Source organism: Novosphingobium profundi, assembly GCF_018491765.1.
GTDB classification, from domain to species: domain Bacteria; phylum Pseudomonadota; class Alphaproteobacteria; order Sphingomonadales; family Sphingomonadaceae; genus Novosphingobium; species Novosphingobium profundi.
Genome location: NZ_JABWCU010000027.1, coordinates 1 through 41,887, shown reverse-complemented (window position 1 = coordinate 41,887; position 41,887 = coordinate 1). Strand labels below are relative to the sequence as shown.

Annotated in this window: 32 protein-coding genes and 1 pseudogene; 13 read left to right on the top strand and 20 right to left on the bottom strand. The window is 60.8% G+C overall.

Annotated features, from left to right (window positions below):
• From HT136_RS23485 to HT136_RS23470, 4 genes are all read left to right on the top strand, one after another.
• On the top strand, positions 1-931 hold a 931-nt coding region (locus tag HT136_RS23485; protein ID WP_214202272.1), incomplete at its 5' end, for a TrbG/VirB9 family P-type conjugative transfer protein.
• 1 nt (position 932) lies between these two features.
• The gene (virB10, locus tag HT136_RS23480) at positions 933-2,204 is read left to right on the top strand and encodes a type IV secretion system protein VirB10 (RefSeq protein ID WP_214202271.1); all 1,272 of its coding nucleotides are present in this window, start codon (positions 933-935) and stop codon (positions 2,202-2,204) included.
• A gap of 3 nt (positions 2,205-2,207) precedes the next feature.
• Entirely contained in the window at positions 2,208-3,224 is a 1,017-nt protein-coding gene (gene virB11, locus HT136_RS23475) for a P-type DNA transfer ATPase VirB11 (RefSeq protein ID WP_214202270.1), read from the top strand.
• Between the two features lie 18 nt (positions 3,225-3,242).
• Positions 3,243-5,123: a type IV secretory system conjugative DNA transfer family protein gene (locus tag HT136_RS23470; protein WP_214202269.1), complete on the top strand. Its 1,881-nt coding sequence runs from the start codon at positions 3,243-3,245 to the stop codon at positions 5,121-5,123.
• A gap of 85 nt (positions 5,124-5,208) precedes the next feature.
• On the opposite strand, the gene HT136_RS23465 is transcribed toward HT136_RS23470, so the two are convergent.
• The 8 genes from HT136_RS23465 to HT136_RS23430 form a co-directional block, all read right to left on the bottom strand.
• Entirely contained in the window at positions 5,209-5,493 is a 285-nt protein-coding gene (locus tag HT136_RS23465; protein ID WP_214202268.1) for a hypothetical protein, read from the bottom strand.
• The gene (locus HT136_RS23460) at positions 5,493-6,545 is read right to left on the bottom strand and encodes a hypothetical protein (protein WP_214202267.1); all 1,053 of its coding nucleotides are present in this window, start codon (positions 6,543-6,545) and stop codon (positions 5,493-5,495) included. Before HT136_RS23460 ends, HT136_RS23465 begins: the two co-directional genes overlap by 1 nt.
• A 1,358-nt stretch (positions 6,546-7,903) precedes the next feature.
• Positions 7,904-9,097, bottom strand: coding sequence for an IS91 family transposase (locus HT136_RS23455; RefSeq protein WP_214202266.1), 1,194 nt, complete (start codon positions 9,095-9,097; stop codon positions 7,904-7,906).
• 4 nt (positions 9,098-9,101) lie between these two features.
• Positions 9,102-10,022 carry a tyrosine-type recombinase/integrase gene (locus HT136_RS23450; RefSeq protein WP_214202265.1) on the bottom strand — a complete coding sequence of 307 codons (921 nt, stop codon included), beginning with the start codon at positions 10,020-10,022 and terminating at the stop codon, positions 9,102-9,104.
• Between the two features lie 393 nt (positions 10,023-10,415).
• Entirely contained in the window at positions 10,416-11,441 is a 1,026-nt protein-coding gene (locus tag HT136_RS23445; protein WP_214202264.1) for an IS110 family RNA-guided transposase, read from the bottom strand.
• Between the two features lie 179 nt (positions 11,442-11,620).
• Positions 11,621-12,511, bottom strand: a complete 891-nt coding sequence (locus tag HT136_RS23440) for a hypothetical protein (protein WP_214202263.1) — start codon at positions 12,509-12,511, stop codon at positions 11,621-11,623.
• Complete coding sequence (locus HT136_RS23435; protein ID WP_246544276.1) at positions 12,508-13,917, bottom strand: relaxase/mobilization nuclease domain-containing protein; 1,410 nt, start codon at positions 13,915-13,917, stop codon at positions 12,508-12,510. The genes HT136_RS23440 and HT136_RS23435 overlap by 4 nt, the downstream gene beginning before the upstream one ends.
• Positions 13,914-14,507: a ribbon-helix-helix protein, CopG family gene (locus tag HT136_RS23430; RefSeq protein WP_214202262.1), complete on the bottom strand. Its 594-nt coding sequence runs from the start codon at positions 14,505-14,507 to the stop codon at positions 13,914-13,916. Before HT136_RS23430 ends, HT136_RS23435 begins: the two co-directional genes overlap by 4 nt.
• A 321-nt stretch (positions 14,508-14,828) precedes the next feature.
• Between HT136_RS23430 and HT136_RS23425 the strand changes: the two genes are divergently transcribed.
• Positions 14,829-15,107, top strand: a complete 279-nt coding sequence (locus tag HT136_RS23425; protein ID WP_214202261.1) for a hypothetical protein — start codon at positions 14,829-14,831, stop codon at positions 15,105-15,107.
• A 109-nt stretch (positions 15,108-15,216) separates the two neighbouring features.
• Here the strand turns inward: HT136_RS23425 and HT136_RS23420 are convergent, their stop codons facing one another.
• The 4 genes from HT136_RS23420 to HT136_RS23405 all read right to left on the bottom strand — a co-directional run bounded on the left by HT136_RS23420 (position 15,217) and on the right by HT136_RS23405 (position 19,423).
• Entirely contained in the window at positions 15,217-15,546 is a 330-nt protein-coding gene (locus HT136_RS23420; protein WP_214202260.1) for a single-stranded DNA-binding protein, read from the bottom strand.
• Positions 15,547-16,111: 565 nt separating this feature from the next.
• Complete coding sequence (locus HT136_RS23415) at positions 16,112-17,881, bottom strand: ParB/RepB/Spo0J family partition protein (protein WP_214202259.1); 1,770 nt, start codon at positions 17,879-17,881, stop codon at positions 16,112-16,114.
• Positions 17,882-17,947: 66 nt separating this feature from the next.
• A complete protein-coding gene (locus HT136_RS23410) occupies positions 17,948-18,391 on the bottom strand; it encodes a DUF3768 domain-containing protein (RefSeq protein WP_214202258.1) in 444 nt (147 codons plus the stop codon).
• A gap of 363 nt (positions 18,392-18,754) precedes the next feature.
• Positions 18,755-19,423: a hypothetical protein gene (locus HT136_RS23405; RefSeq protein ID WP_343222298.1), complete on the bottom strand. Its 669-nt coding sequence runs from the start codon at positions 19,421-19,423 to the stop codon at positions 18,755-18,757.
• A gap of 203 nt (positions 19,424-19,626) precedes the next feature.
• On the opposite strand from HT136_RS23405, the gene HT136_RS23400 reads away from it, so the two are divergent.
• Positions 19,627-19,968, top strand: coding sequence for a hypothetical protein (locus HT136_RS23400; RefSeq protein ID WP_214202256.1), 342 nt, complete (start codon positions 19,627-19,629; stop codon positions 19,966-19,968).
• Positions 19,969-20,118: 150 nt separating this feature from the next.
• Here the strand turns inward: HT136_RS23400 and HT136_RS23395 are convergent, their stop codons facing one another.
• From HT136_RS23395 to HT136_RS26745, 3 genes are all read right to left on the bottom strand, one after another.
• Positions 20,119-21,063: an ArdC family protein gene (locus HT136_RS23395; RefSeq protein WP_214202255.1), complete on the bottom strand. Its 945-nt coding sequence runs from the start codon at positions 21,061-21,063 to the stop codon at positions 20,119-20,121.
• Positions 21,064-21,459: 396 nt separating this feature from the next.
• A complete protein-coding gene (locus HT136_RS23390; RefSeq protein WP_214202254.1) occupies positions 21,460-21,786 on the bottom strand; it encodes a single-stranded DNA-binding protein in 327 nt (108 codons plus the stop codon).
• 351 nt (positions 21,787-22,137) lie between these two features.
• Positions 22,138-22,743: a DUF7146 domain-containing protein gene (locus tag HT136_RS26745; RefSeq protein WP_425516914.1), complete on the bottom strand. Its 606-nt coding sequence runs from the start codon at positions 22,741-22,743 to the stop codon at positions 22,138-22,140.
• Positions 22,744-23,670: 927 nt separating this feature from the next.
• Between HT136_RS26745 and HT136_RS23380 the strand changes: the two genes are divergently transcribed.
• The 3 genes from HT136_RS23380 (at position 23,671) to HT136_RS23370 (ending at position 27,217) form a co-directional block, all read left to right on the top strand.
• A complete protein-coding gene (locus tag HT136_RS23380; RefSeq protein ID WP_214202274.1) occupies positions 23,671-24,759 on the top strand; it encodes a replication initiation protein in 1,089 nt (362 codons plus the stop codon).
• A 195-nt stretch (positions 24,760-24,954) separates the two neighbouring features.
• The gene (locus HT136_RS23375) at positions 24,955-26,157 is read left to right on the top strand and encodes an AAA family ATPase (protein ID WP_039396537.1); all 1,203 of its coding nucleotides are present in this window, start codon (positions 24,955-24,957) and stop codon (positions 26,155-26,157) included.
• Between the two features lie 46 nt (positions 26,158-26,203).
• Positions 26,204-27,217 (top strand): ParB/RepB/Spo0J family partition protein, encoded by a 1,014-nt coding sequence (locus HT136_RS23370; RefSeq protein WP_214202252.1) that lies wholly within the window; start codon positions 26,204-26,206, stop codon positions 27,215-27,217.
• 5 nt (positions 27,218-27,222) lie between these two features.
• Here HT136_RS23370 and HT136_RS23365 read toward each other — a convergent pair whose 3' ends face one another.
• On the bottom strand, positions 27,223-27,573 hold the full coding sequence (locus tag HT136_RS23365; RefSeq protein ID WP_343222297.1) for a thermonuclease family protein: 351 nt from the start codon (positions 27,571-27,573) through the stop codon (positions 27,223-27,225).
• A gap of 514 nt (positions 27,574-28,087) precedes the next feature.
• Here HT136_RS23365 and HT136_RS23360 point away from each other — a divergent pair.
• The 3 genes from HT136_RS23360 to HT136_RS23350 all read left to right on the top strand — a co-directional run bounded on the left by HT136_RS23360 (position 28,088) and on the right by HT136_RS23350 (position 35,654).
• Positions 28,088-28,894 carry a hypothetical protein gene (locus HT136_RS23360; RefSeq protein WP_214202251.1) on the top strand — a complete coding sequence of 269 codons (807 nt, stop codon included), beginning with the start codon at positions 28,088-28,090 and terminating at the stop codon, positions 28,892-28,894.
• 205 nt (positions 28,895-29,099) lie between these two features.
• Positions 29,100-30,149, top strand: coding sequence for a hypothetical protein (locus tag HT136_RS23355; RefSeq protein WP_214202250.1), 1,050 nt, complete (start codon positions 29,100-29,102; stop codon positions 30,147-30,149).
• Between the two features lie 342 nt (positions 30,150-30,491).
• Positions 30,492-35,654: an NACHT domain-containing protein gene (locus HT136_RS23350; RefSeq protein ID WP_214202249.1), complete on the top strand. Its 5,163-nt coding sequence runs from the start codon at positions 30,492-30,494 to the stop codon at positions 35,652-35,654.
• A gap of 345 nt (positions 35,655-35,999) precedes the next feature.
• Here the strand turns inward: HT136_RS23350 and HT136_RS23345 are convergent, their stop codons facing one another.
• Positions 36,000-37,616: a DNA-directed RNA polymerase subunit alpha C-terminal domain-containing protein gene (locus tag HT136_RS23345; protein ID WP_214202248.1), complete on the bottom strand. Its 1,617-nt coding sequence runs from the start codon at positions 37,614-37,616 to the stop codon at positions 36,000-36,002.
• Between the two features lie 537 nt (positions 37,617-38,153).
• Between HT136_RS23345 and HT136_RS23340 the strand changes: the two genes are divergently transcribed.
• A complete protein-coding gene (locus HT136_RS23340; protein ID WP_214202247.1) occupies positions 38,154-39,365 on the top strand; it encodes an IS256 family transposase in 1,212 nt (403 codons plus the stop codon).
• A 331-nt stretch (positions 39,366-39,696) separates the two neighbouring features.
• On the opposite strand, the gene HT136_RS23335 is transcribed toward HT136_RS23340, so the two are convergent.
• From HT136_RS23335 to HT136_RS26410, 3 genes and pseudogenes are all read right to left on the bottom strand, one after another.
• Complete coding sequence (locus HT136_RS23335) at positions 39,697-40,668, bottom strand: cation diffusion facilitator family transporter (RefSeq protein WP_214202246.1); 972 nt, start codon at positions 40,666-40,668, stop codon at positions 39,697-39,699.
• Between the two features lie 66 nt (positions 40,669-40,734).
• A complete protein-coding gene (locus HT136_RS23330; protein ID WP_214202245.1) occupies positions 40,735-40,953 on the bottom strand; it encodes a hypothetical protein in 219 nt (72 codons plus the stop codon).
• Between the two features lie 213 nt (positions 40,954-41,166).
• Positions 41,167-41,760: pseudogene (locus tag HT136_RS26410) on the bottom strand (outer membrane protein assembly factor BamB family protein); the annotation flags it as partial.
• Positions 41,761-41,887: the final 127 nt, after the last annotated feature.

Sequence of the window (41,887 nt, the reverse complement as noted above, 5' to 3'; positions counted from 1 at the left end):
CGCCCGGCGCCTGTCGCCTGTAGACACCAAGGTCGCGCTCACCTCGTCGGGCGCCAGAAGCCCGTTCTGGCGCGGTATCGACGCGATCTGGCGCAAGCTGGTGACCTTCAGCCTCGCCGGCACCGTCGCCGTTACACTCGCGCCTCATGCCAGCTTTGCGGCCGAAACGCCCGTCGCGGGCGAAAAGGACGCGAGGGTGCGCACGGTCGATTACGATCCCGACCAGGTGGTGAGCGTCGTCGGCCAGTTCCGCCACGCGATCGAGATCCAGTTCGGCGCTGGCGAGACCGTCACGCAGGCCGCCCTTGGCGACACTATCTCCTGGCAGATTGCGCCGGTCGGCAATGTCGTCTTCCTGAAACCCCGCGAAAAGGCGGCCGGAACGAACCTCATCGTCCTCACGCAAGAGGGCGGGATGACGCGCACCTACCACTTCAACCTGGCGCTCGGCACCTCGGCCACGATGTACGGCATTCGCTTCCACTACCCACAAGCGGAGCAGGCGATGAGCGCCGAGCAGGCCCAGATGGCACAGGCTCAAGCCGCTCAGGCCATGCAGAGCCGGATCGTCAAGACCGCGCTCGATCACGCCGTGATCGAGGGCAAGCGCAATTTCAACTACACCGAGCAGGGCGATGCCTCCCTGCAACCCAGCGAAATCTCCGACAACGGCGAGTTCACGGCGATGCGTTTCCCTGGCCACGCCGACATTCCCTCGATCTTCGCCGTCGACGTGGACGGAAGCGAGACGATCGTGCCCTACGACGTGCGCGACGACTTCGTGGTGATCCACGCCGTCTACCGAGAACTCCGCCTGCGCCGGGGCAAGGCGGTCCTCGCGATCTACAACGAGGCCCCGCCCCGCAACGATCGCGCTGAGCGCACGGGCACCGTCTCCAACATCGTCGAACGCAAAGTGAAGGGGCAGTAACATGGCCGAGAACGTCATTGATCGCGGCGGTGAACTCGCACCCGCCGATTCCATTCCCGAAGAGAGCGGATCGCCTGCGGGTCGCAGTAGCACCAACTGGGGCAATGTCGCCTTCGTCGGGGCCGGTGTGGGCCTGGTCGCGACCATTCTTGGCATCTTCATCGGCTACGGAGTCTTTCACAACGCCGTGTCGGCGAAAGCAGCCGAGGAGCCCGCGCAAGCCAGCCAGAAGAGCGTCGATGACGTGGTGGCCTCACCCGCCGCGCAGCGTGCGGCCCTCGCAGGCCAGCTTGAACAAGCCGGCAGCGCTCAGACCGACGTCTTCGGCCGTCCAGTCCTGGGGCAACAGACTACCGATGCCAACGGCAACCCGGTCCCTGCAACGGGCGAGGCCGCCAGTGGCGAGGAAAACCTTGCCCAGAAGCGCTATGAGGAACGCCTGAAGATGGCCGATGCCGCGCGGCGGGCCCCGGTCATGGCCTATCAGGCCAATGGCCTCACGGCGTCCGCCGCCCCGGTGTCGCCAACGGGGAACGCAGCCGCTGCGGGTCCGCACGCCCCGGAGAGCGGTCCCCACAACTTCGGGGCCAGCGGCTTTGGCCCGCCCTCCGATGGCGATACGGGCACGGGTTCGGCCAGCAAGGGCTCGACCGATTTCACCGACCAGCTCGGGCACGCGAAGATCGAGACGGTGCGCGCCTCGCTCATCAAGAACCGCGACTTTCTGCTCAGCGCCGGCACGGTCATTCCCTGCACTTTGCAGACCGCGATCAACTCGACACAGGCTGGGTTCGTCTCGTGTGTCATCAACCACGACGTCTATTCCGAGGACGGCCACGTTGTCCTGCTCGACAAGGGCACCAAGGTCCTGGGGCAGTATTCGGGCGGCATCACGCAAGGCCAGGCGCGCATGTTCGTGCTGTGGACCCGCGCGCTCACCCCGCGCGGGGTCGCGATCGACCTTGGTTCGCCTGCGGCCGACGCGCTCGGCCGCTCGGGAATGTCGGGCGGGGTCGATACGCAGTTCTGGGCGCGTTTCGGCGCAGCGCTCATGATGAGCGTGCTTGAAGATGCCTCCAACATCGCCGGTCGCGCCGTCGCGAACCAAGGCACCTACACGACGCAGGTGCCCAGCGAGATGGGCAACACGATCCTGCGGGATAGCAAGAATATCAAACCGATCCTGAAAAAGAACCAGGGCGACAGCGCCGCGATCTTCGTCGCCAAGGACTTCGATTTTAGCCCGGTTTATGACCTCAAGCTGAGCCGCTGAACGATGGCAAACGTCTCTGCGATCTACCAGCACAATGCAGCCCCGCTGCAACCGCTCCTCGATCGCGAGGACGTGACCGAACTGGTCATCAACGAACCCGGCGTGATCGGCGTCGAAACCCGCAAGGGCTGGGAGTGGCATGAAGCCCCCTCGCTCGATCACGCCAGCCTCATGACACTGGCCCGGCTTATCGCGGGCCTGACCAAGCAGGACATCAGCGAGGACTACCCCATCTGCTCCTCGGTCCTGCCGGGCGGCGAGCGCGCCCAGGTCGTGATCCCGCCTGCCATCGAGCGCGGCTTCGTCTCGATCACCATCCGCAAAGCCTCGAACACGGCGATGGACCTTGCCGACCTCGACCGCTCGGGCCTCTTCAGCGAAGTGAAAGCGCACGGCGCGGCCAACGAGGTCGATGATGCCCTGCTGGCCTACCGCGCTGCGAGCGACTGGAATGGCTTCTTCAAGCTCGCCGTCGAGGCGCGCAAGAACATCCTGATTTCCGGGGCAACCGGCTCGGGAAAGACCACCTTCTCCAAGGCGCTCATCAAGTTGATCCCCAACTTCGAGCGGGTGCTGACGATCGAGGATACCCGCGAACTGGTGGTGCCCCAGCGCAACCGGGTCCACATGATGTATTCCAAGGATGGGCACGGTCTGCAGAAGGCGGGCGCGAAGGAACTGCTGGAATCGGCGCTACGCATGCGGCCCGACCGCATTCTCCTCCAGGAGCTGCGCGACGGCACGGCGTTCTTCTATCTGCGCAACGTCAACAGCGGGCACCCCGGCTCGATCACGACCGTCCACGCCAACACCGCCGAAGGCGCGCTCGAGCAGCTTACCTTGCTCGTCAAGGAATCCGAAGGCGGGAACGACCTCGACCGCCACGACATTCGCGCCCTGCTGCGCTCACTCGTCGACATTGTGGTGCAGATGCACCGCCTTCCTCCCAGTGACGGGCGACCCGCCCGCTACCGGATGACCGAAGTGTGGTTCGATCCGGCCGGCAAACCTCACGACTGACAACCAAAGGAGTGGCCCATGAGTGGCAAGATGGTTCGCAATCCGGGGGCGTCCCAACCGGGCGCCATTGCGTTTCTCATGATCGTGGGCCTCGTGGTCAGCGCCGCGATCGGCGCGATCACGGTGCTGTGGCGCGCGCATCTGCTCTCGATGCAAACACCCTGGGCGAAGGTGCCTGGCGCGCTCTGGTCGATGAAATCCATGCCGATCGTCTGGCAGCCGTTCCTTCTCGGCTTCGCGATCAGTTTCGCCCTCTGTCTGGCCGGCGTCTTTGGCTCCATGTTCACCGCGCAAAAGCTGCACGGCGAGGCCCGCTGGGCACGCTTTGGCGAGGTGAAAGGTGCTGGCCTTCTCGAACGCGCCGGCATCATCCTGGGGCGCTTCAATACCAGTTTCCTGCGCTTCGGCGGAACCGAGCATGTCATGCTTGAAGCCCCAACCCGGGCCGGTAAGGGCGTGGGCGTCGTGATCCCGAACCTGCTGTCGTGGCCAGATTCCGTCGTGGTCCTCGATGTGAAGCAGGAGAACTGGGACCTGACCTCCGGCTATCGGGCCAGGCAGCTTCGCCAGAAGACGCTCCTGTTCAACCCGCTCGACGGGGAAGGACGAACCTGCCGCTACAATCCGCTAGGGCACATCAACCGGCGCGATCCCGTCGAGATCATCAATGAGTTGCAGAAGATCGGGGCCATGCTGTTCCCGCTCCCCCTGACCGGCGACAACTTCTGGGCCGAAAGCGCGCGCACCGCCTTCCTTGGGGTCTCGGCCTATGTCGCGGCCACCGTCGACGATGGCGAGGACGCCCTGCCCTTCACGATCGGCGAGGTTTACCGCCAGTTCGCCGCCGGCGATGCCAGGCGCCGCTTCCCCAAGATAATCAAGCAGCGCGAACAGGTCGGAAAGCCTCTCTCTGGCGCCTGCATTTCTGCCCTACGCGACTGGATTTCCTCGTCGGACAACACCTTCACGTCCATTCGCCAGTCCGTGACGGCCAAGATCAACCTTTGGCTCAACCCCTATGTCGATGCGGCAACGGCCGAGAGCGACTTTGATCTGCGCCAGTTCCGCGACAAGCGGATCTCGCTCTACCTCGGCGTCTCGCCCGATGACCTCGAGCGGGTCGCGCCGATCTACAACCTGCTTTTCCAGCAGCTCATCGACCTCAACGTGCGCGAGTTGCCCTCGGCCGACCGGCACAACGTGCGCCTGCTCCTCCTGCTCGACGAGTTCACCCGCCTCGGCCGCGCCTCGGTCATCGCCAGCGGCTTCAGCTATGTGGCGGGTTATGGCATCCGCCTCCTACCCGTGATTCAGAACTTCTCCCAGCTCGATCACATCTACGGCGACAAGGTGGCCAAGGAGATCTCCGCGAACTGCGGCGTGCAGATCGTCATGCGACCCAAGGAGATCAACGACGCCAAGAACGTCTCGGATCGCCTGGGCACCTACACCTTCCGCGCCAAGTCCCGCTCGTTCAGCGCCTGGGGCCGTGGTGGCGGTTCGGTATCGGAATCCGATCAGCGCCGCGCGCTCCTGCTCCCGCAAGAGCTGCTCTTGCTGCCCGAGAAGGATTTGATCGTACTGCGCTCGGGCATCCCGCCCGTCTACGGCAAGAAGATCCGCTACTATCAGGAGAAGGACATGCTCGCACAGACGAAGGTACGGGCGCCAGCGATGCCGACGATCCGCCCCGATCCTTCCGTTCCGGCGCGAAGCCTTCGCGTCATCACCGCTGCTGAGGCGAGTGGAGAAAGCGAAGCGGGAATACCCGGAAGCAGCGGCAGGCCTCTGAACATGCCAGTGGTCAAAGCGCTTCAGACGACAGCCAATCACGCCCCCCGGCAAACAGCGCACATGTTGTTCAAGGACCTAATTTCCGTGATGATCCCAACAGCCTGATTGGGCCGAGAGATGACTGTCCGGTTCGGTAGCAAGATGTAGGTATAGCTGCCGCTCGCGCGAATTGCACCTCGCAACTTTGGATTTAATCCCCTTTCGGCGGGAAGGCCAGAGCTTCGTACCCAGCCTGATCAAGCGTGCAGTCCACTAGCTCTAGGAAGCTGGGCTTGGTCACACCGATCTGTCGCGCCATCTGCCCAAGCAGCGGATCACCGATTGTCTTGTGCGACGTCCCCATGCTCATCTTGGTTTTCTTGATCGTCTTTCGACCAGCAAGATTGTAATAGATATAATAGTGATGATCACCGTCATCACGCTTGAAGCCTTTGCGCTGCAAAGAGGCATCAATGTCCTTGCGGTCTCTCGCCATCAGTCGAGTGGCCCAAAGCGCGAGAGTAGATGCCGCTTAACCTCAAGCGCTTCCTCATCCAGTTCGTCGTCTTGGGCCTGCGCGTACTGCCGCCACACCAAATCGAGTTCCGACAATACACCATCACGAAGCGTAGATACGTCATCCACGACGACATCGACACCTAGCCGATGGTCGACGAAACAAAACAATCGATCTGCCCAATATACGGTTATAGGCAAGGTGATGGGACGATTTGTTCCAAAGCGCTTGCCGCCTGACGTGAAGCGATCAATAGGTTGAAGGTGCGGCTCCAGTTCCACGACGTTATAGATTTCGTCGAATGAGCTTATGTCGCCGCGAGCATTGACCTTTGGTCGGCCGCTGATTTTAAGCCGCTTACGGACATTGGTTTGGAGCCAGTTCTCCAGCTGGAGCGGATAGTCCATGCGAAGCGCCGGGTCTGACCCCGGCTTGATCGTCATGATTGTCTGTTGATAGTCGATGGCCCTGAGCTTCCCCGCGACAGTCTCTTCATCGATAGCCGGTGGCCGAGGGGTGTCATACGCACTTAGGAGATTGCGCGCGCGATCAGCCTTGAATGCGAAGGGCCCGCGCGAACCAGCGCGGATCATCACTTCCAGGCCGCTACCCTCCGGCGGAAGCAAGCCGGTCGCAGCCTTGGCTAAAAACCAACGCTCCCTCGCGTTTGGAACCACAGCCTCAAGCCGCGCTTCCTCGCCGCTATCGAAGGCGCGAAGAGTCGCTAGCAGCTTCTCACGAGCCGCAAAGGAGGCACCGCTCATCTCACCTGTCTGTGAGGCGACAGAAAAAGGCTGAATATGGCTGCCCTTGCGAGGCGCGCGGCACACAACTGCATACTCGCGTTTTACCTTAATGGTGGGCTTCAACCGCTCACTCAGGGCGCGACCCTCGGCACGCATGCCAATGATATAGATCATGCGCTGGAGTGCGTTGAGCGACGCGATCACTGCCTCTGCCGGAGCGCCATGCAATCTCTGCACAGGTGCTCCGTCGAATTTGAGTTCAAGATCAGTGTTTTTCTCTGCCACCTTAGCTGCTCGTCCAATACGTTCGGTGGCTTCCCACAATCAAATTGTGATCGTGTTAACAAGCAATCTCTGTAAATGAAAGAGGTGGCGGCGGATCAAACTTGCCCGCCGCCCGACGTTCCTTCCAGTCGATCATGGCGGTGGCAGTGTCCGCTTCTGGCCACCACGATAGAGCTGTCCAGCGGCCGCAAAGGGCGCGTGGCAGAATTTCAGCACGCGCCCCATTAGCGCCGTCCGCAGGCGCTAATGGCGATCCCGGAAGCTGCCGCTGCGGGTGTTGCGAAAGGGGGCTCTTTCGCAAGACGAACGATTACCTTGTGCCCGGCCGTCTCCAGTCGCATTCTACGCAGATGATAAATCTTCTTCTGCTTGCCATGGCAACTGTCACAGGAGCCAATTCCGCTGCCGCGCCTTGTGTGCCCGTCGCCTCGGACTATCTTGCTTCAACATCATCCACGATCGACGAGCACAAAGCCCTCCGAAAGGCGCTTGGTGAGCCAATGCCCCAAGCCCCGACGATGGTCATGATGTATGGGCGAGGAGGACATCACGCGACGACCGAGTATAGCGTTGTCCTTGTACGGGAAGCCGACAATGTGTGGCATGGGACGGCAGTCGGGCGTAGCCAGATTTGGGTAAAGGATGCGCCTTACACTCCGTTGAAACGCAAAGAATGGGCGCTCGACGAAGAGCGGTCTCGACAACTTGATAATGCGATTTCGCGCCGCTGCCCATTCGATCAGTCGGCAGCCTCAGCTAATGACTCTGGGCCTCCTCCCCTCGGCTTTATATCGCGGCGCATCGATGTGGTTCAGCCGGGGCAGGCTCCCATCACCTTTTCCGCCTCTGAAGGGGATGGCAAATTCGCTTCGCTTATCCGCCCCCCGGAATAGTGCGCCCTTGGCGCCGCGCTTGTTGCTATATGGCGGCTCTTCGAGGGCGCGATCCCGAAAGCGGTCGGGACGAAATCCACCCATCCCGGCTGATGGCCGCTCTGATCGACTAGCCTAACCGGACAGACGGCTTCTTGGCGCGCCAGATCCGCCCTAGAACGACCGACAAGGTGAAGGTTTTCGGGCGCTTGCGTACGAAAGCCTCCCATGCAGGAACCCGCGAGTCCGATAAGCTGGGCTATGGGGATTTGGGCTTTGGTGTGGTCTGGCGGGATGAAGTGCGCGCTTTGATGGAGGCACGACAGCAGCGCAGGTGCAGGTGTCTGGATGCGCAGAGGGTGTGTCTGGTGCACTGTCGAGGTTGATGCCAGGAGCGGACGCGCGCGCGGCGCGTGCCGGGGGCAAGTCGGCCCTTTGACCACCGCGCGCTCTGCGGGGCCATGGTGAGAGGCGGATCATGCCGGGTCATGCGATGCGCTCCCGGATCGGCGGGCTGGGCCTGGGCGGCGCGCGGGGCTGGCTCCAGCGTGGGAAGGTTTCGATGACGATCATGCGCCCGCCGCAGCACGGGCATGGCGCACAGGTGTCGGGCTCGGCTTCGGGCTCTGGCGCCTCCGTCTCTGGGATGACGGCAAGCAGGCGGCGGGCGAGCGCGAGATTGTCGTGGCGCGCGGCGCTGGCGAGCAGGCCGTAATGGCGGATGCGGTGGAAGCCGCGTGGCAGGACGTGGAGCAGGAAGCGGCGGATGAACTCGTGCGCGGTCAGCGTCATGACCCGCTGGCGTTCGGGTCCATCGCGGCGATAGTCCTTGTAGCGCAAGGTCACGCCGTTTGCGTCGAAGGCGACGAGACGCCGGTTAGAGATGGCGACGCGGTGGGTATAGCGCGACAGGTAAGCGAGCACCGCCTGTGGCCCGGCAAAGGGCGGCTTGGCATAAACCACCCAGCGCTTCTTGCGCGCCGGGGCAAGGTGACGCTGGAAGGCCCGCCGCTCTGTCAGATCGGCCAGGGAGCCGAAGAAGACGAGCTTGCCGGCATCGTGCAGCGCGTTCAGCCGGGTGAGGAACAGCCGCCGGAACAGCGCCCCCAGCACGCGCACGGGTAGAAGGAAGGCCGGACGCGAAGATATCCAGCGACTTGCATCGAGCGTGATGCCGCCGCCCGGCACGATCATGTGGACATGCGGATGGTGGGTCATTGCCGATCCCCAGGTATGCAGCACGGCGGTGATCCCGATCCGGGCGCCCAGATGGCGGGGATCGGCGGCGATGGTCAGCATCGTCTGCGCGGCCGCCTTGAACAACAGGTCGTATACCAGCGCCTTGTTCTGGAAGGCGATGTCCGCAACCTCGGCGGGTAGCGTGAAGACGACGTGGAAGTAGCCGACGGGAAGCAGGTCGGCCTCCCGTTCGGCCAGCCAGGTGCGCGCGGCGGCGCCCTGGCATTTTGGGCAATGCCGGTTGCGACAGCTGTTATAGGCGACCCGCCAGTGCCCGCAGTCCTCACATGCCTCGACGTGCCCGCCCAGGGCCGCGGTGCGACAAGTCTCGATCGCGGACATCACCTTGAGCTGGGTAAGGCTCAGGTGCCCGGCATGGGCCGCCCGGTAGGCTGGCCCGGCCGAGCGGAAGATGTCCGCGACCTCGATGTCTGAGCGCACCGGCTCATCCGGCGTCGTCTGGTCCTGTGGGCGCCTTGCCCTCCATCAGCGCCATCAACTGGTCGAGCGGGCTCGACACGGCGTGGATCGTGCGGGTGGAGACCTTGGTGTAGAGCGCGGTGGTCTCAAGCTTGCTGTGGCCCAGCAGGACCTGGATCACGCGGATATCGACATCCTGCTCGAGCAGATGCGTGGCGAAGGAATGGCGCAGGGTGTGCGGACTGACGCGCTTGCGGATGCCCGCCACCTCGGCCGCCTCCTGGACCGCGCGGTGCAACTGCCGGGTCGAGATGGGGTCGGTGACGTTCTGGCCTGGAAACAGCCAGCCATGCGCGATCAGCACCCCGCGCTTCCTGCCCTCTCGCCACCATATCCGCAGCAGTTTGAGCAGTTGGGGCGAGAGCATGGCATTGCGATCCTTGCCGCCCTTGCCTTGTTCGACGCGGATCAACATGCGCGTGCTGTCGATGTCGTCAACCTTGAGGTGGGCGACTTCGGATACGCGCAGGCCTGCGCCATAGGCGACCCCCAGCGCCGCCTTGTACTTCATGCCCGGCGCCGACTGCAGCAGCCGTGCGGCCTCCTCGACGCTCAACACTTCGGGCAGCCGGGGAACGATGCGAGTAACGACCAGGGCCCGCGCCAGATCGCGGCGCTTGAGTGTGACGTTATACAGGAAGCGCAAGGCCGACACTGTGCCGTTGATGGTGCTCGGCCTGACCCCGCTCTCATGTTGCATAAGCTGGAAGCGGCGCAGATCCTCTTCCGTAGCCGTATCGGGAGGGCGCCCCAGGAAGGCCGCAAGGCGCTTCACATGGCGCACATAATCCTTCTGGGTATGCGGACCGAGCCCCCGCATCATCATGTCGTGCTGCATCCGCTGGCGCAGCGGGCTGATCGGGGCAGTATTGATCGAGACAGTCATGGCAAGTTCCTCTCCGTTAAAGGAACTGCCAGCCTCGACCCGCTAAAGGCCTACATATACCACGCTACGCCACCCCACGCGCCCCTCCCGCGAAGCGGGTCGTCTAATCGCCCACCCAAAGTCAATGCCTTTCCAAGGAGAAAATCAGCCTCTTGTGTCCGTTCGTTTGCCGGGAACATGGTCGTCTACGCGGTCGATACGGTTCGATCGCCGCAGGATAGAAATTCGTGGGTGAGAACTTCCTATGTTCGTGCCGCAATCTTCCAATGGAGGTAGTTGCTTCCCGCTACTCGGAATGATCTCATCCGCGTCCCGGCAGGGACGGGCCGTAGCATCCAACTGGATGCGAGCCTTATTCTTTCTCCCGCTATTTGCCGTTTATACCGCCGCCGCTTACGCAGCTGTCTCGAGGCGGTGGTCGAACAGCTCGCCGGTTTTCATCATCGTGTGCATGATGACGGCGAGCTTGCGGGCGAGCGCGACCGCTGCCCGTTTGAAGCCGAGCCGGTCACGCAATGCGAGGCCCCATCTGCGCAGACTGCTGTCAGCGATGGACCGCGTCAAAATGACAGCGGCGGCCTCATAGAGCAGTGTTCGCAGATGCCCGTCTCCCCGGCGCGAGATATGGCCATCATAATCGACCTCGCCGGATTGGTAGCGCTTGGTCGTCAAGCCGACCCATGCACCGACCGATCGCGAATTCTTGAAATTGTTTGGATCCTCGATGGCTGCCGTGAATGCGGTTGCAGTGACGACCCCGACGCCAGGCACGGACATGAGCAAACGGCAATGCTGGTTCTCCCGCGCCATGGCAATCATCTGCCGGTTCAACTCAGCCGCCTGGCCCCGCATTTCTCTCCAGGCCCGCAGCAAAGGCTGGATGATCTGGGCCAGCTTCGCATCATCCTCCAGCAAAGACAGTACATTCCGCTCGAAAACGCCGCCGACGCCTTTGGGCACGACGAGACCGAATGTCTTCATCAAGACACGGATCTGGTTGGACAACTGAATCTGCATCTTGAGCAACTGGCGTCGACCCGCAACCAGCGTCCTGATCAACATGCTGTCGAAACCCTTGACGCGCACTTCCCGGTAGAAACCAACTTCGGCAAGGTGGGCCAACCCATCGGCGTCGTTAGCATCTGTCTTGTTCGGAGCCATGTCGAGATGCGCCTTGGCATGGCGCGCATCGATGCAGATCGCCGGCAGCCCTTCCGCCATCAGCGCATGATAGAACCATACCGAGAGAGGGCCTGTCTCAAACACGATCCGCTTGGCCTGCGGGGCACGTTTGCGGATCACTTCGGCTAGAAGCTTCGGGTCTGAGGCACACTTTCCGCGCCAGATGCGCTTGCCATCCTGCCGAACCGAAACCGAAGTATCTTTCAACGAAACATCGAGACCGATATACTGCTCCATGGTTGTCCTCCGTACGATGCTTGGGCCTGGCACATGCCGTGAGCCCGTTCTTCATCCTATCGGGGGGCAACCAACCTGCCAGCAATCTCGATCCGCGAACCGGCCTTTCCGGCAGTCGCTCCCGCGATTACCCTATGTTCGTGCAAGGGCGCCTATCGGAAAAAGCGCAGGCACAAGCGCTAGCGGATATTTGGGGCCGTCTCTCGGGGCGATCCCAGGTCAAAATCTTTGCCATTTTCCCGACCAGGCGCATCATATGCAGGTGCGGTTTGACGCTTTACAACCTGCCCTCCGGACAACTCATCGCCAATTTTCTCGTGAAGTTGTTCCATCAAGTCGTCGACCAACTCGGGAGAGTTCCCCTCGGCCAGGAGACGAGCCCGCGTTCGCCTCATATAGTCGATCGCACCGGCAAGTTCGGCTTCGCCGTGGAGAGCAAGGCTATCGCCCGCCCGCCAGAGTGCACCGAGTTCAGCGATGCGCGCCTGCTTTGACATGACGGAATGATCGTGAACGATGGCCGGTGGGTGCGCGGGCGGCAACACAGCGCCGCGCGCCTTGAGTTCATCGCGCGTAATCGCAGCCAAGCGAAAACGTAGCACCCGAACGTCAACTGGCTCCGTCGGCGACGGCATATACTGGGCCTTCAGAACCTTGGTCAGTTCGTCCGTAGAAGCGCGCTTAACCTCTTGCCTCCAGCGCGCGAGGGCCGGATCACTTGGCTCGCGTTCGGCCGGTTGCAGATAAGCAAAACGCTTCAATAATGCGTGATCTGCAACCTCGTCCGGCAACGGAGCCCCCTGCCCACTCGCGGCGGCATGGGCGAAAGCGGCGAGTTCGGCGGTCCGTTCAAAGCCCTCGGCCTGACGCTCCCGGTCTTCAATAAGGCGCGCGAGAATGATCTCCAACATCGGCACAAGGTCTGTCGTCGTCGGGGGCCCGGCATCGATATGGTTCAAGCGGTCGAGGATCTCGACCTGCCTAGCATTCATCGCCGCCATTTCGGACTGCATTGCCATCACGGTTTCAAGGATCGCCGCGACAGCAAGGCGCGTGCCCTCGTCCTTCATCGTTGAGGCCCTCCTCGATCCTTGGACCGATCAATGTCACGCTGTTGGCGCTCCAGGTCACGTTCGCGAACACGACGGAGAATGTCGTCGGCTCGATCAACGGAGCCTTCGGACTTATCTTCGCCAGCCTTCTCAATGAAGGCCTTGAGCCTATCCGAGACGCCATCATCGAGCGCATTGCCGCTCGACTTTTCAGATGGCCGGACGCCCGCCTCCGCCTGTTCTGATTCCTGGGCGCCGAGACTCCGCTGCTCATATTTCGCAAGCGCCTGGGCAATTGGATCGCGATCATCGACCAGTCGCAACCCACGCTCTGCTTCGAGCCTGAGCCGCGCCGCCCGCTCCGAATTGCTCTCTGGATCAGGCATCGTCTCGACAAACTTGGATAGCGTCTGCGCCGTCACCTGATCGGACAACGAGGGAGACGAGGACAGTTCCATGATCGACTTGGCGTAGGCCTGCAAAACCGTCGCGTGGCGATCGGCCAAGACCTGCTTCACCGGATCGGGTACGCGTCTATCGCGGAACGCCAGCGCCCGTTCGGCACGGCTCTTGTCGATCCGCGGCACCTGCCCCTTGTCGCGCATCTTCTTCGCCGCGATCGGCTCGTGCGTAGGATCAATCCCGCGTGCACGCGCTGGCGTCGCGTTCGCCTCAATTCCACGATCGCGCAGCTTTTGGGCGAACCGCTGACGATACCGAAAAAGGTCACCACGGTTCGGATGGAAGCGCCGCCCATCATGATCGCGACGTGCAATTGTCAGGTGAACATGCGGGTGATCGCGGTCGACGTGGAGAGCGGCAACCCAGGAGCGATTGGCAAATTCCTCGCGCGCGAAATCGAGCACCGACGCCTTCAGCGCCTCGGGTTCGGTCGCTGCCGGCATCGAAAGAACCATTGAAATCGAGGTCGCGCCCTTGCGCCGATCATCGCCTCCGACCTCCCACTCCTGCCAGTCCTGGGCAAGAATGCGCATGTCCTGTCCATCCCGAAGAACATCGCTATCGCTCGTGTAGAGAGGCACCTGGACGTCCTCGCCATGCCCCAGACGGCTGATATAGGAGAAGTTTGCAAGGACATGCCCGCCACCATGCTGGCGTCCGGTGATGCGCACCACGACCTCCGGCGCGCGCCGCGCCGTGCGCTCCATGGAACGAATGGCGCGCCCCGTTGCGGACGCCGAAGTGCTACCGCCAAAAGCATGCTTGGCCTGTGCGCTGGGTCGATTCTCGCTCCTCAGTTTCGACGGGGAGGGAAGCATCGAGGAGACCGCGAAGGCAAGGAGCGTTCCACCCGCTTTTGGAGCTGACGCCTTCCCACCGCCGCTTCCTGGCTTGCGCTTCTTGGACGGCGCATAGACGCCCGCCAGACTGTCGAGCGTACCAGGCGAGAAGCGAAAGCTCATCCCTCTCCATCCTCGTCTTGCGCCTTGTGCGCCTCGATCCAGTATCCGACTTCGCCGCCGACATAGGAGGAAAGCTCGCGCCGGGTCTTGAACACCAGCGCCTTCAGGTCGGCACAGGTTTCGAGAAACTGCGCCGCCACGCGATGCAATTCGAGGCGACTTTCAGGCTGGTTCGCTGCGTTCATCGCGTGCACCGCCTGGTTGATGTTTCGACCAATCGCGAGGATCTGCTTGCGCAGCTTGCCAAGCTCGGTCTGGCTCACGGGCGCAAGCCGGAGCACGCCCGCCTTGTCCCAAAGCGCCCAACGCAAGGTGCGCTTGATCCATTCGTTCCGGGTAAGGTGTAACGGCCCGGCCACGTCCTCGATCGCCTCGATTTCGTGGCGATGCAGGCGAACAGTGACGCGCACATAGTCGTCGGGATGGCCCCTGCCCTGCACTTCAGTCACGGGCAAGTTGTCGTTCTCAGAGGACAGCGCCGCGCGTTGCAAGGTACTGGCGATCCACGACGCACGGCTCTGCCCTTGGGCGATGGCGAGACGATCGATCTCGGCCACCAACTCGTCGGACAATCGTGCGCCTACCATCATGACTTAGAAGCCCCGTGCAGCGGCCGCCAAACGAACCAATGTTATCATTGGTGCCAATTGGCATATCCTGCCATCTCTAGCCGAACCCAAATTCCCTTTCTTGGAACACCGTCAAAACTGAATAGGCCAAGAAACGTGGAAGGAGGAATTGCCTGCATTCTAAAGCACATCGCCCAGGCAACAAGATGCAGCCTTCCTCCAATCTGCGCGCTGTCTATGCGCAGACTCCACTCATCGCATTTCGCGGTCAGCGCATCTAGCGAGCACGCTCGGCATCAGACAGAATCCGCGCTCATCCTCGCACTTCACGGAGCCGTTTTCATGCCGAAACCCGCCCGAAAAATGTCCTCGCTCGCCGCTATCGAGAACCGACGCGCGGTGCTGCGCTCCGAACTCGCCGCGCTCGACCAACAAGCCAGGGAAGCTGAGGAGGCTGCCCGCGACGCCGGGCGCGACACGTTGTTCGCGGCCCTAGGACGGGTCAAAATATCGGCCATGGAGAAGGCCGATGCGCGCGCGATTGCCAAGGCCATCGCAACGCATGAAGCCGCAGAGATCGCGCATAAGCTCACCGAACTCGAACGTCCGACGTCCCCCTGATCAACGCAGGATCATTCAGGCCGGGAGCGAGCCAGAGGCGCACAGTGTAAAACGACGAAGGCGGCGCTGTTGCACCGCCTTCGATCCTTCAGGCACGTACGAGTACGCTCTAGCCCTCCTCTCGCGCGTTCTCGCTGCGCAGCAGGGTGGCGAACCGCTCGACGATGAGGTCGACGTGAAAGACCCGCTCGCCGTCTTCGCGCTGATAACTGCTTTGCCGTACCCGGCCAGCAATATGAAGAAGATCGCCCTTGCCGATCCGATCGACACGCTCGGCGTTCTTTCCAATGAGGGTTACGCGGTTCCAGTGCGGATCGTCTTCCCATTCCTCGCCGACCTTGCGGCTGTAGTTTGCCGCGATGTCGAGGAAGGCAACCTTGTCCTTGATCTCGATTTTCCCGACGCGGCCGATGATCCGAAACTCTGCGATATTTTGCATGGGTCCTGTCCTTCTTCAAAAGGTTGCTGACGCATCGCCGGAACGGGGGGCGGACCATGCGCGGGCAAGTTGAAAGAAGGAGGGTCCACATCGTGGAAACCGTAGCGGCATCGCAGCGGCTTTCTGCTTGGGGCGAAGCCCTTCCCGCATAGCAAAGGCCGGACACCAGATGCGTTGGACAGCACCCGCGAAGTCGGACTGTCCCATTATACCCGGAGCTCCACCCTCACTCGGTTCAGGGTTCTGATCAGGACGCAGATGTCCCCAGGCGCACCGCGATAGTTGTTGGAAGCCCACCCTTTGGCGATCTGTCGGAACGTCCGTTCACCCAGCAGCGAGAGCGTTTAAACGACGCCGCCGAACCGGCATGGCGCCCTGCCCTTCTATGGTGACAAGCGCCGATTTCCCTACAGCGCGTATCAAGAAGGCGGGGCTCCGGCAGCGACATGGAAGCCGGGTGCGGCTACAATTGCACCGGTGCAAGTGTGGCGAGTAAGGAGCCGAACACGCAGTGTCCTCATCGAAAGGGAGGCCGGTGGAGCGACACGCTCCACCGGCCAGCACATCAAGCAACCTCGGACATTTCGCCTTCGTCCGTGGGCTGCTCGCGAAGAGGTGTAAAACGGCGGGCCGGTTCGGGCAACCAGCCAACGGGAAGCCGCTCGTTGACGGCAACGGCAAGGTCGCCCTTCTTCATCTTGGCGCAATTCGCGGCGGCATCCTCGCCGCATTCATCGGCCAGGATCGCGAGAAGGCTCGCCTTCTTGAGCCGGTCGAAAAAGGTCTGCCCCGGGGTCCAGTGCTGGCGAAGATCGAGGCCAGCGGCATCGGCGTATTTGTCGGCGGTAGCCTGCCGCGCGCCGATCCCGCCGTGATTGAAGATCGTGCCATTGATGGATGTCGCCACCAAGGCAGCGAGCAACTGCATCTTGTCAGCCTCATCCATCGCGCGGATCGTCTCGAAACGACCATCGGCGGGAATGTCCGCAAACCGATCGACAAGCAGGGCAGGAAGGTCAGCAAGGCGGCTTCCATCAAGCACGTCCTGCTCGACGGTGTGGCGGGTCACGGTCGGGTGAATGTCAGCGGCAAGGTCGTAGCTGTGCAAGCCGTGAAGCAACTGCGCGGTCATACTGTCCAGCAGAATATCGATGGCAAGGGCAGGCTGGGACGCCACTTCCTGTTGCAGTGCCATCGTGCGAATAGCCGTCAGGCGCTCGATCATGCTGGCAGCATAAGGACCGGTTTCTTCGACCTTGGCGGTGGGCCGTTCGACGGCAACGGTCCAATGGCGAAGGACCAGATCGCCTTTGTAGCCGATATAGGCACAAACCCCACCGTTCGCCTTCTGCGCGTCAGTGAATGCCTCGAAGCCTTCCGTGATCGCGTCACGCCGTTCGAACAGCGCGGCGGCGTCCTCGCTGCCTTCAGTTTCCAGTGCTTCAATCTGGGCATCGAGCGCGGCAAGCTGAGCCGCCTCCTCGTCGCTCGCTTCGCGCGTCTCGGGGCGCAGATAACCACGGCTGTAAATGTCGTGGGGAGCCTCGGCGGCAACTTCGACGATCTTCCAACCCTCGGCCTCGAACCCGGCCCGAATGCCATCCAGCTTCGCCGCAACCAGTTCGTCCAGCAAAACCGGATCATCGGCATACCCGGTCTCTCCGAACAGGTCGCGGGTAATGGTGCCCCCTGCGGCCTCGTATGCATCCAGACCGACAAAGCAGAAGGCCGATGCATCGGTGCGAACCTTCTCGATCGTGAGGATGCGGCGGATTGCAGCAGGACTGTTGCCGCAACGCTCGAATGCCTCGATCTGCGCGGCGTGATCCTCGCTCATGGTGAGCGCCTGGGCGGCTTCCATGCCGATCGTGTCGGTGGCGAAGGCTTCCAGCAGGGCAGGAGCCAGACTGCCGAGACGCAGCAACTTGGCGACATGGCCAGTGCTGTAGCCAAAGCGGGCCGCAATATCCTCGGCGCTCATGCCGCCTTCATCGCGAAGCTGGGCGAACGCGGTCACGGCATCGGCCGGGTGCATGTTCTCGCGCTGGGTGTTCTCCACCAGCGAAAGCTCGATGGCCTCGGCCTTGTCCTTGATGATGACGGGGACGGGAAAGGCGGCGGTCACGACCTTGCGCTTCTTGAGAAGGTCAAGCGCACGGAAGCGCCGCCCTCCGGCGAACACCCAGAACTTGCCCGCATCCTCGTAAACGCCAAGGTTCTGGATAAGGCCGTGAGCGTGAATGTCGTCGGCCAGGGCCTCGATCCCGGTCGGCTCGACCTTGCGGACGTTGAGCGGGGAAAGGCGAAGCTGCGACAGCTTGAGAGTAGTGGTCATGATCGAAATCCTTAAAAATAGGGAGAAGTCGAGGGCGACGGCTGCGCCGCCCTCGATGCTGACCGATCAGTATTCGTCGGCGCGAAGGATCGTGATGACGCGGCAGGTCAAACCCGGATCAGTGGGGTCGGGCGATCCACCCTCAAGCGCGGCGTCGTAGTAGTCGATCTTCCAGAAGCAGCGGGTTCCCTTCCATTCGAACGCGCCAAAGTCGCGCTCTCCATAGGGGTCGTTGTCTTCGCTGAAGTCGGCAAAATCGCGCACGATGCGCAGCAGGGCGGCGCTATCGATCCAGAACGGCGAAAGGTCACTGTCCTCGATCATGGCGCGAATGCCCTGGGTCAGCACCACACGCCCCCGTTGAGGGTTGCTGAGGTCGGCCCGCAGTTCATCATTGAGAGTGGCAACGCGCGCTGCATATTCACCGCGTTCGTCGTCGGACATTTTTGCGAAATCTGGCATGTGCTTGTTTCCCTTTTTCCTGATGGAGCCGAAGGCGATGGCGTCCATCGACTTCTGCCCGCTGGCGAAGCCGGGGGGTGGGAATGCACATGGAGAGCTGATCGCGGGGGAGGGGGATCACCCGCCCTGCACGGAAGCGTCAGCGAAGGAAGGGTGGGGATACCGCCGCGATCACCAAGCGCAGCGCGGACCTGCCGCGCGAAGACGGCCCGGCTCTTGGGCAGGGAGGGGGAGGCCGCCCCCTCCTTAGTCGGACAGGCAAGCCTGGCGGCGACGCCGCCGCATCTTTGAGCGAGGATCGTCACCCGCATGGGACGAAACCGCTTGCGGGTTCGGTTGAAGCGAAGCGGAGATAGAGCCGTGCCGCGAGGTCGCTCCCCTCCCCGTCCTATCCCCAGGTCTGAAACGAAATCAGGGTTTCTGCGCGATCAAGGCGGTGACGTTCTGCTTGCCATCCATCCACGCTGCCGCGGTCGGGCTACGCCAGGAAATCATGTCATGGATGCGTTGATAGTCATCGGTCAGATTGCGTGTGAAGACCGGCTCATGGTGCGCGATCCGGTTGCGCAAATGGCGGATGCCCTGGAGGTCGGCATAGGCCTGGCTGCGGCATTGGGCGACGCTCAGCCCTCCCGGTGCTCCTGGAAAGACTGTCCGGAAGTGTGCGTTCCAAAGACGGCTATCCTGTCCGGCGGTGAAGATATTCTCCCAGAAGGCAAATTTGAGCTCCGCGATGATCTTGCCAGTCGTCGGCAGCTTGCGGGCACAGGCCTGAAGGTCGTCGGCCGGGTTGTAGCGAAACCGATTTTTAGGTCGCGGCAGGCTTCGGATATAACCATTGTTCCAGGGCCAGTTCGCGCCATGGACGGCCTCGATGGCTTCTGCGATCCCATTGCGAACCGCGACTTCACAGACCTGGAGAGGAACGATCAGGGCCGAGGAAATGTCGAGATTCCATTCGTAGAGCTCGAGCGCCTGCTCCCGATCATTGCCTTTCGCCTGGAGATAGGTGGCAAAGCACGGTGCCGAAATAACTTCGGGCAGATCCTGAAGCTCAGCGGGAGTGAAAGGCAAGGTCACTATCCTGTCTGCGCACGGTATTGACGAAACCGTCACTACCGCCATATAAGGGGTCATCGGCTTTGAGAACGCGGGCTTACGCCCCCCCTCATCGTCTAAGGAAATTAAAGGCCCGCCGAAAGGTGGGCCTTTTCTTTTTCCGCCAGTGGCTTGACGCAACAGGCACCATGGACGGTGTCGAGCCGGATTGCTAGGCTCATCCCATGACCGAAATTGCCTCCCTTTTCCCTCGTTGGGCCTCGACCTGGGGCGAGCTGGCGCGCACGAACGCACTGGCGCGATCGCATTGCCGCTGCTGCGGGATGCAACAGCGGGTGGACGTGTCGATCCAGATTTTGCGCTTTGGCGCAAACGGCTCCCCGATCGACCTGCGTGACAAATGCATGGTTGTCGGCTGCCACGGTTCCGTTTTCTACCTGGTGGCCCGCACTTACGGGCGGCAATGGATTGCGATGGACACGCGTAGAGAGCCACGCGAAGCCGTTGCTCCAGGCGTCAACGCAGTCTCGCTTGATCTCGGTTCCCGCTCGTCCAGATCGCGTTAGACCTCCATCACGCAGGCGCTATGAACAGGCTGTAAGGAGGCGCGATTTCGCCTTAAAAAGGGCATATTTCGGGCGTTTTGGGCTAAAACTACCGAAATTCCGCATATCCGCATTTCGAGGGCGGCTGTGCCGCCGCCCTCGGGGTCTCCCTCACGCGGCGATCGTCTGCACAGGCGCATCCATATGGGACAAAATCAATTCGCTGGCAGCCTGTGCCGCGCTGGCAGCGCGGAAAATGGCCCGCTTATCATTCCGCAGGCCGGTCAACCACGAAGCTACGTAAGCGGCATGGTCCTCACGCTCGGTCGGCTCCATTCCAAGCTGCGCGCAAAGCATGGCGGCGCCAATCTCGGCAATGAGCTCCTCCTCTGCCCTGATTTCTCGGGCTTTTCCATAATAACGAAGGGTTTCGCGGGCGAGACGCTTGGCGCTCCCGGTGCTGTGCACGGCCTCATGGGCGAGGGTCGCATAGAAGGCATTGCCACTTTCAAAGTCGCTAAAGGCGGGCATCTGGATACGATCGGCGGCAGGGTCATAGAAAGCACTCGGGCCGCCCTCGGCATAGGGAACGGGCCAGCGGGCAAAGGCTTCGTCCAGTCCGGCATCGCGCTCGTCGCGGTTCTTCATCTCGACAGCAGGCGCGGGGTACTTGGACATATCAAGCCCGTCGATCTGCTCGACGTTGAACACGACGTAGCGCTTCAGGAATTTGCGGGTGGCTTCTTCGCCCTCGCTGTTGGTGACAGGCTCACCGGTTTCGCCGTCCTTGGGGGTGAAGGTTCCGGCGTGAACGACAAGATTGCCCTTTTCGCCCTTGCGGACCTGCCCGCCCAACTCGGCGGCCTGGCGGTAGGTCATCCAATAGGGATTGGCGTAACCGCGCGTCATGGCGGCGGTCCAAAGCAACAGGATATTGATCCCCCGATAGGCGGTTCCCTCGTGGCGACGGGGAAGAGAGGCAAGGCCGGACGCCCAACGGGGCGACCATGGGCGGGTGCACTCTTCGAGCATAGCGATAATCTGGTTGGTGACTTCCTCGTACACGTCGGTGCGCGGGGCGGTGTTGTGGCGGGTGGTCTTGGTCTTGCGGGTCATGTGCTGGCTTCCCTTTTTCCTCATGGAGCCGAAGGCGATGGCGTCCATCGGCTTCTGCCCGCTGGCGAAGCCGGGGGGGTTGAACCGGCACCGGAGGGCCGAGTGCGAGGGAGGGGGATCACCCGTCCTGCACGGAAGCGCAGCGGACGGAAGGATGGGGACACCCTCGCGCGAGCCAAGCGCAGCGCGCCTGCGCGCGAAGACGGCCTGGCCCTTGCCGGGAAGGGGGGAGGCCGCCCCTCTTTCATCGCGATTTAGGAAAGTGGCCGCGTCAGGCGCGGCCTCAGCATCGAGCGAGGATCGTCACCCGTATAGGACGAAACCGCTTCGTGGGTTCGGTCGGAGCGAAGCGGAGATAGAGCCGTGCCGGCCGGCCGCTCCCGACCCTCCCCGTTTCTAGTTGTCCTGCTCGGCCATCTTGCGCGCCAGGATCGAGAAGGAATCCGCGATCAGGTCGGTCTTGTAGACGATGCCAGCGTCACCTGAATGGCTGTTCTCGCGGGTCCGCCCGGTGATGTGAACAAGGTCGCCTTCCTCGGCGTTCTCGACCTGGGCGGCGATCTTGGGAAAGCACACGACGCTGTTCCAATGGGTATCAGTCTTCCAGTCGTCCCCGTCCCGCCGGTTGTAGTTTGACGCGACGCTGACATAGGTAACTTTCTCCAGAGGGCGAATTTTTCCAATACGGCCGATAATCCGGAATTCTGCAATGTTCTGGGGCATCGAGGTCTTCCTTTCAGGCTTTCCAAATTGATTTTGACGGGGAGGTAAGTCGCTATTCGCCCGAGGAGCGCCCTGCCCCCGCCCCCGCCCCCACCCCTCGGGCGACGCTCGAGCTCTGCGTCTGTCTGCGAATTTCGCCTTCTTGGTGAGGCTGCGCCAGGCTTTGATGCCGCGCAGACTTTGCCAACAGAATCCGAGCATCGTGCAAGCCACGGACGAAGCCTGACTTGCCTTGGCACACGGACTTCGGAGCTACGTCGCCGCACGAAAAGTCGTGTTGCGCACCGCTTGATCCATTCCACCATATGGCGGCGCAAACGCAGGCAAAACCGCCAAGGATCGCTAGAGCTCTCACCGTTCCGCCCTGCCCTTGGCAAGAAGCGCGTCGTTCCAATCCCCTCCAGGGGGAGGCAATATGATTTGAAGACTGCGACCATTTTCCGTGAGGTGCGGGTGGGCGCGAACAAGACCATCTCGGGCGGCTTTGCCATGTTGAGAGTAAACCCGGACCCGTCGGACATGGTCTGGTATGTACAGATCACGATAGCGCTCGACACCGCATACGGCCGAGCAGCCGCTAAGTTCGTTGAGGACGATGGCTGATTCTGCGTCTTCGAAGCCTTCGGCCAGATTCATGGTGTCGTCAGCTGGCGCTCCAAGATGTACCGCGCTTTGCCGCGGATCGCCCAACGTTCGTTTGGCGGCATCAAGGCACGCACATTTGCGACCATCGGTTTCCAGGAAGATTCGCAATAGGGCTACGAGCCGACCGCTCTGGGTCATAGGTAGCAAAAGTGCGGGTAAACGGAGTTTGCGTCCTGCCTCATACGTTATGGCGCCGGGCGCGTACCGTCCGGCCGTCGAACGGGGAAGGCCACGCTTTGCAAGGTAACGCTCGGCAGGCGTGCCAGGGGTTGGAAGTGCGTGATCCCACAGGTGCCGGCATAACGAGGTCATGTCGTTTGTCGGTTTGGCAGTTGCATTGTCGCGTGCTGAGATCGTTGGATTTAACCGCTGAGCCCGTAAAGCGTTGATTACCTCGCGTTGTGTGCAGCCTGCAAAACAGTGGAACAGCACGGCTTTGCGGCCTGGCGTGATCGAAAGCAAAGCTTGATGATCATCGTGAGCTGGACAGCAGACCTTGCCATAGCGGCCGTGCCAGGTACCTTTGAGGTCCCTTACGATCTGCCGAGCAGCGGATTGAGGGGTGGTTGCCATAGTCCGAATATAGCATATACACTAAATCCGTACGGTCTACTGTCGGAGGTTGGTTCGTTATGATCTTTCGGTATGAACTATGGGTGCGGGTGATCGAGATGGTCCCTCGGTTTCTTCCCTTCTTCTGGAATCCTCTTTCAAACAGCGCCGCTGCTTGCAGCGGAAGGTCTTCTGATTCTAAAGGATTCAGATTCAGGGGGCAAAAATCGACGGATTCCAGCGGAGTTGAAGGGGGTATTCCTGACCGGTTGGGGGAGTTTGCCTGCCTTATTGGGGGCCCTTTCCTGACCTATCGGGGGTGTTTCCCTGACCGGTTGGGGCTATCCTGACCGGATGGGGGAGGCACCAATGGCTCTCCCACGCAACGTCCAAGCATCGCGTTTCGGCAGGGAATGGACCTCTCCGCGCACGATTCTCGCCCTCCCCTCCCCTGACCGCAACGACTCGCCGGAATCTGCAGGCTCGCTTTCCCTGGAGGGGCAGATCGATCCTGACCGCATGGGGGCTCAGGATGACCATTCCTGTCCTGACTTGACCATCTGGGACAGGTCAGGCACACCCGAAACCTTAAGTGCGAATCTCCTCGAGCGTTATGACATGGCCAAAAATCGAGCTTCCGACAATGCTGAGGATAGCGATGTGGGCCAGCCTTCTCCTGGTCGGGCGATGCGCGTTGCGGCAGCCTTGCAGGCAAAGGGGGGCGATGAGTTCGCAAAGCCGGGCAGCATTGTCGAAGTCAAGTTCGTCAAGGGCCAGTCGCTTAGCCTTACCGCGTCGCGCCTTCTTGCCTTGATGATCCTGACTGCAGGCGGCGATGCATGGGAAGACCGTTCACATCGTATGCGCAAGGCGGATATTCGCCGGGGCCACAAGGGCAATGAGCGCATTTCCGATATGCTCGAGGAACTGCACCGCACTCTGTTCGCGATAGACGACACGTCCTGGCGCGGCAAGAAGGCGACGATGCGTTTCTCACTGATCTCGTCTTCGCGCGAAGAGGTTGAAGATGAGCCTGGCGCGGAATCGGGGTGGATTGAATGGGAGTTTACGCCCGAAGCGCGCAAGCTGATCCAGGAATCTGAGACTTATGCGGTTCTCAATCGCCAGGCGGTTCTCGGCTTTCGCTCGAACTATGCCTTAAAGCTCTACGAGGTCGGCGCGCTGCGTTTGCACCGGCGCCAGTCGACCTGGAAGGGTGATATGATGGCCTTGCGAGCTCTGCTTGGAATTGGCCCGGACGTTTACAAGGACTTCGCCCAGTTGCGACGCAAGGTGCTGGAGAAGGCCAAGGCTGAGATCGACCAGCTTGCGCATTTCAGGGTTGAATGGCGCGAAATCCGCAAAGGGCGCGCGGTCAGCGAGATCGAATTTCGCTTTGAGCCCAAGGACGCGCCGGCGCAGATCGCGACCGTGGATGAGATTTCGCGCCATTCCGGCGGACGCAAGGCGCGGCGTGAGGACGAGGTCGAGACCGTTGAAGTAAAGGAGCTGACGCAGAACGTCGTCTCAGCTTTGACGGGGAAGGGGGGGGGAGAACCCTCCGAACTGCGCTTCCCCAGCGGAACGCTGCAATTTGGCGCCGATGAGCTTGCCGCGATCGCGCGGCGTTCTGGTGGAGGATGGGACATTGATCTTATCGCCAACGCCTATCGTGATCAGATGGGCGAGCGTCTGTCGAAGTTGAAGGGCGCCAAATTGATCGCGTCCTGGACCGGGTATTGCGAGAGCTTCTTTGCGCGTCGGGGCAGGCCCTGATCTGCAAATTGCACCAGTGCAATTTTCCGTACGACCCCCCAATCGGTCAGGATAGCCGAGCCTCAGTTAGCCAATACGCGTTGAAGCACGCGAGGGGCGCCTGAACGGAGCACCAATTTGCGAAAATGCATCGATTATTGACCGATAAGTGCAAACTGGCGTAAGCTATCCCTAGTTTCGAAAAGGGAGGCTGGCTTGGCCGCATCACTCGATATTGAAGGCGTGCAGGACGAGGTGTCGGTCCAGGCGCTGGCTCAACGCACCAGCTCTGTTCTTGAGCGCCTTCGCGATGCGGCGCGTTCGGCCCGGGCCGATGACCGTCGCGAGCCTACTTTTCAGATTGGCAAGGCAGCGGAACTGGTGGGCCGTACGCCCGCAGCTATTCGGGAAGCCGAGAAGGACGGACGTCTTCCGCCTCCACCGCGCACTGAAAACAACCGTCGTGTAGGGTACACGCTCGCACAGCTCAACGACATGCGTGGCTTGTTCGGGACACGTCCTTGGCGCGCGCCCGAAGATCCCTGCAGCGTCATCGCGGTCCAGAATTTCAAAGGCGGTGTGGGCAAGTCGACGTTGTCTGTGCACCTCGCGCAGTACCTGGCCATTCGGGGCTACCGGGTTGCCTTGATTGACTGTGACAGCCAGGCCTCGGCAACGACATTGTTCGGCTATGTGCCTGATTTGGACCTGTCCGAAGACGACACCCTCTATCCGTTCCTGCGGCATGACGGCATGGACTCGCTCGACTACGCGCTGCGCAAAACGCATTTTGACGGGCTCGAGTTGATTCCGGCAAACCTGCGCCTGTTTCAATCTGAGTATGAGATTGCCGCGCGTATGGCGCGAGGGCAGGGGAGTCTGATTGATCGCATGGCGCAAGGCATCGCGAGTATCTCGGATCGTTTCGACGTGATCGTGCTAGATCCGCCGCCAGCATTGGGGGCCATTTCCCTGTCGGTGCTGCGCGCGGCCAATGCCTTGGTGGTGCCGGTGCCTCCTACGGTCATGGACTTTTCCTCCACGGCCGCGTTTCTTGCCATGCTCGACGAAACGATCGAAACGCTGGCGGAACGGGACATGGCGCCTTCGCTTCAGTTCCTTCGTTTCGTCGCGTCCAAGGTCGACGAGAACAAGTCGATGCAAAAGGAGCTGATTAACCTGATGCGCAGCTTGTTCGGGCACGCGATCGTGCGGACGCCGCTCAAGGATTCCGCGGAGATCGATAATGCCACGGCGCGTCTCATGACCGTTTACGAACTGGATGGCCCGGTTACGAGTTCGTCTGTTCGCAATCGCTGCCTGACCTATCTGGACGGCGTAAACAGCGAAATCGAGATTGATATTCGTTCGATGTGGCCGAGCCATCTGGCCCGGTTGCGCAAGGAAGGTGTCGTATGATGCGCAAGAATTGCACCGGTGCAATTTTGCCTGAGGGAGGGCACTCGTGAGCAAGAAGAACGCGAATTTTGCAGCCGATCTGGTGGCTGGAATTGCGCCAGCTTCCCAATCTCCAACGCCGCGTCGGACCGGTATCGGTTCGAGCGTTCTGACGGGCCGAGAGAGCCGTCTCGCCGAGCTTGCCTCCGGAAGTGTCGTTTCGCGCACGCACGAGCTCGTTGACCCGGCGCGCTGCCGGATGTGGGTAGGTCACAACCGCGAATACGCGCTTCTTGACGAGGAGCGGTGTGCGGATTTGATCGAGAGCATGAAGGCCCAGGGCAAGCAGGAGATGCCCGCGATCGTACGCCGGGTTAAGGGCGAAGCCGACTACGACTACGAGGTGATTTGCGGCGCGCGGCGGCACTGGACGATTACCTGGCTGCGCGCACACAACTACCCCGATTTCCGCTTCCTGATCGACGTTCGTGATCTGACCGATGAAGAGGCTTTCCGGCTTGCTGATATCGAGAACCGCGCACGCGATGATCTTACCGATCTGGAGCGCGCACGTGACTATCTGCGTGCGCTGGATGCCTACTACGAAGGCAGTCAGAAGCTCATGGCGGAACGGATCAACGTTACCCAGAGTTGGTTGAGCCGTTATCTCGATCTGGCTCGGTTGCCGCGCGAACTGATGGTTGCTTTTTCGCGCCCCCAGGATCTGAGGATCAAGCACGTCACGGCGATCAAGCCTCTCTTGAAGCCGGAGGATCGTCGCGAGCGGGTATTTGCTCAGGCGGCGGAGCTCGCCGAACGCGAGAAGGACGCAGAGCAGCTGACGCCGGTTCCTGACATCATTCGTGCTCTGGCCCTTGCAGCCGATCCCCCCAAGAAGTCAGGATCCCCCAAAAGGTCAGGAAAGGCGCAAACGGTCCGTTCTGAGGACGGCAAGCCGCTTTTGAAGATCGAGACTCTCGATGGCAAAGGCATCAAGTTGACGCTGCTGCCACGGGGAGGGGGCACACGAGCCGAAGCCGAAGCCGCTTTGAAAGACTTGCTCGAACAGCACTGGTTGTAGGCGCTTCAACGCCACGCTCTTGCCAGGCCTTGCGCGATCAGGAATTCGCCTACGTCTCGCCCGCGGACTGACACGCGAGCAAGCGTACGGCTATACCGGTCTGTACCGAGCGGTGTTATGGTAATGGGCGCCTTTCCTACAAAGCGGATCAGGGCGTCTCGGCTCGCTTTGCCGAGGGCATAATCACACCAATGCGTCGAACGCTTCGTCCGCGAGCAGGAGGGTGATCCAGGCAATTCTGGGGCATCGATGTTGGCTATTCGAATGCGCTCACGTCCACAGCGAAGAGTGTCTCCGTCGTGGATTTTGGGAGAGGAACAGCTGAATGCGGCTGCAGCAAGGATGGACAGAAGCATCCGGCCTTCTTTCGCAAGAATGCATCGCACACAACATCTGAGTGAGGAGCGGGCTGCTGAGAACCTTGGCGATTTCTGACTCTGGGACAATGGCGACGGTCGGCTTACCGGGGGGCACCCCACGAAAGCCGACCTTCGCTCCGTGGCAGCAGTACGTCGGCTCAACGGCTCGCCGTGGGACATTCGCGGCTGTCAGCTACATAGCGTCGCAACTCGATCTCAGATGCTAAAGGTAACTTTCCTACCGTCCGTCACACGGTTTTGAGCACCCACCCTTCGCTGGGGCTTGGCAGGACCTACGCGAAACATTAGATTGATGTTATGAGCAAAGGACGTATCAACTCCGAAGGTTCGATGAACACCGCAACGCGCACCCTTCGCGCGGCAGGCAACAGTTGGGCCCAAGTGGAACGCACCGCGCGGCGTGACGATTCCGGAGTCTATGTGGTGCGTCGCAGTGAATTGCACCCTGCTAACGGCGTTGCCCAAAACCGTCGCGCTTAAGTAGCCCAGTATGGGTCTGACCCTGATTGCGATTTTTACGGCAGCGCTGTTGCTGCCGGGCATAATCGCTGCTCGCTCTTTCTATTTCGCGGGTCAGACGCGCGAGGTGGAAGTTCCAGTCCCGTCGCTCTCTACCCCGAACGGCATTTCTTTGGTCGGTGGCTTCAGCCTCGTGGTGCACGCGGTTTATGTCCTGACACTGAAGATTGTTCTCCAAATACCACCAATAATCCCGCTCCCGCTATCGGATCCTTATCGCCCATTCGTTGCGGAGAAGGGAGATAACGCTATCGACCTTGCGTGGGCATTTCTGTCCGGCCTATTTCTTCTTAGCCTGCTTGCTGTGCTCATCGGATTTCTGACGGGTCGGGCCGCGATCAAATGGATGGACAAATCCCTGATCTATGGTCCGCTTGCCGATGTTATAGAAAGCGCGAATGGCGACGACAAGTTCATCACTGCGTATGTGATTTCCAAAATGTCAGAAGGCACAAGATTTGTCGGCTATCAGGGAACGGTCGACTCCCTGTTTCGTGATGACGACAGATTCCCTACAAAGGTTGTTTTAAAAGATGTGGTCCCATTTTACCTTGAGCTAGGGGATGATTCCCCCGTGAGGAAGGAAGCGAAGCAGGTAATTGACTGGCTCGTTATGACCGCAGACGATTGGCACAACATAGCTTTTAGAGTTTTCCAACTCGTTGATGACAGTCGGGAGACAGAAAACTCAGAGGACGCAGCCGTCCCTGAAACGGAGCAGGCAATCAAACGTCGGACTGCTGACGTATCTGAAGACAGGTTCGGATGGCATCGATGACAGCATTGCCCTCGCTCTCGGCTGAGCCATGGATTTCCACCAGATAAGCCAAGACTTCGGCCATTGACGGGGTTGGACGAATGACGCTGACGATATTCGATACTACGGCTGACTTAATTGCCGCCATGCTGGTTCTGTGAATTTTCCGCCCATAGCCTTTCCACTCAATTAATTGACGCTTAAGTCCAGTCCAGCGAGGTGGATCATGGACGAGAATACAAGGCGCACTCTGGCTCAGAGCATCGAAACTGCTCGGCGGCTATCAAGCACGGTCGAAATCGGCGAAACGGTCCGCAAAATGGACGAGGCCCGCAAGCTGGCGAGGACTTCAGAAGTTGGCGAAGCGATGAGCCGACTTCGTTCCGTCACGGCGACAAACGAATTCATGGAAAAAATCGCCGCCGCCCGACGCACATTAAATTTCGTTGAACCTCAGGCGATGAAAGCGATGCAAGCCGCGCCGCGCTTCTTCCTTCCACCATCGCCGGTCAGTGCGCACCTCCGGCAGCTCGCCGAGAATACCGCCAAGATAGCACAGGCTTGCAAGTCGGTCCTTGTCCCACTCCAGCCCATCTTCAACAGGCTTTCCGAACAATCTGCAAAAGCTAAGCTGGTGGAAGCAAGCGGATGGCTACCCCATTCCAGCACACCGTTTCATCTTATCGATGAGGATCAATCAACTGAGGAAGTCGATGCGACCATCGCTAGCTTCTATGAAGAGAACTGGTCGAGCATCGAAACGGATTTTCTTGAAGCTGTATCGGACCACGAGATCGATGCTGAAGCAAAGATATGTTTCGCAGAGGCTATCAAGGCGCATAAACTAGGCCTGTATCGCACAGTTCCTCGGACGCTATTCCCAGAGGTTGAACGTGTAGCTGCTGTTGAATTTTACGACGGTAAGCGAAAAGTCAAAACCAAGGATGGCAAGATGGTAGGCATCACTAGCCTGCCTACAATCCGAAGAGATATTGGCAACCTCCCAGCTGGAGAGGTGACTACATACGATTATGGCTACCACCTTTTCAAAAAGATGGAATCGCATTTGTATGAAAAGGTCGGTGAAGATCCAGATACAATCGCTGGCTTTGAAGCTGATCCAGTTCCTAATCGCCACGCCAGCCTGCATGGCATCATCGTCTATAACACCGCAAAGAGCAGCCTGAACGCCCTCATCATGACGGAATTCCTGTTCCATATGATGTCGCGGGTGAAAACATACCTCATCGAAGAAGCCGATGAGGATAACGAATAACGAGCGTGAGCAAGGCCCATGTCCTGTAGCTGATAGCGAAAAGCCCCGATTTCATGCCCTGAAAAGCCGCAGAAATCAGGGGATTCGCAAGCCCAGAAATAGCAGAGCCCCTGCAATTCAAGATTCTTTCAGGGCTACGTTATTGAGCAATCCATCATCAATCACGCGCAACTGACGGACCAGCACTGCGCGCTGATTGGCGTATGCCGCCCGCAGATCGCGAGTTTAGTCCCAAAACGTGCGAATAGGCAAAATCGCGGTCAAAACTTGTCGAGTTAAATCCTGCCTCGCGCTATTGGTGGAAGGGGGCGCGAGGGCCGCCGAGAATTCGAATGAACACGGATGAACCAGGAACCGGCGCAGGCATCCAATGATAAAGACAGCGGCTCCAGCCCGGTTGGGCGCGGGGGCGCGGGCACCTACATCGAGGGTGAGCTTGGCGCGTATTACCTGCTCCAGATGTTGGCCGGCAGCGAAGCACGGGGTCTCCCCAATGCCCAGATCGAGAAGGTCCAGTTCCAAGGCGTGGATGAAGGCTATGCGCTCGACGATCTGATCATTCATGCGACGTCGAAAAGCGGAAGTTCGGTTCTCGAAATTCAGTCCAAGCGCACCGCCACCTTCGCGCCGAAGGACGCGGTTTTCATCAGTGTGTGCGACCAGATCGCGCGGAGCGCGCCGGACAATCCGCCGACCGACCGGCACCTTCTGGCTGTCGCGACCCAGCGCACCAGCTTCGCGATCTCCGGCCCATATCAGGATGTACTCGCCTGGGCGCGCTCTGCGACTTCCGGGGCTCAGTTCTTCGCCCGGCTTGCGCTCAGGGGGGTAGCCAGCCCGAAGATGCGCGATTTCGGCCAGGCGTTCCGGACCCACCTTGTCGCGCATGGGATCGCGGACGATGACGAGGTGATTTGGAATATTATCCGGCGCTTCCTGATCCTAGAGTTCGACTTCGAATCCAGCGCACCACAGGCGCGGGACTATGCGCTCATGCTGGCGCGGCAGGTGCTCGCGCCCGAAGATGCCGGCCGCGCCGAAGGGCTCTGGAGCAATCTGATCGCGCTGGTCGTCATGACTGGCACGACCGGCGGATCGCTCGCACGCCAGGCGCTGATCGACACGTTGACGGCTCACGGCTTTCGCCTCGCCGGCGACCGGAACTTTTCCCGAGCCCGCAGCAAGCTCGCCGATATGTCACGCCAATCGCTCATGGACATCGGCACGAGCGTCGGAGGGATCACTCTCCCTCGCCTCGGCGCTTTGGCGGCGGTGGAAGAGGCACGCGACGCACACCGCTTCATCGAAATCACCGGCGATCCCGGTGTCGGCAAGTCCTGGGTGCTGCGTCACTTAGCTGAGAGGCAGGCACGCGAAGGCCAGGTCATCGTCCTCGATCCGATTGCGACGCCCGATGGGGGCTGGTCTGCGCTCTCAGGACGCCTCGGCGTCCCAGGAGCCGCCAGGGAATTTCTCGGCGATATTGCGGCCAGCGGCGGTGGGATCCTGTTCATCGATGGGCTCGAGATGTTCGCGACGGCAGAGCGGCGCCGCACGGTCAACGACGTCCTGCGGGAAATCGCCGGCATCGAGGGGTTCTCGGTCGTTGTCTCGACGCGGCCCGATCTCGGCGTCGAGGGCAGTAGCTGGCTTGCCGAGGACGCCATTGCCAGGTTCGGCGCCCCGCACCGGGTGCTCGTGGGAGAGCTCGACGACGACGAGGTCGCAGTTCTGATCGAGATGGCGCCGGAACTGCGCGCCCTGCTGTCGCCGGACCATCCGGCCGCTCCGATCGCCCGTAATCTGTACCGACTGACCCAGCTGCTGAAGGTGCCGAGCACGGTCGACATCCGCACGGAGGCAGCGCTGGCACACCATTGGTGGGACAGCGCCGACGGGGCGGAGACCAAAGACAAGCGCGCGGGCCAGCGCTTGCTCGCCGAACTAGCTGAAGCGGTCCTCGGTGGCCGCGACACGATCGATGTCGCCACCGATTCAGATGCACGCACGTATTTGTTGAACAGCCGGAGCCTGAGCGAGCCGCACCGCGACAAGCTGGGTTTCCGCCATGACGTGCTGCGCGACTGGGCGATCGGCGCACGCCTCCATGAGGACATCAACCTGCTCGATGACGTCGACCTGACGGTGCCACCCTCGCCGCGCCTCGCACGCGGTATCGAGTTTGCCGGCCGGTTTGCGTTGGAAAGAGCATCGGACGGCGCGGCATGGCAGCGGCTCCTCGATGCTCTGGCGCGCCCCGGCGCGCATGCAGCGTGGCGTCGGCAAGCGCTCCTCGCCATCGTAAGGTCAGAGCTTTCAGCCGAGTTGCTCAACCGATGCTCCGACAAGTTGCTTGCGCAGGGCGGCGCGCTCCTCATCGAACTCTGCACCGCAATCATAGCGGTGGAAACGATGTCGGCGGCGGCGCTGTTCGCGCAGATCAAGGCCCACGGGGGCGAGGTTCCCGAAGGCACGACGTCCCTTCGCGCGGCGTCCTCACCATCTGCGCCCGCGGTGTTGATGTGGTGTTTCGACCATAAGGCGCAGATTCCGGTTCACGCGATCGCGTCCGTGGTCAAACTCGTGGAGATCCAGTTATTCCTCGCGATGACCATTTCCGCTTACGGGCAAGTGGCCGCCGGGATGCTGTTTGATTGGCTGTTGCAGCTCGATGTGCGAGAGACGGTGATCGCTATACCGTCGCCTGCGGACGCCCCGAGGATTCCAAGTGAAGCGCGTTCGCGCATGATCGAGGATCTTCGCAGCATGACGCTGTTGCTCGCAGCAAACGCGCCGGAGAAGGCAAAGGCCTATCTGCGAGCGGTGGCGGGCGAGAACGACACTTACAAGGTCAAGTCGATCCGACCGTTCAGCAAGGCTCTTGCGAGCGTGGCGCCCGCAGAACTTGCGGCGCTAATCGAAGCCAGCCTCATCGAGAAACCGCGCAAGGGACGGTCGCGCCGCGAGGCCATGGGCCGCGTCTTCGGTTTCGCGGATAGCGACTATATGCCGGCGTCGCCGGCACAGCCGCCATTTCTCGAGCTCCTTGATGCCGATCCCCAAATCGGGCTAGCGCTTATTCGCACGCTCGTCGCAGCGGCGGTCGAGGGTCATGCCGATGGCAAGGCGACCGAGACCGATGGCTTCACGATCGTCGTGGACGGCACGCCGCGCTTCTTCCCCTGGGTCCAGACCTATTTCTGGTCACGGCAGTTTCAGGCGCCGGAATCCTCGGTCGGTTCGGCCCTCAAGGCCCTCGAAGCCTGGTCACATGAGCGAATCGAGCGCGGCGAAGACGTCGCCAAGGCGCTGGAGGATATCCTCGGGCCGGAGGGAAGCTGCGCGGCCTATCTCGTGGTCGCGATTGACGTCCTCATGTCCCATTGGCCGGCGACGCGCGACGCGCTCGTTCCATTTGTGGTCAACCCACATATTCTCGCCAGCGATCGCGATCGCGCTTCGATCGAGATGTTCGGAGGCATGATGGTCGGCGAAAAAGAGCCGAGCGGCCGCGTGCGGCTCGCCGATCTCGCGAAACGCGGCTCCCGCGGCTTCACCCTCGAGCAGTTGATGTTCTACTATTCGGGGAACGACGAAGCCAGTTCTGCCGTTCGACGGCATCTTACCCATGCGGTCGATGAACTCGGACCATATGACGAGAGCGACACTTTTCGCGATCCAGCGTTCATGGGAGCCCATGCGCTGAACCTGGTGGACCGGGCCAACTGGGTTGAGGTCGAAGGCCAATTCAGTTTTGTGCCACCATCCGCCGAAGCCGAGCATCTAGCGCGCCTGGAGACCGCGAGCCGCGCACTCGCCCTGTCGAGCGATATCGAGGCGAAAATCCAGCTCGCGACCAACGATCCGGCGAGAGGCTCGGAAAAGATCGCGCGCCAAGCGGCGGAATATGCGGCGGGCGACCTGCCTGACGACCGTGACGAAGACTATCTCAAGGCTCGGTCCACGCGCCTCATTGCCACCGCCATGCTGATCGCGCGTGATGGCGACGACGCCCTCGTCGCCGAACATGAGGCCTGGGTCCGTGCAGTCATCGATATCGCTCTGATCGAAGAGGTGGACGCATACGGCTCCGGCGAGACCCTGGGCTTCAACCGGCCCGGGATGGCGATATGCGCACTTGTTTACCTTTGGCATCGGCGCAAGCTGGCGGTGGATCGTGATCGGATCGTGGAAGCTGCCGTGCGCGGCGACAGGGCAGCGATACCGGCGTTCACTGCGGCTCGGGCAACCATCGATGACGCTGATCCGCGCCTGATCAAATCGGCCATCCGGATGGCCTTCGCACGACGCCGCTATCGGTGGCACCCCTATGATGAGGATCCTGCCGAGAAGACCGCCTATGAGGCAGAGCGCGCGCGTCAAGACTGCGAGGCGGTTTCCGCCGAGATTGCGTGGTTGGACGGAGGCCCTGAGCCTGACTGGCCAGCGGTGCCTGATGAGAGACTCTCTCTACGGAGCAAGCCGCGCGCGCCCCTTTCACGCAATCGGGCACGGATCGAGCTCGAACAGGACGAGGCAGATGAGCGCTGGACGCCGCGCTCGAAACAGGCATCGATCCATGTCGATACGCAGGGCATCGCGAAGTGGCTCATGCTTTTGAACTGCGGAACTTGCCCAAGACCGGCGTGGTTTGAAGTAATTGTCGATACTTATGCGCCTTGGTCGGCGCGGCTCAACGCGCATGGCTGTTCCGCCGACGCTGAGCTCAATCGATTGCCGGACGACTGGAACCAGCAATTCTATCGACTAGTCACCGCGGTCATAATGGATGCCGCGCCGGACCGGCTCGACACCATACTTACTCCGATCCTGGAACTTCCAGATCGCTCGTTTTGCGACGTGGCCGACACACTCACGCGTGCGGCCGATGCCTGCTACTTCAATAATCGGGGACGCCTTGCCGATCGCGCCTGCGCGATCCGGCGGCAGCTGGTGACCCGCACCATGGCTCTCAATCGCTGGTCTTGGCATCGCGAACCCGGTGACCTGCGGATAGATTTCCAGTCAGGTCCGACCATCGGCGTCATGCTGATGAACGAATATACTGGGGTGTCGAGAGCCCAAAGCTATCTGATTCCAGCGGTCTTCGATCGGATCGATCCGCTGCTCGAAACATTGCGCCCCATGATGCGGGGCGGGCCGACGGCCTTTGTGGCGCTTTGCACTATGAACACCCTTTTGATTGGGCCGACCGCGCGTCACCTCGACTTCCTACTCTTCGCCATTGAAGCTTGGCTTGAGGCCACGGGGGGCGACCGGACGATGTGGCATGAACTTGCGATCGGCCGAAAGGTCGCGCAATGGTTCGAAAGCGCGTGGATGGACGACCCATCGCTCTATCAGCCCCATCATGCGCAGCGCCTGCGCATTGACGCGATGCTTGGGCGACTTGTCAGCCTTGGCGTATCCGAAGCCCATGAGCTCGAACTAAAGATCGAAGCGGAACGAAACGGCCCGGCCCAAAGCCTCTTGCGAAACGCATGATCGCAGCAGCGAGCGGCGCTTCACTGCCGGCCCGCCCCGCAACTATCAGCTTTTCGACCGGCCGGTGCAGGCGTGCGCGGACGTTCGCGCTTCCTCATCGAAAGGGCGTATGTCGGTCGACACCTTGCCGGGTTAGCTGCCGGTCCGCACATGGACATCAAATTTTGGCGGCTGTACGGCAAAGAAGGGTCGGCAGTGGCTCGAAGGAGAATGGGAAGGCACGAAGGCGCGGTTTTCTGCGGCCAATCCCGCCAACCTATTATCAGCTTTCTAAAGATAATGTTGGCCCCAGGGTACCTAGTGCGCCCTGTGCTGGTGGGCCTTGAGTCTACAGTAACCCAAGCCTTACTCGTTATTGCCTGGCTCTGGCTTGCGCGTGGGGCGAAGGACAACTTCGCTCGCGGGAGTTGAAGGAATTGGCGGGTTCTTTTCCATCTCTTCGACGAAGGCGCCGATCATGTAGCGCATATCGGGCATATGTGTGAGGAGTTCACCGATGTCCCTCTCCGCTGAGGTTAGAAAGCGAGCGCCGGAGTGAACAAGCGGCGAAGTTGCGCCCCAATCGCCCGCCACGGCACCAGAATAGATGCCTGCCGCTGTTGTCACAGCGGTGATAGTTACCAGATTGATGATGGATCGCTTGGCTATGCCTCCAGCCTTGCCCCCTTGATAGTCCCCTCTCTCGGCGGCAGCGCACAGGCCCTTTATCACTTCTGCGCTATCTTCTAGGATGAGCAGGTGCTCTCGCGCGGCTTCGAGCACACCGATCGTGGGTTGAAGATCGGCTGACTTGACCAGGAAGTTACTGGATTCTTCGTCCAGTTCGCGCACGCTGGGGAATGAGCGAAGCCACGGCGACAGGTTCCGGACAAGATCGTCCAACGGGCGCCTCAACTCAGGGTCGAGCGGTGCGGCGTACGATTCTACGCCGGCGACTAGCCGCTGGTCGAGTTCAACGAAGGACCAAAGCTCAAGCGCTTTTGAGTAGAGAAATCCGAGCGCGTCGGAAACATCCTCGGCGGGTTGATCGAGCAGCGCAGTGAGTTCAGTTGTTGCGTGAGCGATCCCCGTCCAACCTGGCTGATTGTCGAGGCGTTTGACCTGTCCGGAAAATCGCCGCGCCTTGTCTATCAATCCTTGCTGCAGTTGACGCATTATCGGCTTGGTTGCGATCGACCGATCATCGTCAGTCGCGTCTGAGACAATTGTAAAATGATCGCCATCGGGTTCGAAGGTCGCGCCACCCTCGGATTGTTCGAGTTGAGCCACCTTGACTGCGGTCTTTTTCACGAAACTAGCATCGTCTAGGTCATGAGCCGTTGTGCCGGGAACATCCATACCCAGACGGAGGCCGCGTGCGTGTAGCGCCTCTTTGATCTGCCTCAAGGTCTCGCGGCCCAGCCCGCTCTTTCGCAAGAGAGCGGCCTCCGAGAATTGAACGAGTTCGCCGATTAGTCCGATTTCCGAGGAAAACAGGAGCGATCTCGTCCTGGTGGGCAATCCGAGGTGTGACACCGGCTCCATAAATATGGAGCTATCAAAGGGCTGGTCGCGATCATCCAGGGCTTTGAACGAACGCTCACGAATCCATCGCGAAATCCGGCGGACAGCGCCCATGTTCCTCGAAAGATCGAGATCATTGATCTGGATATAGTGGTGCGTTGGATGTGGTCGCTGGATGTTGCGCGGATAGATATGGATCCAAAGGAGCTGGTCCCGCTGCGAGGCTTGTTCGAAGCGAGGAATTTCTGCGGAATAAAGATTTGAAGCGAGAAGGCTTCTGGATACGATCAGAAGGTAGGGGGCCGAGTTCGTCCCGAAGCGGGGTGTCGGCGCCAAGGCAGCGTTGACCAGAAACTCGGACCCAGGGTTTTCTGATTGCAAGGCATCCAGTAGATCGAAAGCGAACCGATCATCGTCGGGATGTGCCAGAATAATCGCAGAAGGATCTGTCCTTTTCATGTGGCTTGGCTAATCGGCACGGCGCGCGCGTGCAACCCGTGGGATCGTTTGAAAGCCGTCGTTTGCTCAGGCCAGTCTTGAGCGTCCAACATAAGGGAGCAGACAGACTGCAGCTGGGAATTAGAAATTTCCGGCTGAATGGCGGGAAAGGGTCGACGGCGGAAAGGCAGCAACGCGCCCAAATCAGCTGTAAATTCGGCCAAGCCCACTCGAAGTCGGTCAGGTCAGATCGGCTCATGCCGTGCGTGAATCACAACTTGCGGTGTTATGATGGAGGCATTGCAGGTCCGCCCGGGATCGAGGCAGGAGGACACAAGTGGGGATCGCAATCGGCTTTGGAACGGCCTCTCAGGCCGAACCCTGTAGAGCCGACTGGGGTTAGCGTCCGCGCTCGTGGTGTAATTTCCGGTGTAGATTGAGGTGATCGCATGAGGTGGGGCATGCCCCACCTCATGCGATTTCGAACTCGGTGGCCACCGGGCTCATCGGTAAGGTGGAGTTACCACACTTCACACGCCCACCGAGGAGTTGATCCCGATGACCGACGACAGACTACCGCTTGCCGAACTGATGGCGAAGACCGGAGACACAGATTTCCTGCGCACAATCGCCGAGAGCGTGCTGCAAATCATCATGGAGGCCGATGTCGATGGCCTGGTCGGCGCTGGCCGCCATGAACGATCGGGCGAACGCACGACCTGGCGCAATGGCTACCGCGACCGCAGTCTCGATACCCGGCTCGGCACGCTCAACCTCAAGATCCCCAAGCTGCGGACCGGCGCCTACTTTCCCGGCTTCCTGGAGCCGCGCAAGACTGTTGAGAAGGCGCTGGTCGCAGTGATCCAAGAGGCGTGGATCGCCGGGGTCAGCACCCGGCGCGTTGACGAGCTGGTGCAGGCGATGGGCATGACCGGCATCTCCAAGTCCTCGGTGTCAAAGCTGTGCAAGGACATTGACGAGCGTGTCCATGCCTTCCTCAAGCGACCGCTTGCCGGCGACTGGCCCTACCTCTGGCTCGATGCCACCTATCTGAAGGTGCGCGAGGGCGGACGGATCGTCAGTGTCGCCGCGATAATCGCCGTCGCGGTCAACACCGAGGGCAAGCGCGAGATCGTCGGCCTGCACATCGGCCCTTCCGAAGCCGAGCCGTTCTGGTCGACCTTCCTCAAGGACCTGACCCGCCGCGGTCTGACCGGCGTGAAGCTGGTCATCTCCGATGCCCACGAGGGCCTCAAGGCGGCGATCACCCGCGTGCTCAGCGCCACCTGGCAGCGCTGCCGTGTCCACTTCATGAGGAACGCGCTCGCCTACGTGCCCAAGGGCCAGAACACGGTCGTAGCTGCCGCGATCCGCCAGGTCTTCCTCCAGCCCGATCATGCAGCCGCGACACAAGTCTGGCGGCAGGTCGCCGATCAATTGCGGGCCCGCTGGCCCAAGCTCGGCGCCTGCATGGACGATGCCGAGCACGACGTGCTCGCCTACATGACCTTCCCCGAGCAGCACCGGGTCAAGCTGCACTCTACCAACCCACTGGAACGCCTGAACAAGGAAGTGAAACGCCGCGCCGATGTCGTCGGAATCTTCCCGAACGAGGACAGCATCATCCGTCTCGTCGGCGCCGTCCTGCTCGAGCAGAACGACGAATACCAGCTCCAGCACCGCTACATGCAGATAGAGGGCATGGCCGCCCTTACCACATCAACAACAGAGGAGGTTCAGCCGCTACAGATTACACCCAAGGCCGCCTGAAAATGCAGCCCGATGGCCAGCACCGAAATTACACCACATTGACGGACGTGACCCGACTGGGTGGTGGACAGTCGCGAAAATTATGATTGGTTCGCCAATCAAAAGGAACTTGATGAAGGCAGCGCCTTGTTCACGCCTGAGGGCGGCAAAATGGGGCGAGTTGCCTGCCTCCGATCCATCTGGAACGTCCAAGAGCATTACCCTCGATTGTCACCGGATCAACGTCAGCGGCGTCTCACTTATGCCCGATCTGGCGGCATCTCTTCAAGATGAAGGGGCTGTAGCGGTGATCGACTAAGGCTTCTTGCTCACGAGGCAACATAACGATTGTTCAGTCAGCAGAGACCGCTGGCGGATTTATGGGTTCCCGACTTAAAACAGCTTCCTCGCGTTTTTCGGGGCGGATGTAGATGGAAGTGATCTTGGGAGAGGACGTTTTCATCTGGGTCTCCAGTTGCTCGATGAGCGTTTCGGCCTCGCCCATCGGCAGATCATCTGCAAAGTCGACGCTTGCGGCGACAAAGATTGAATTCGGGCCGGTATGAATGGTGCGAACGTGATTGACGCCGGTGATGTTCGGGTCTCGGTCCAACACCACCCGTAGAGCGTCGATGAGTTCTGGGTCGGCGGCTTCGCCGATCAACAGTCCCTTGGATTCGCGGGCAAGCAGGATGGCGACCGTTGCTAGCACCAGTCCGATGAGAACCGAGGCCGCACCGTCCAAGCGCGGGTCCGCGAAATACCCGCTGGCCCATATACCCAGCGCTGCGATAATTAGACCGACAAGAGCCGCGCTATCCTCGAACAGTACGATGAAGCCGGGAGGGTCCTTTGAACGGCGCACAGCCTGCCACCAGTTCTGGTCGCCGCGCGAAGCATTGAATTCCTTGACAGCGAGTGCCCAAGATGTGCCCTCCATCGCAAAGGCGATGCTAAGGATGATGTAACTGAGCGAAGGGTCCGCGATCGGGTGGGGCTCGCGAATATGGGCGATTCCTTCATAGATGGAAATACCCGCGCCGCCTGCGAATATGAGGATCGCCACCACGAAGGCCCAGAAATACAACTCACGCCCATATCCAAAAGGATGAGCGGCATCGGGCGGGCGTTCACCACGCTTCTGGCCGTAGAGGAGAAGAAGCTGGTTCCCGCTGTCTACCAGCGAGTGAACACCTTCGGTTGCCATCGCCGATGACCCGCCGATCCCTGCTGCAACGAACTTGGCGATCGCGATGCCAAGGTTCGCCGCTAGCGCGCCGTAAAGTACGATGTTATGTCGAAAGTGTCCGGATGTTTTGGCCATGCCGCGGATAACGAGCGGGAAGCTTTAGCGTTTCACTACGCGGCCCGGGATTCATTCCCATCTTAGTTATAATCGGTCGTACACAACCTTGGCCGCTACGCTCGTCCCTAAACGCTTCCCCAGCGCGCATCCGCCGATGTCTTTGGCGATGACTTCCGAGCCGAGCCGGCCAAGCATGGACATCGCAGCTACGCCTAGAATGGCGCCGACCCAGTCTATCGATTCCGCGAACTTGACGACCATCTGGCTGCTTGCGAATGCGCCGCCGGGGGCCTTGCTGAACACGTCTTGCTTCTTTTCAGGAGCGTGGTCTGGCCGCGAGGTTGGCTCCGAGAAGGGGCGGCAACGACAATGCTTCTTGGGCAAGCGGATTCCTACGAAGATGCGCGGTACCCATCACCCTGGTCCCGCGGTTCAAGCCCCCGCATCTCGCACATCGTTCTACGGTGAGATTAGTTAGGGCGTTGCTGTCACCGGAACGGAATTCTGGGGTTGTCCTCATGGCAGGGAATAGGCGATCACCTGATCGCCGATCGGTGTTTCCATGAAATGATGGCCGCCCGGTGCGATCACCAGATACTGCTTTCCGTTCACCATGTAGGTCATCGGCGTCGCCTGGCCACCTGCGGGCAGCACATCCTTCCAAAGTACCTTGCCGCTCTTCAGATCAATTGCGCGGATCAGATTATCGGTGGCGGCAGCCACGAAGATCACGCCACTTGCCGTCACCACAGAGCCGCCGTTGTTGGGCGTACCAATCGTCCAAGGCAGCATCGAAGGGATGCCAAAGGGACCGTTGGTGCGGGCCTCGCCCAGCGGCTTATCCCAAATAGTCTTGCCGGTCGCCATGTCGATGGCACGGATGCCACCGTAGGGGGGCTGCTTGCACAGCATCCCCGTCAGCGGCAGCCGCCAGCCAGCGTTGACATCAATAGCGTAGGGCGTGTGTGCCTGGGGATCGCCCGCACCTTCGGCGCCGCCGATCTCGCCGCGCGCCTGATCGCGCGGTGCCCAGCCCCTCTTGTTGGCCTCCGCGCGAGGCACGAGTCGCACGTAGTTGGGCATGTCGTTGTAATTGGCAACGATCACGCCGGCTCTGTTGCAAAGATTGTCCGCGAGCGAGTGAGATCCGCCGCTTCATGGCAATCAGGCGGCCGCGACCAAGTGTTGGTTGAGTAGTTCCATGGTCTCGGTCAGCGCTGACGGTCCAATGCCGAAA

Bases quoted from the DNA above. Each gene is read 5' to 3' on its own strand.
- HT136_RS23420 (WP_214202260.1), bottom strand. From the start codon at position 15,546: ATGCAAAATATCGCAGAGTTTCGGATCATCGGCCGCGTCGGGAAAATC.
- HT136_RS23350 (WP_214202249.1), top strand. From the start codon at position 30,492: ATGAACCAGGAACCGGCGCAGGCATCCAATGATAAAGACAGCGGCTCC.
- HT136_RS23465 (WP_214202268.1), bottom strand. From the start codon at position 5,493: ATGGCGAGAGACCGCAAGGACATTGATGCCTCTTTGCAGCGCAAAGGC.
- HT136_RS23470 (WP_214202269.1), top strand. From the start codon at position 3,243: ATGAGTGGCAAGATGGTTCGCAATCCGGGGGCGTCCCAACCGGGCGCC.
- HT136_RS23340 (WP_214202247.1), top strand. From the start codon at position 38,154: ATGACCGACGACAGACTACCGCTTGCCGAACTGATGGCGAAGACCGGA.
- HT136_RS23390 (WP_214202254.1), bottom strand. From the start codon at position 21,786: ATGCCCCAGAACATTGCAGAATTCCGGATTATCGGCCGTATTGGAAAA.
- HT136_RS23445 (WP_214202264.1), bottom strand. From the start codon at position 11,441: ATGGAGCAGTATATCGGTCTCGATGTTTCGTTGAAAGATACTTCGGTT.
- HT136_RS23360 (WP_214202251.1), top strand. From the start codon at position 28,088: ATGGGTCTGACCCTGATTGCGATTTTTACGGCAGCGCTGTTGCTGCCG.
- virB11 (WP_214202270.1), top strand. From the start codon at position 2,208: ATGGCAAACGTCTCTGCGATCTACCAGCACAATGCAGCCCCGCTGCAA.
- virB10 (WP_214202271.1), top strand. From the start codon at position 933: ATGGCCGAGAACGTCATTGATCGCGGCGGTGAACTCGCACCCGCCGAT.
- HT136_RS23365 (WP_343222297.1), bottom strand. From the start codon at position 27,573: ATGCTTCTGTCCATCCTTGCTGCAGCCGCATTCAGCTGTTCCTCTCCC.
- HT136_RS23430 (WP_214202262.1), bottom strand. From the start codon at position 14,507: ATGATGGTAGGCGCACGATTGTCCGACGAGTTGGTGGCCGAGATCGAT.
- HT136_RS23415 (WP_214202259.1), bottom strand. From the start codon at position 17,881: ATGACCACTACTCTCAAGCTGTCGCAGCTTCGCCTTTCCCCGCTCAAC.
- HT136_RS23400 (WP_214202256.1), top strand. From the start codon at position 19,627: ATGACCGAAATTGCCTCCCTTTTCCCTCGTTGGGCCTCGACCTGGGGC.
- HT136_RS23380 (WP_214202274.1), top strand. From the start codon at position 23,671: ATGCGCGTTGCGGCAGCCTTGCAGGCAAAGGGGGGCGATGAGTTCGCA.
- HT136_RS23395 (WP_214202255.1), bottom strand. From the start codon at position 21,063: ATGACCCGCAAGACCAAGACCACCCGCCACAACACCGCCCCGCGCACC.
- HT136_RS26745 (WP_425516914.1), bottom strand. From the start codon at position 22,743: ATGACCTCGTTATGCCGGCACCTGTGGGATCACGCACTTCCAACCCCT.
- HT136_RS23440 (WP_214202263.1), bottom strand. From the start codon at position 12,511: ATGAAGGACGAGGGCACGCGCCTTGCTGTCGCGGCGATCCTTGAAACC.
- HT136_RS23335 (WP_214202246.1), bottom strand. From the start codon at position 40,668: ATGGCCAAAACATCCGGACACTTTCGACATAACATCGTACTTTACGGC.
- HT136_RS23355 (WP_214202250.1), top strand. From the start codon at position 29,100: ATGGACGAGAATACAAGGCGCACTCTGGCTCAGAGCATCGAAACTGCT.
- HT136_RS23435 (WP_246544276.1), bottom strand. From the start codon at position 13,917: ATGAGCTTTCGCTTCTCGCCTGGTACGCTCGACAGTCTGGCGGGCGTC.
- HT136_RS23450 (WP_214202265.1), bottom strand. From the start codon at position 10,022: ATGACTGTCTCGATCAATACTGCCCCGATCAGCCCGCTGCGCCAGCGG.
- HT136_RS23410 (WP_214202258.1), bottom strand. From the start codon at position 18,391: ATGGACGCCATCGCCTTCGGCTCCATCAGGAAAAAGGGAAACAAGCAC.
- HT136_RS23425 (WP_214202261.1), top strand. From the start codon at position 14,829: ATGCCGAAACCCGCCCGAAAAATGTCCTCGCTCGCCGCTATCGAGAAC.
- HT136_RS23345 (WP_214202248.1), bottom strand. From the start codon at position 37,616: ATGAAAAGGACAGATCCTTCTGCGATTATTCTGGCACATCCCGACGAT.